Here is a 53,568-nt window from a genome sequence, read left to right as displayed (position 1 = left end):
CACCGACAGCCAGACCCAGCCCTCGCGGGCCATCCAGCAGTACAACACGCTGGTCAACGAGCAGAACATCATCGGCTTCGTCGGCGCGGCCTCCAGCGGAGTGTCGGTCCCGCTCGCGCAGAACGTCGCCGCCGACCAGGTGATGCAGATGAGCAACGCCAGCACGTCGCCCGCGCTCTCGGAAATCGGCTACAACGAGGACGGGAGCCTCAAGTACTTCGGCCGGACCGCGCCCAACGACGCCCAGCAGGGTATCGTGATGGGCCGCATCCTGAGCGACGACCAGTATATCGGTGCGGACAGCGCGGCCTTCCTCTTCGTGGACAACCCCTACGGGCAGGGATTGGCCGAGCGGGCGCGCGAGCAGTTCCAGGGCGAGACGGTCGGCATGGTCGGTTACAGTCAGCGGGCTAGCGACTACACCTCGACGCTCGACACGCTGTTCGAGAACGACCCCGACGCCATCGGTTTCGTCGGCTACCCCGGCAACGGTCGGACCATCCTGAACCAGTGGAACAACGGGGGCTACGGCGGCGAGTGGGTCCTCAGCGAGGGCCTGAACTCCTCGGAGTTCCTGAGCAGTCTGAGCAACATCACCTCGGGGATGTATCTGGCCTCGCCGAACCCCGAGCAGACGAAGGGTGCGACCGCCTTCGAGGAGAAGATGGGCGAGCAGTCGGGGACGCTGTTCGCGCCCCACGCCTACGACGGCCTCTTCCTGCAGGCGCTGGCCATACAGGCCGGGGGCGAAGCCACCGGGCAGACCATCGCCGAAAACATCCGGTCGGTCTCGCGGCCCGAGGAGGGCGCGAGCCAAGAGACCGCAACGACCGCCGCGGACGGCGGTGGCGGAGGCGGCGGCCAGCAGGCCAACATCGTCACGGTCGGCGAGTTCCAGAAGGCCAAGGACCTGCTGGAGAACGGCGAGGACATCAACTATCAGGGCGCGTCGAGTCCCGTCAACCTCAACGAGGCGCTGGAACCGCTCAACCAGTTCGCCATCCTGCAAGTGCAGGACGACGGTTCGACCGAGGCGCTGGAGACGATTCCGCGGAGCTTCTTCCGCGGCCGACTCGGCAACGGCGGCGGTGGCGGCGGCACGACTACGACGACGACCTCCGGATAGGCGCGACGGCTCACAATCCGTTTTTTCGCGGGCGGGATTCCCGCCGATAGAGACCGCGAAATGATTCTTTAGAGATTGTCTTTATTGCTTTAGGAAATAAGAAGTTATCTGGCAGCCTCGTCACGGGTTCCGACTCACCACGTCGCGCTGCGGGTCTCGAGTCCGGTCGTCGCGCCGGGGGTCCCGAATCCGGCCGTCGCGCCGCGCCCCGAAGAACGCAGGTTTAAACGCGAAGACGCGCAACCCTCGGGCATGACCGAAGACCCAATCCGCCCAGAGGAGAGCGCCGGGTGGTTCGAGGGAGTCGCCCCCGGCGACGCCGAGGCGGGCGCGGCCCGAATCCGAGAGGGCCGGGCCGACGCGCCCGACGACTGGCCCGAGCGGGCGGTCGCGGCCGGGTTCGCCGACGACGAGGACGACTACTACGCCACGTTGCGGGAGGCGACACTCACCGCCGCCAGAGAGGCCGCCGCCGAGCGAGAGCGCGCCACCGACCAGCAGTTGGTCCACGCGGTCCGGGCGATGGACGACGCCTCCTCTGAGGCCAACGAACTCGCCGAGCGCGTCGCCGAGTGGGCCGGAAGCCGGTACCCCGACGCCGGAACCGGCGTGGACTACGCCCGCGAGTTGGCGGCCCGCGACCCCGAGTCGCCGACCGACGAGCGACTGATTTCGCTGGCCGAGCGCGTGGCCGACCTCGCCGACGAGTCCGACGCGCTCCGGGAGTTCATCGAGCGCGAGACCCCCGAAGTCGCGCCCAACCTCGCCGCGATGGCCGGACCCGTGCTGGCGGCGCGTCTCATCTCGCTGGCGGGCGGCCTCGACTCGCTCGCCAAGATGCCCTCCGGTACCGTGCAGGTCCTCGGCGCGGAGGACTCGCTGTTCGCCCACCTCCGGGGACGCGCCCCCTCGCCCAAGCACGGGGTCATCTTCACCCACGAGTTCGTCCGGGGGACCCACCCCGACGAGCGCGGGTCGGCCGCCCGCACCCTCGCCGGGAAACTCACCATCGCGGCGCGCGTGGACCACTACTCCGGCGAGCGAAAGCCCGAGTTGGACGAGGAGCTACAGCGCCGGATGGACCAGATTCGCGGGCGACACGACGCCAGCGAGGCAGAATCCGGAGGTGGCGCATGACCGACCTGTCCGAGGACCTCCCCGTGGGCGTCGAGCGCCGCTCTTTCGACGGCGAGGACCGATTGGCGACCCGCGGCGAACCGGTCTACGGCGAACCCACCGACGAGGGCTGGCGGTGCTGGGACGCCGGACGCTCCAAACTCGCGGCGATGGTCGAGTCCGGGGTGGACACCGGCCTCGCGGGCGGCGAGACGGTCCTCTACCTCGGCGCGGCCAGCGGGACCACCGTGAGCCACGTCGCGGACTTCGCCGGGCCGACCTACGCCGTGGAGTTCGCGCCCCGACCGGTCCGCGATTTGGTCGGGGTCGCCGAGGACCGCCGGAACCTCTTTCCCCTGCTGAAGGACGCGCGAAAGCCCGACACCTACGCGCACGTCGTGGAGGCCGAGGTCGACGCCATCGTGCAGGACGTGGCGACCCGCGGTCAGGCCCGCGTCGCGGTCGAGAACAGCCGGTTCCTCCGGGAAGATGGGAGGCTCCTCGCGGCCATCAAGGCCCGGAGCGAAGACGTGACCCAAGACCCCGAAAACGTGTTCGAGGAGGCCTTGGCGGACCTCCGCGAGTCCTACGAGGTGCTGGAGACGACTCGCCTCGAACCGTATCACGACGACCACCTCGGCGTGGTCGCCCGGCCGAAGTAATCCATCGCTCTGCTGACTCTCCCTGCCGGGTTCGGAACTATTTATACGCCGGATTTCGAAATTCCGGGAAATGGACTCGGGTTCGGCTGCAAGCTTCGAGGAGATGGGCACGCTGGGCATCGAGGAGGAGTTCTACGTGGTCGACGACCGCGGGGTCCCGACCGCGGGAACCGACGAACTCGTCTACGAGCGCGACCCGCCCGAGATACTCGACGAGCGACTCGACCACGAACTGTTCAAGTGCGTCATCGAGACCCAGACACCGAAAACCGAGCGTCTGGGCGACGCCCGCGAGAACCTGCTCTCGGTCCGGAACGCCTTGATCGACCACGCCGAAGCGGCGGGGTTCCGAATCGCGGCGGCGGGCCTGCATCCCGGCGCGAAGTGGCGCGAACTGGAACACGCCGAGAAGGAGCGCTACCGCGCACAACTCGACCGGATTCAGTACCCCCAGCACCGGAACACGACCGCGGGCCTCCACGTCCACGTCGGCGTGGACGACGCCGACAAGGCGGTCTGGATCGCCAACGAGATTCGGTGGCACATCCCCGTGATGCTCGCGCTGTCGGCCAACTCGCCCTACTGGAACGGCTTCGATACCGGCTTGGAATCGGCCCGCGCCAAAATCTTCGAGGCGCTTCCCAACACCGGGATGCCGACCTGCTTCGACTCCTACGACGATTTCGCGTCCTTCGAGGAGACCATGATTCGCACCGACGCCATCGCCGACCGGGGCGAACTCTGGTACGACGTGCGACCCCACACCGGCCACGGCACGGTCGAGGTCCGGACCCCCGACGGGCAGGCGGACCCCGACCGCGTGATGGCGTTCGTGGAGTACACCCACGCGCTGGTCGAGGAACTGGCCGAACGCTACGAGGACGGCGAGGAGGGCTATCGCCACCGCCGGGAACTGCTCGACGAGAACAAGTGGCGCGCGATTCGGTACGGCCACGACGCCTCGTTCATCCGGCGGGACCGCGAGGGGCAAATCGACCTCGGCGAAGTCGTGGACCGGGAGTGCGAGCGACTAGGAATTTCGGGGATTCGGAACGTCTACGAGGCCGACAGCGGCGCGACTCGCCAGCGCCGGATTCGAGACGAGGAGGGCGTGCATGCCCTCTTCGAGTCGCTGGTCCTCGAACGCCGATAGTGAAGCGGGGCAACAACTCCGGAATCGGCCGAAACCGAAATGTAGGCCTCCTCGGCCCGTAAGCAAGGTTTTTACTCGCGCACGGCTTTTGTCCTCGTAGAGAGGACATGTCCGGGGAAAATCCAGACGACGACGAGGAGATCGACGTGAACGTCGAGGACGACACCGTCGAGGAGTCAGAAATCGAGAACGTAGACGAGGACGTGACGGTCGAAGAGGAACTGGAGGTCGACGACGGCGACGTGACCGAGGAGGTCAAAATCGAGGTGTCCGGCGAGGAGGCCCTGTCGGTCGAGCAGGAGGTCGAAGACCCGGAGCGCGACCGCATCTCGAAGGGCCGCGAGCGCCTCGAAGAGGAGGCCGACCGAGCGGTAGACCAGTTCGACCAGGGCATCGTGGACCTGCTGTCGTGGGTGCTGGACACCGAGACTCGGGCGCGAATCTACGTCTACCTGCGCCAGCACCCCCACAGCACCAGCGAGGAAATCGCCGAGGGGACCGGCCTGTACCCCTCGACTGTCCGGGAGTCGCTGGCCGAACTCCACGACGAGGAGAAGGTCCAGCGCCGCAAGCGAGAGAGCGAAGGGGCGGGAAACAACCCTTACGAGTACACCGCCATCGCGCCGAGCGAACTGGTCAGCGGTATCGTCGGGCAGGTCCAAGACGAACTCAACACGGTATTTAATTTGGACACCCACCTCGAACCCGAGGAGGACGAGGAGACGACCGAGACCACCGAACCGGTCAGCATCCGCGTCGAGGAGAGCGAATCGGACGAACCGGACGAATCGGCCGGGGACTCCGACGAAACCGGCGAATCCGGCGAGTCGGACGACGAGTAAAATTCAGCGAATCGGGCGCTATTCCGAAGGCACTAAGCCGCGGGGAACCCTTCGCGGGGGTATGAGGGTTGCCCTGGGCGGGACCTTCGACCCGGTCCACGACGGCCACCGCGCGCTGTTCGAGCGCGCCTTCGAGGTCGGCGACGTGACGGTCGGACTGACCAGCGACGAACTCGCGCCGAAGACGCGCCACGAGGACCGGTACGTCCGCCCGTTCGACGAACGCAAGGCCGACTTGGAGGCCGTACTCGCCGAGTTCGCCGACGAGTACGACCGCGAGTTCGAGGTCCGCGAGTTGACCGAACCGACCGGTATCGCCACCGAACCGCAGTTCGATGCGCTAGTGGTCTCGCCCGAGACGACAGACGGTGCCGAGCGAATCAACGAGATTCGAGACGAGCGCGGACTCGACCCGCTCCAAATCGAGGTGGTCCCCCACGTCGAGGCCGAGGACGGCGACATTATCTCCAGCACGCGCATCGTCAAGGGCGAAATCGACCAACACGGCAACCTGACGCCCGAGCGAGAGGGCCGAACCGCCGAACGCTGAGTTCTGTTCTGCTTTCCCCGGACTGACGGTGTTTTTCGACCGAAATCGAGGAGCCGCGGGCTCCTCGCGGGCGCTCGGTGCGACGAACCACGAGGACGCGCTCGGCCGGGCAACCGCCGGGATGCGCTCGGTGAAACAACTGACGGGTGGGATGAAGGGGCCGCCCGGTCGCGGGCCGGAGGCCCGTGGTCGTCTGAGTGACCCCTATCCGCGCCGACGCGGTGCGTTGCGGTGAGGCGCGGATATGTCGCTCAGACGACCGCGACCGGGCGGGGGCTTCAAGAGGATAACACCCACGTAATTCTGCTGTCCGCGGTCACGGTTCCAACACGACGAAGCGACCGAGCGGGGGCTTCAAGAAACGTTCACACCGATGTTTCCTGCGGTAGCTCTCGATGCGATTCTACGGTTTGCGGTCTCACCCAAACCGAGCAAACAGATAAACTCGAACCAGCAAGTTCCAGCCCATTACCAAGACGGCGGTTCCAAACCAGCCTCTCGAAGCAAGTCCTTCCAGCGTTGCTGAATCGTCAGCCTCGCCACCCCCACAGCGTCCGCAACGTCGCCCTGCGAGCGCTGGTCGCCCTCGATGAGCGACCCGGCGTAGAGGCTGGCCGCCGCGACGGCCCGCCGGGAGTCGGCGTCCCGGTCGCTGGGGTCGTCCCACTCCGAGACGGTCGAGAGGAACAGGTCGGTCGCCCGCGAACGGGCCTCGGTCCCGAGTTCCAGACGGTCGGCGGACTCCTCGATTTCGGCGAGCCATCGCTCGTTTTCGACGTGGTCGCGTGCCCGATACACGGAGGTTGGTTACGACCGGGATTACATAAGTATCTCGGGGGCGCTTGGAGGAGCTATTTTATCAATCGGTGGTCAGTCTCCTCGTTTTCTCGTGATAGCGAGCGCGGACAGCAGGATTCCGTGGATGTTGTCTTCTTGAAGCCCCCGCCCGGTCGCGGTCGTTGAGCAGGATATTCGGCGCGCTCTCCGCGCCGGAAGACAAACCGCGTCTTCCGAGCCTCACTTCGTTCGGCGAGACACCGCCCGGCCCGCGATAGCGGCCGCTCAGACGACCACGTCCTCCGGACGCGACCGGGCGGCCCCTTCACCCCACCCACGGCGGTTTGGTTGACCGGGCGCTCCGGTGGTTGGAGCCCTCTCGCGTCTTAGACAAATACAGATATATTGTATAGAAATAATATAAGTTTCTAAGAAATTGTTCTGATTGCTTTAGTCGGCGCGGTAGCGTACGACCGTGCCGCGTGCCCACTCGACGCGCTCCTCGCAGAGAACGACAGTTTCTTATCGCCCTCGCCGGAATTGCAGGATGCGCGCGGGTTGCCAAGCCAGGCCAACGGCGTAGCGCTTAGGACGCTATCCCGTAGGGGTCCGCCGGTTCAAATCCGGTCCCGCGCATTTTCGACGTGAACAACTCGGCGAGCACCGCGTAGCGTGTGCTCGCCACTCCGTGAACGTCGAAAATCGGACGAGGAGTTGAACCCTGCAAGTCGCACGCCCGGAAGCGTGGTTCGAAAATCGGAGATTTTCGTCATCACGAGAGAGCTTCGCTCTCTCGAACGACAGCGAAGCGAGCATCCCGGACCGTCTTGCTCCGGTTCAAATCCGGTCCCGCGCATTCTCGACGCGACTGAAAGCGAGTCCCATTTTCTCCCGTCCCGAACCCCGAACGACAGTACCGACTCCGAGAGACCGGAATGACGATTTCACGGGAGAACCCCCGTCGAGTAATGAGATTCGTCACCGAGCAATAACAGGCGCTGTACTATATGGAAAGTATAATAAATACTATTGTTCGGGCAACTGTCGTTTGATTGCCTTGTGGTAACGAATAGCAGGGCAGGAGAACAATGTCAAATCGCGAGCAGAGCATCACGGACGAGTACTCGATAGATAGAAGACAGTTTCTGCGGTTGTCTGCCGCCGCGAGCGGAACGCTGTTGGTGCCCGGGGCGGCGTCGGCCCAGGAGGACATCACCTCGGAGAAGTTCTCCGAGACCTACGAGTTCGTCGTCAACCACACGCCGACGTCCGAGTCGGTCGAGACCCTCGTTCGACTGGACGGCCTCTCGGGTGTCTTCCAACTCCGCGAACTCGACGTCGAACTCCGGACCACGCGCGACCCGGAACTGGCGGCCTACCTCGAACCGACGCCCGAGCAGGTGCGAGACGTCGTCGAGGTCGGTGCCGTACAGGAGGTCCTCTTCTCTCCGGGAGCGAACCCCTTCTGGCGGCTGGAGAACTACGACGACCGAGTATTCACCGCGCCGCGGGAGAGTACCGGGCTCATCTCCTTCGAGGAGATGGTCCAAGGCATGCAGCACCTCGCCGAACAGCACTCCGACAGGCTCTCGATGGAGTCCATCGGCGAGAGCGCCGGTCGGTACAACCTCATCACGCACGACATCGAACCCAACGACATCTGGCTGTTCGAGTTGACCAACGACGTGAACGACGACGAGTCGTTCGCCGAGAAGGAGAAACTGCTGGTGTTCAACCAGGACAGTAGCGAGCGGCAGGGCCCGGAGGGGATGTTCCGCTTCGCCGAGGACGTGCTCCGGGGTGACGAACCCGAGGTCGAACCCCTGCTCGACGAGATGGCTTTCGTCTTCGTGGTCAACAACCCCGACGGGTGGGTCTCGAAGCAGACCCAGTACTACAGCGGCGAGCGGGTCACCGAGGACGAGATAGTTCGCGTCAACGAGTACAAGACGCTCCTGCCGACGGGTGCCGACCCGAACCGGTCGTACCCCACGCCGGGCTACATCACCCCCGAGCACTATCCGGCGGAACCGGCCGGTTCCGATTTAGAGGACGACGCGCCGGGAGTCGACGACGACGTGCCCGACTACATCACCGAACACGTGCCGGGCGAACTCGATATCGCGGAGTACTTCCGGACCCGCGACTACCAGAACTTAGAGTACGGTGTCGACCTCCACGGGTTCGGCGCGTCGGACACGTTCCTCGAGAGCTTCCCGCTCAACGGCAACTACGACTACGAGGACATGCAGGACCTCTACGCGCTCCAGCGGTCCATCGACACTGCGCTGGACGAGTCGAGGCTCGGCAGTCTCATCGAGGACGAGGAGCTCCGCGGCGTCTTCGAGCGACTCAACGAGGAGATAGCCACGGAGTACGACGAGGAGGATGCGGACCTCCCCGTCCCCGAGAACACATTCAAGTACGGGACGCTGTTCGACATCCTCGGCTACTCGACGACGGGCGACACCATCAGTTGGATGTCGGGGGCCGAGGAGAACGGCGGACTCGGGACCATCAAGACGTTCGCCACCGAGACGGTCTACTCCATCGACGAGTTCATCCCGAGTCTGGTCGAGTCGTGGGTCGTCGCCAACGCGACGGTCATCCGGGCGACGGCGAAGTACGTCGTGAAGGACGTCGAGGCGGGCGTGCAGACCGACGGCGCTTCGACGGCGTACGTGACCGCCGACGAACTGGTCCGGTCCTCCGAGGACCTGTCGTTCGACGGCGACGGGGGCCAGACCACCTACGACACGACGTCCGCGACGGTCGAACTCGACCCCGGTAGCCGAGAGCGTCTGGAAGTGGACGTGTCGGCGGCGGGACGCGAACTCGTCGTGAACGCGGTCGGCGGTGGCAGTCTCGAAATCGAGGTGGTCGCTCCCGAGGGAGACGTCGTCCAGACGCGCCGGTTCCGGACGACCGGCGGGTTCGGTGCCACGCGTCCGACGGTGACGGCCACCGCGAGGACCGCCGGCACGTGGCGGGTGAACGTCGAGAACGTCGGCGCGCAGGCCCGGTCCATCGACGTGACCGTCGGCGTCTTGCAGTCCGACGAGGGGAACCCCGACCCGAGAGAGGTCCTCGGGTTCTCGCAACGCGACTACGAGGTGTCGCCGTTCGCGTTCTTCCGGGAGTATCAGGAGTTCGTCACCGACGACGGGGGGATGACGGCGCTGACCGCTCGAGACGTTCGGGACGGAGCCCTGACGAGCGACGGCGGTCCCGCGTTCGACAACGTGGTCCTCATCCACGCTAACGGGATGGAGTCCCAGTCGTACGTCTCGGCGCTCGACGAGTACGTGGCGAGCGGCGGGAACCTCGTCCTGACCGACACCGGCGTTCACCTCTTAGGGGCGATGGACAACGAACTCGCGGGACAGCTATCGGACGAGGACCTCCGGGACCACACGCTGTTCACCTCGTTCGTCAGCGACCGGAACGACGACCATCCGCTACTCGCGGGGACCGAACCCAGCCAACTGGAGGTCGGCAAGTGGGTCCCGCTGGGGTACAGCCTCGGGTTGGACTGCCCGATGACGCTGGTCGACCCCGAGGCCTTCCGCGAGGCGGGCGGTTCGGTCGCCGCCACCACGTCGGGGAAGTATCAGGAGATAGAACCGGGTCCGGGCGTGTCCGCCGGGACGCTGACTCGCTCGGACTCGGAGGGCGGGATTCACGTCCTCGGCGGGGCGTTGCCGCCGGCGACGCAGGACCACCTCCACCCGTTCGGGATGAGCGACTACCTGCTCTCGCACCTCGGCATGATGATGGTGTCGAACGCGCTGGGCTACGAGACGAACGTCTCGGTGAGCGAGTGACGAGGTAGTCGCTCTTCTCGGCGTCGAAGGCCGCAGGTCGCGTCGCGCTCGATTTCCGTCCCCGAGGAAGGGACGGAATGTTTCGACAGATTGCCATCTCCGGGGCGCTCCGCGGCGCGACTCCGAGCAATCGCCGGGACATCGAGACGACGCGACCACCCGATTCGATGATAAATATCCCCACAAACCTTTTCTCCGGTCGCTGAGTCGTTTTGGGTAATGGCTGACGTGAGCGAACTCTTGGGGGACGTGACCGAGGACGCGGACGCGGTCTTTCTGTTCTCCCCGAGCGGTTCCTACTACGACCGCTACGCGGATCTCGACACCGACCTCGACTTGGTGGTCGTCGGCCCCGAGAACTCGGTCGGGGCCGACACGTTCGTCGAACTCCCGCTGGAGTTCGACAACGTCCGCGAGCGCATCCGGTTCGGTATCGAGGGCGCGATGGAACAGGGGCTGGTCGAGGACGGCGACGTGGTCGTCTGCGCGGTCAGCATGTTCGAGGACAGCATCGACACCGTGACCAGAGCGAGGGCCAGCGACTCGATGCACTCGGGCGTCTACGACCTGTTCGCCAACTCGCGGGCCGACCCCGGCGTCATCCGCGACGTGTTCGACGTGGCCATCGAGTTGGGCCAGAAGGGCCAGAAGGGCAAGCCGGTCGGCGCGCTGTTCGTCGTCGGCGACGCCGGGAAGGTGATGAACAAGTCCCGGCCGCTCAGCTACAACCCCTTCGAGAAGTCCCACGTCCACGTCGGCGACCCCATCGTGAACGTGATGCTCAAGGAGTTCTCGCGGCTCGACGGCGCGTTCGTCATCAGCGACGCGGGCAAAATCGTCTCGGCCTATCGCTACCTCGAACCCTCCGCGGAGGGCGTGGACATCCCGAAGGGTCTCGGCGCGCGCCACATGGCCGCCGGGGCCATCACCCGAGAGACGAACGCCACGGCCATCGTCCTCTCGGAGAGCGACGGCCTCGTCCGGGCGTTCAAGGGCGGTGAACTGGTACTGGAACTCGACCCGGAGGAGTACTGATGAGACTCTTGCAGGTCGATTTCTCGGTCCTCCTGCGAGACCAGTTTCAGTTCATCCTCGCCCTCCTCATCCTCGTCGTCGGCGGCGTCGCCGGTCACGTCATCGGGCGACTCAACCGGCGACTCCTGACCGCGGCGGGTGTCCCCGAGGCCGTAGAGCGCACCCCCTTCGAGCGCACGGCTCAGAGTCTGGGCACCGATACCGTCTCGCTGGTCTCGCGGTTGAGTTCGTGGTTCATCTACGGCGTGGTGGTCCTCATCGCGCTGAACGTCGCGGAGCTGCTGAACGCCCGCCTGTTCTGGAACGGCGTGCTGACGTTCATCCCCGACCTGTTCATCGCCATCCTCGTGTTCATCGTCGGGTTCGTCGTGGCCGACAAGGCCGAGTTGGTGGTCGGCGAGCGCCTGCGGTCGGTCAAACTCCCCGAGGTCGGCGTCATCCCGCGACTCGTCAAGTACACCATCGTCTATCTCGCCGCGCTGGTCGCGCTGGGCCAACTCGGCGTCGCGGTCTTGGCCCTCCTCATCCTGCTGGGGGCCTACGCGTTCGCCATCATCCTCTTCGGCGCGGTGGCGCTCCGGGACCTCCTGCGCTCTTCGGCGGCGGGGGTCTACCTCCTGCTCAACCAGCCCTACGGCATCGGCGACGAGGTCCGGGTCGGCGAGGACAGGGGCATCGTCCAAGAGGTGGACGTGTTCGTCACGCGCATCGAGAACGACGGCGAGGAGTACATCATCCCGAACAGTCGGGTGTTCGAGCAAGGCGTCGTCCGGATTCGGAACTAGATGCCCGGTTCGCCCGACCCGATTCTCGGAAGCGATGCGGCGAACGTCGGCGTCTCGACGCTCGTCGCGGTCCTCTTCGTCGCGCTTCCGTACCTTCTCAGGGACCGCCTCGACGATTCGCGGCGGTTCGCACTCGGCGGCGGCCTCGCCTACGCACTCACCTGCTTGGCGGCGTGGGCCGGTTCGAGGGTCGCCACCGACGCTTTTGCCGCCGGGATGGCCGCAGACGCGGGCACCTTTCTCGGCTGGTCGGCGGCCGCGCTGGTCGTCCTCGGCGCGCAGGCCGCGATTCCGTACTACTGCGTCGCGCGCTGGCGGCTCGTCGCACCACTCGCGGCGCTGTTCGCCGTGACGGTGCTGATTCTCCCGCCGTTTCTCAGCGTCCGGGGCGAGAGCGACCCCCTCGGCTTGTACGTCCTCGTCTTCGGTCCGCTGTTGGTCGGCCTGACCTGCCTCGGCGCAGTCGCGGAGTACGTCGTCAGAAGCGTCGCGCTCGGCGTCGGCGAGGAGTAGCCGTCACTCCGGCGACTCCGACCCGCCCATCGGTTTCGCGGGAACTCCCGCGACCGTCTCGCCGGGCGGCACGTCTTGGGTCACCAGCGAGTTGGCGGCCACGCTCGCGCCCTCGCCGATTTCGACGCCGGGCAGGATGACGGCTCCCGCGCCTATCATCGCGCGCTCGCCGATTCTGACCTCACCGGTCCGGTACTCGTCCTGCAGGAACTCGTGGCAGAGTATGGTCGCGTCGTAGCCGACGATGGCGTGGTCCTCGACCGTGACGAGTTCGGGCCAGAACACGTCGGGCGTCGATTCCAGCCCCCACGAGACGCCCTCGCCGACCGTCACGCCGATAGAGCGCAGGAGGAGGTTCTTCAGCTTCAGGCTCGGCGAGATGCGCGCGAGGACGATGACGACGTAGTTCAGCGCGACTCGGAGGGGACTCTTGGCCCTCGTCCACGACTGGAGGGAGTTGCCCGGTCCCGGCGTGGCGTGGCGCGCGATGCGGTCGTGGCGTCGTTCGGGGCCTTCTCCGTTGGGGGTGTCGGGGTCCTCGGCGGAAGCGGAGTCTCGCTCGTCGGGGTCGTCCGTTTCGTCGGGCACGAACTCGGGTTGGACCGGTTCGGCCTTGAAAGTAGCTAGTCGTACCAGAACAGTCATCGACTTTCACTTTCACCGTGGTAGGATGGCATTTAAACTGATAGGAGGTTAACTGAGTAATATGAATTGGTACTCGTACCTCAACCAAGCTCGTAACGCAGAATACGGCGAGAAAATCACGGTTCCGAAGAATCATGTCGTCGGACTCCCTCAAAACTTTGAGGAGTCCCCACTCTCAATTCCTGACGGTGCAAATGCGGTCTACCGAGAGGACAAAGCAACCGACACGCTTCAACTCCGCGAGTACGATGATAAATACACCCTTCAGAAGGACCGGTTTCATCCGGAAGACTACCCAGTCCGTCACGCCGTGACCGACGCGAAAAAATATACCGCCCTGGCGGCAGTCGGTATCGGTGCGCTACTCAGCGGTGGCGCATAAACCAGTCAAACCTCTGAGTGGCTTTCGATGACCTCGAAGTAGGGGTCCAAGTCCTCCGCGACTTCGGTCAACTCGACTTCCCCGGCCATCGGGTCGTACTCGGCGACGTTCGCGTCCTCCAGTCGCGGCAGGTGGGCGTGGTGGAGCATCGCGGCGGTTCGCTCCCGCTGGTCTTCGTCCACTTGCTCGCGCTCGACGTCCTCCTCGCGGGCCGCGGTCGCCTCGGCCAACTCGTCCAAGTCCGCCTCGCCGTCTCGCGCCCGGAGCGCCGCGATGGCCCGGCGGCGCTGGCCGTCGCCCAGCAGGTCGAACACTTGGTCGGTCGTCATCGAATCGTCGGGCGCGTCCTCGGAGGGCGCGTCGCTCAGAGACATGGACGGCGAGACGGCCAGAATGGAGTTTGTTATGAATCGCCTGCAGGAGCGGCAGGCGACACCTGAGACGAGGTAAGCGTCGCGTAGATGGAAGAAAGTCGAGCGAGTCGCGTTATTCGCCGCGAAGCTCCGCCACGTGGTCGATGCGCTGTTGGACGAGGTCGGCCTTGCCGATGTCGTGGCGCACGTCTAGGCCCTCCTCGCCAGCGACCGCGAGGGCGTCCTCGGCAATCTCCTCGGCCTCGGCGATGGTGTCGGCGACGCCGACTAGAGCGAACGCGCGGGAGGTCGTGGTGTAGATGCCGTCGTCGCGCTCGTCGACGCTGGCGTAGAAGAGAATAGCGTCGCCCGCGCTCTCTTCGTCTACTTCGACTTTCGCGCCTGCGGTCGGATTCTCCGGGTAGCCCTCGGGGACGGCGTACTTGCAGACGGTCGCCTTCGGGGCGAAGGATAGTTCCGGCAGGTCGCCGTCTCGCGCGCCGGTCAGCACGTCGAGGAAGTCGGTGTTCAGGACGGGCAGGGTGTTCATCGCCTCGGGGTCGCCGAACCGGGCGTTGAACTCCACGACCTTCACGCCCTCGGCGGTCAGCATGAACTGGCCGTAGAGGACGCCCTTGTAGTCGTCTAAGGCATCGACGGTGGCTTCGAGGACCGAGACGGCCTCGTGGTAGTCCTCGTCGGACATGAACGGAAGCGCGAGACCCGAATCGCTGTAGCTTCCCATGCCGCCGGTGTTCGGCCCCTCGTCGCCCTCGTAGGCGCGCTTGTGGTCCTGCACGGCGGGGGTGACCCGGAGGTCGCCGTCGGCGACGAAGGCTTGGACGGTGAACTCCTCGCCGACGAGGCGCTCTTCTAAGACCACGCGGTCGTAGTCCGAATCCCGGAGGTACTCCTTGGCCTCCTCGGCGGTGACCTGGTCGCCGATAACGCGGACGCCCTTGCCGCCCGTGAGTCCGGCGGGCTTGACCGCCAAGTCGCCGTCGTAGTCGTCGATGAACTCGCAGGCGGCGTCCATGTCGTCGAAGGTCTCGAAGTCCGGACAGCCGGGAATGTCGTGTTCGCGCATGAACCGGCGCTGGTAGGCCTTGTCGGTCTCGATGCGGGCCTCGGCCTCGTTCGGACCGAAGGCGTAGATTCCGGCCTCGTCCAGCGCGTCGGCGACTCCGGCGGCGAGGGGCCCCTCCGGGCCGACGACTGCGAGGGTCGCGCCGACCTCCTCGGCGTAGGCGACGACCGCCTTGGGGTTCTCAGTCTCGACCGTCTCGAAACCGTCGGCGATGGCCGCGATGCCGGGGTTGCGGTTTCCGGCGCAGGCGTAGAGGTCCGCGTCGCTGTCGCCCAGCGCCCGGGCAATCGCGTGTTCGCGGCCGCCGCCACCGACCAACAGGACTGTTTCGCTCATGCCCGGAGAATGTGGGCACGGGAGTGTAAAGGTTGCTCTTATCGCCGCCCGAAGTATGCAAGAAAGTGATTACTCCTCGTCTTCCTCCGCTAGCAGTAACCCGAGGTACGAGGTCCGAATCTGATTCTCGGGGTCGAGGCCGAGGTCCCGAAGCACGTCGTAGGCCGCCTCGCGGGCCGACTCGACGTCCGCCTCGCCCTCGACTTCGGTCTCGACCTCCACGAACTCGCCCAGTCCGTCCACCGCGTCGAGTGTGACGGTGTAGCCGTCGAGCGCGAACCGCTCGCGCTCCTTGCGGACCGTGGCGGCCGGGTCGAACCCGAGCGCCCCGAGGAGTTCGGCGGCGGCCTCGTCGTCTTCGACTACGGTTTCGACCTCGCGGCGGGTCTTCGACTCGGCCTCCACGAGCGGGCCTTTGTAGGTGAGTTCGGCGAACGCCTCGTCCTCCGTGGGGGTTTCTCCGTCGCTGTCGCTCCGGACTATCTCCCGCCGGACGCGGAGGGCCTCGTCGGTCTCGGCGAACTCGCGGTGGGGCGCGTCGTAGTAGGTGTCCTCTTGGGTGACCTCGTTCACGGGGTCGCCCCCGAGTTCGGCGAGTCTGTCGCGGACCTCCTCGTGGTCGGCCGGGACCTTGACTTCGACCTCGTACATTCTTGGATAGGGGTTAGAGTGGTCGGGTTTTCGGGATTGTGTTTTCGGTGGGAACGTCTTCAGGCGAGTGTAGCGGGAGTCAGTTCGACCGCAACCGCGAATCGCAGAATAGAGGTGGTGATGTCTTCTTGAAGCCCCCGCCCGGTCGCGGTCGCTCGTCGGCATATCCGACGGACGTGGTTGCGACGGATAGCGGCCGACGAGCGACTAAAGTGGACGCCGGGAGACAAACCGCGTCTCCCGAGGTCACACTCGCACCGGGAGACAAACCGCGTCTCCCGAGGTCACACTCGCACCGGGAGACAAACCGCGTCTCCCGAGCCGTCACCTCACTTCGTTCGGTGAGACTCCGCTCGCGTGACCGCGACCGGGCGGCCCCTTCATCCACCGGAAGACGGTTCTGCTCGGCCTCCGGCCTGCGCGGACTGCGACTTCCGAGCCCTCGTTCGCTTCGCTCACGAGGACCACCCGCGTCGGTTGCTCAATCGGGCGTTTGCCGGTGGTTTGCTCAGTCGAGCGCACCCTCGGCGGTTGGTCCACCGAGCGCCCGTTTTCCGGACCGCGGCCTACTCCCCGGTAGCGACCTCCTGCATCCGGTCGGTGTAGTCCCAACTGTAGACTCTGCGTGGGTTGACCCGGATGCGGACCTCCTCGCGGTCCTCCGAGAGGAGCCACTGGGCGAGTTCCGAGTCGGTCCCGCCGAGGTACCGCTCCAGCAAGTCGCGCAGGACCTCCTTGTCGGTGTCCTCGGCGAGGCTGGTCGAGCCGTTGCCCCGCACGCCGCGGTACGGCGGGTGGTTGGCCGAGACTTCGAAGGCGATTTCCGAGTCGTTGCGGAGGTACCGCACTACGTCGGCCTCGGCCCACGTCGAACACTCGAAGGTGCCGTTCCGGTAGCGATACCAGAGCGCGACCATCCAGAGCGACTCGTCGGGCCGGTGGCACGCGAGGCGGATGGGAATCGCGGCGTCCTGCAGGTAGGCCTCGACTTCCTCCTCGGTCCACGCGCCGGTGAATCTTGCCATGCGGAGGCGTACCACGCGCTGGCAGATAGTTCTCCGGTCCGCCGTAGCTTCGCTTGGTCGATGAAGAAACATACACAATCACTTTAGCAATAATTACAATTCTTAGAATTATATATAATCAGCTTTCTCGGCGTCGAACCGCCAGATAGCTTGATACGCTGTCGCACCGTAGTGTACTCGATTATGAGCCAAACAGCCATCTCTGAATCCCTCAGCGACAGCCTCGTCAGCACCGCCCGGACCGCGCTCGGCGACACGCTCCGAACAGTCGTCTACTTCACGCCCGAGGAGTTCGACGTCCTCTACACCCGGTCGGACCTCTACGGCGGCGACCCCGAGCGCACTCGCGGAATCAAAGGCCGGTTCGTGGACAACGAGCGACTCGGCTTCGACTCCCAGGAGACGTACCGCGAACTCCACGAGGCCGCCGACGCCGAACCCGACATCGGCGAGTACGAGTTCACCATCCGGGTGTTCTCCGACGGATTCGTGAGTCGCGTCATCGTGGACGGCCACCGTCCTGCTGACCACCGACAGCATGGAAATCCAGAGCTTCGAGGAGTTGGCCATCTCGCTTCGGAAGGTGTTGGCCGAGGAGTCGTCGTGACCCCCGATTTCTCCGGAGACCGGCATTTATTTTCATAGAACAGACCCGAAATAACGGCCGAATCTTCCGGGAAAGAAGATAACCGGAGGTAATCGCCGATACCGCATTTCGTTTCCGCAAGTTATAGAATCCGTGACCGGATAGGACAGGGTAATGACCGAACGGAACATCCAAGTCGAGCCGATTCACCGACCCGCAGTCGAAGACCAGGAGATCGAAATCGTCGAGCGAAAGGGTCTCGGACACCCCGACTCCATCTGCGACGGCATCGCAGAGCGCGTCTCGCAGGCGCTCGCCAACGCCTACCTCGACCGCGTCGGCAAAGTACTCCACTACAACACGGACGAGACACAACTCGTCGCCGGGCGCGCGGACCCCGAGTTCGGCGGCGGCGAGATGGTCGAACCCATCTACATGCTCATCGTCGGGCGCGCGACCAAGGAGTATCAGGGCGAGACGATTCCGACCGAGACAATCGCGCTGAAGGCGGCCCGCGAGTACCTCGGCGAACACTTCCCCGAACTCGACTTCGGCACCGACATCATCGTGGACGTGAAGCTGGGCGAAGGCAGCGGCGACCTCAAGGAGGTCTTCGGCGAGGACGGCGTCACCGTCCCGATGGCCAACGACACGAGTTTCGGCGTCGGTCACGCTCCTCTGACCGAGACCGAGAAAATCGTCCTGAACGCCGAGCGACGACTCAACGGCGAGTTCGCCGACGACAACCCCGCCCTCGGACAGGACGTGAAAATCATGGGCAAGCGCGAGGGCGACTCCATCGACATCACGGTCGCCGCCGCGATGATCGACAAGTACATCGAGGACCGCGCCGACTACGACGACACCATCGAGGCCGTCCGCGAGTTCGTCCGCGACGTGGCCCACGAGTACACCGACCGCGACGTGAGCGTCTACGTCAACACCGCCGACGGCGATGGCGAGACCGAGGAGAACATCTACCTCACGACCACCGGCACCAGCGCCGAGATGGGCGACGACGGCTCCGTCGGCCGGGGCAACCGCTCGAACGGCCTCATCACGCCCAACCGCTCGATGTCGATGGAGGCCACCTCCGGCAAGAACCCCGTCAACCACATCGGGAAGATTTACAACCTGCTGGGCACCGAAATCGCCGAGTCAGTCGTCGCCGAGGTCGAGGGGATTCGGGACCTCCGGATTCGCGTCCTCTCCCAAATCGGTCGCCCCATCGACCAACCGCACGTCGCCGACGCGCAGGTCGTCACCGAGGAGGGCGTCGAGATTTCGGACATCGAGGACGACGTGACGGAAATCGTGGACCGCGAACTCGCCGACGTGACCTCTATCACCCAGCGCGTCATCGACGGCGAACTCACGACGTTCTGAAATCGCCTGCACGGCGCTTTTTTGTTTTAGAACGCGAATCGCTCCAGTGAACCGCCTCGGGGTCAAGCCCCGAGGCACTCGGCCTGTTTCGCCTGTAGATACTGCAGGAGGTGTGTCGCCGCGGTTCGCGCGAGTGGACCAGCAGGACGGTGCAGTCGAGTTCTTCGGCCAGTTCGCCCGAGCGTTTAACCCACTCGCCGTCGCCCAGAGTGACGGGGGAGACACCGAATGGCACCCAAAAAACGACGGCCAAGCGACACTCGACCGAAGCCCACCATCCCGGTGGACGTTGCCGACCGACACGACGAGTACGTCGTGACCGCCGACCTGCCCGGCGTCCGCAAGCAGGACATCGACCTGCGAGTGCGCAAGAGTCGCGTTCAAATCGTCGTGGACCCCGACGGAGTCGAGGGGGAACCGGGGAGTTTCGTCCGAAGAGCGCGCGAACACGGTCCCATCAGCCGGACGATTCGACTGCCCGAGCGAGTGAACGAGAAGCGCATCGACGCCGAGTACCTGAACGGGCAACTTCGCGTTACCCTGCCGAAGTACGAGCGCCACCGGTCGGTCGAGGTGAAGTAGGCCGGTGCATGTTTAGAGAGTGCTTAGTTGGACCACGAAAACAGCGATAGAGGCTTCGAAAGCCCTCGCGCGGTTCACGGTCGCTAGCGAGACATATCCGACGTGCGCAGAACTGCGCGCGTCGGATAGGGGCCGCGCAGGCGACTGATTGTACGCGAACCCCGCTCGCCCTTTCAGTCCGCCGAGGAACGTGGATTGCCCCACTCGGCGAAACCAGTTGGAGGAGTGCTAATCTAGATACCCTAACCCGAACGTAGAAGCACCTGCCTTACCTCTCTCCGCGCGATGAACGTCGAAGTCTTCGGGCGGACAGTCGAACTCGACGCCAGCCACGTCGCGGCCTCGGAGGCGGAAATCCGTGAGCAGGTCGCCGAGTACGTCGCGGGCGAGCGCCGAGCGTTCGACTTGCCGGTGGACCCCGTCGAGGGGTTCGCTGGCGAGGTCATGGCCGAGATGCAGAAGATTCCCTACGGCGAGACGCGGACCTACGGCGAGATTGCGGCCGCGCTCGACACCGCGCCGGTCGCGGTCGGGCGGGCCTGCGGCGAGAATCCGGTCCCGCTGGTCGTGCCCTGCCACCGCGTCGTCGGCGCGGACTCGCTGGGCGGCTACTCGGCGGGCGACGGAACGGCGCTCAAAAGGGAGTTGCTGGAACTCGAAGGTGCGGTAGCGACGTCGAGTCGCGGTCAGTCGGCGACGACGCGCTCGACGTAGCCGGTCGCGCCCGACTTTCACGCCTTGGGGCGTTTCGTCCTCGTCGAGGACCTGCCTGATGTCGCCGCGGATCAGTTCGTCGTTGTCGGCGTTCGACTGGTCGATTTCGACGGTCATGCCGCGCCGGAGTTGGTCTTCCGAGGGTCGGTTGCCGGACACGGACGCGACTAGCGGAGAGTCGGACAAGAGGGTGGTGGCCCCGCTCAGACGGGCTTAATCTCTCGGATTACGGCCATAACAACTAACTAGGTACTACTAAATGAGTTAACTGCGGTTGCGTCCGGTTGCGCCGCGACATGGCCCATGACCGTGCCGCCCACCCGCCTGTCATCCGTGACCCGCGTTCCTGCCATCCAACGCGGTACCGATGCCATCGAGTTCCATTCCCTCCTTTCGAAGGTCACCCGTTTGACGCTACTAGACTGGTGAACCGCCTCGGGGTCAAGCCCCGAGGCACTCGGCCTGCTCCGCCTGTAGAATTACCGAAATCTAGTGGATTCCGCGGCGCTGTTATCCCGGCCATTTCGCCGATAATGGAATCTTATCTCGTTCTGAAGAATAGGAAATTCGTTATCTAAAAAACGTTGTTATTTGTCCGCTCTTCGCACCGCTCGACTCGAAATCGAGAGTCGGTCGGACCGTGCCGCGGTCTCAGCGAACGACCGCGCGACGACTACTCGAACTTCTCGAAGGGTTGCTCGCAGTCGTTGCAGTAGTGCATCGACCGGCAGAGCGACGGCCCCTTCGGATGCTCGCGCTCGGTCTCGGTCGAACCGCAGTAGGGGCACTCGGCCCCGCTGTCGTCGCCCGAGGTCTCGACGCTGGGGTCTGGTCGTCGGTTCATGGTCAGACACTCAGTCCGAAGTCGTTCAGGTCTTCTCTGCCCTGCTCGGTCACCATCTCGATGGACCACTCGGGACTCCAGACGAGTCGCAGGTCCACCGACTCGATGCCCTCGACGCCCGCGACTTCGCGCTCGACCTCGTCGGTCAGCATGTCGCGGGCGGGACACCCCGAGTAGGTCAGCGTCATCAGCACCTCGGCGTGGTGGCCCTCGTCCACTCTCTCGGTCACTTCGACGCCGTAGATGAGACCGAGGTCCACGATGGAGACGGGCATCTCGGGGTCCTCGACGCCGTAGAGGGCGTCCCACACGTCGGCCTCGATGCCCTCCGCACCCTCGCCGGTCGCGGGCATGTCCTCGACTTCCTCGCCCTCGACGTACTCGGTGTACGCGCAGAGCGCCGGGTCGTCGCAGTCGTCGTCCAGACCGGGGATTGGGCCGGTCCCCGGAATCTCCTCGGGGGACAGGTCCTCGGGGTCTTTCTCGCGGAGGTCCGGAATCTCGGGGTCGTAGGGCAGTTCACTTGACATTAGGGTTCAGTTACTCCTCGTCGGGGTCTTTCATGATGCGGGTCGCCTCGGACCGGTCGAGGTCGCGGTACGTGTTGGTGAACTCGTCGTAGAGGTCGTCCCAGTCGTCGGTGTGGCTCTGGTCGCGGCCGAGTTCGTCGGGCAGTTCGAGACCCTCGTGGTGAGTGTCGTACTGCTCGGGCAGTTCGGCCTCGTCCACCGAGAGGCCGAGTCCTTCGAGGTACGGGACGACGGTGTCGAGCCACTCCTCGCGCATGTCGGCCAGCGACATCGTCCGGAGACCCAACTCGTCGATTCGCGCCTCGATTTCCTCGTCGGCGGGGGCGAAGATGGTCAGCGCGTAGGGCAGGAGCTTGTCGAGCGCCTGCTGGACGCGCCGCGTGCCCTCGTCGTCGTCGGTGAGTCGTTCGAGCCAGTTCTCGGCGTGTTCGCGGTGGTAGTCCTCCTCGCCCTGAATCTTGCCGACGCGGTCCCGAATCCGGGCGTACGACGAATCCACGAGCGCCTCCAAGCGAATCTCCTCGGCGACGTCGTAGAGGTACGACCGCAGGATGGGGTCGGCCCAGTCGCCCTCGTCGAAGGGGAGTTCGGTGAGCGTGCTGTGACGCCACTCGCCCGCGGGGCGCTCCCAGATGAGGTCCGGTTCGTCCGGCCCGAAGTCCTGAAGCAGGTCGTACCAGAGGCGTGCGTGACCGAGTTCGTCCTGCGCGATATTCGCCAGCGCGAGGTCGGATTCGAGGGTCGGCGCGCGGACCTGCCACTCGGTGTAGCGCTCGGCGACGACGAACTCGTCGTCGGCGAGGCGGAACAGCAGGGTCTCGACGGCCTCCTGCTCCTCCTCGGAGAGTTCGTCGGGTCCGGCGAGTTGCTCTGCGCTCGCCATCAGTCGTCACCTCGCTGGCGCTCGGCCTCTGCCTGCACCTGCTCGTTCTCGGACTCGGCGACCTCCTCGGCCGCGGCCTCGAAGCTGTAGGTCTGTGCCCACCGGTAGGACTTGTCGGTCGTGCCGCCGAACTCGGCGTCCTCGGTGTCTACTTCGCCGATTTCCTCCTGGGGCGCGACCCAGAGGCTGTTGGTCGGCTTGCGCCGCCCGTGCTGAATCTCGGCGAACAGCAGCGCCATCTCGCGGTCCGGTGCGTGAACGTTGCCGCAGTGGGTGTGGTAGTCTCCCGCCTGCTCCTGCCGGAATACTTCCCAAATCATGGTTAGTCAGCCGCCTGTGGGGTCTTGCCCGCGCTCTTCGATTCCCAGCCGTCCATGCTGTTGCGAACCCACTCGACCGCCTCCTGAGTGCGGTTGCGCTTGCCGATTTGCTCGTGGCTCCCTGGCGCGTCGTTCTTGGCGATGGTGAAGAACTCGTCCCAGTCGAGGTCGTCCTCCTCGACCTCGTAGGTGCCGTCGTCGTTCTCGCGGATGCGCGGCGTGTCGGGGATTTCGAGGCCGTACTTCTCGGCCTTCGGGATGTAGGCGTTGAGGAAGGCGTTGCGGAGTTCGTCGTTGGTCATCGTCTTCAGACCCACGTCCGCCGAGAAGTCGTGGTGGGTGGACTTGTCGTCGGTCGGCCCGAAGAACTGGATGATTCGGGGCCACCACTTCTCGAAGGCCGCTTGGGTGCGCTCCTGTTCGCTCTTCGAGCCGGTCATGAGTTCGTAGAGGATGGCCTCGCCGTGCTTGACGTGGAAGCCCTCCTCGAAACAGACCTTGTCCATCGCGTGGGCGTAGGGTTCCCAACTGGACTGCTTGAGCGTGGCCTGTCGGCGCATCGCCGCGCCGTCCACGAAGAATGCGATCATCGGCGTCTCGACCCACGAGTCCATCGGGTAGTGGAAGCAGTTGAGGAACTTGCCTTCGCCGTTGGCGAGCTCGTCGAGCATCTGCTCGCGGTCCTTGATGCCGAGCGACTCGGCGGCCCGGTACAGCAGTTGCCCGTGGCCGATTTCGTCCTGCACCTTCGCGGAGAACGCCAGCTTTCGGTCGAGGCTGGGGGCCTCTCGGATGAAGGGACGTTCGAGGTACGCCCCCATGATTTCGCTGTTGGCGTGGAACTGTATCATCCGGGTGGCGGCCTTCCGGTACTTCTCCGGAAGGTCGTCCTTCGGACTGAACTCGCGCGGTCCGGCGCGCTGTTTGACCTCTTCGATGTCCATACTCCCATTCTAGACCCCGACCACCAAACCCATTAACCCGTTCATAGACGGGGTTTAAATACCATCAAGACCAACTCTCTAGCATGCCCGACAGGCCGAAATCCGCTCGCCGAGGCCCGGCCGACCGTCCCCCGACGAGCGACCCCGACTGTTCGCCGAAACGCCGCGCCGACAGTCCGACTGAAAGCCCCGCCGACTGTCGAACAGTTCTGCGAGAACTCACCAAACCACCGCGAAAGCCCGGTGCAACACCCGTCATGTCTGGGTGGAATGAAAGGGGCCGCCGAGTCGCGTTCGCTTCAGTCGTCTCCGGCGGCCCTATTCCGCGCGCAGTTCTGCGCGCGGAATATCCGGCGGAGCGACCGCGACTCGGCGGGGGCTTTCTAACCCTTCTTCGCGGAAATCCCAGCAGTTCGGACTCAACGACTGACTCAGAGGACGAAACGAACTCATGATAGACGAATGCCTCGTCGTGGAGTTCAGCGTCACGGGCGACGACTGCCCGCTCGCCGAGGTCTCCCGCGAGACCGGCGCGACCATCGACGCCCGACCCCCGCAACTCCGCTCGGACGACAACGCGCTCCTGCGGTTCTCCGCGGGCGAGGAGGCCGGTGAAATTGCGAGGCTCCTCGATTCCGACGACCGGATTCGCTACCTCCACGTCTCGCGGACCGACAACAGGACCAACTTCCGGTGCCTGTCGAAACACCCCTGCGTGGTCCACGAACTGACCGACGCGGGGTTCATGGCCGAGACGCTCCAGTACCGGAAGGGCGTCGAGCGCTACACCGGAGCGGTGGTCGGCCACGACGTGTTACAGGGCGTCCTCGCCGCCGCGGCCGAGACCGTCGGCGTGTCGCTGGAGCGGGTGTTCCCGCTCGGGAGCGAGGACGACGAGGCGGTCGCCCAGCGGTGGGACGTGACCCCCGCCCAGGAGGTCGCGCTCCGGACCGCGCTGGAGATGGGGTACTTCGCGGTCCCGCGAGGCGCGACCGCCTCGGAGGTCGCGGACGAGCTGGGAATCAGCAAGTCGGCGTTTCTGGAACGCTTGCACCGTGGGCAGGCCACGCTGTTCGCGCAGGTGTTCGGGTGAGAACAGCGGTCGGTTCTGTTCGGGAAAAGCGCTATCAGTTCGGTCCGCGGTCGCTCGACTGGTCGTCGGCCACTCGGTCGGGGTCGGTCCAGCGTATGGCCTGCACCACCAATCCGAGGAGCAGTCCGACTATCAGTACCTTCGGCAACAGTTCGCCGCCGCCGAGGCGGACGACGATGACGACGAGGAGAACCGCGATGACCGCGAGCAGTCCGACCACCGCGTCGAGGCGTTTCTGGAGGGCGTCGTCCGTGCGCGAGTCGTGTCGGGGCGACCGAAAGTAGGTTCCGGAAACAACGAGTCACGAAAGAAATAAATACCTATTCTAAGAAAATAGAAATGATTTCTAAACATTCCTAAGTAAGGCTCGGATTGTCGAGTGCCTCCCGGAGAACGAACTCACCGAACCCAAAAACAGATACCCGTGGCTCGAAATCCGCTAAAATATGACCGCTCCGACACGACGAAGCGTCCTCCGCTCGGCCGCGGGCCTCGCGGTCGTCGGCTCCGCTGGCTGTCTCGGCGGCAACGACCGCGGGAGAGACGACACGAAGCGCGACTTTCTGGCCCTCGCTCCTCACTCCGGCACCGAGCGCGTCGTCTCGCTCGCGGTGACCCACGACGGCGGGCGGGTCCGCGGCGGCCGGTTCCGGGTTCCGACCAGCACCGCGGTCCACCTCGATGACGGCTTCGCGTGGGGCACCTACGAAATCTGGGCCAAACTCCACCACGACGACCCGGCCTACGAGCAGTGGCAGTCGTGGACGTGGAAGCCCCGAAGCTGTGCCGAGGGCGACCATCCCAACGACGACGGCTACTGGACCGGCACGATTCGGGTCAGCGACCCCCTGCTGGAGTTCTCCCACACCGAGTGCGGGACCGAGTTCGGCGGTTTCGGCGGCGGTGGCAACCGACCGCAGGCCGCGGGCGACCGACGAATCGGCGATTTGAACGAGGGACCGCCGAGCGAGACGACGGAGGCCGAATCGTGACCGACCTCGACACGACCGATTCAGAGATTGCTCGCCGACTCACCTACATCCACCAGACGCTCGAACTCATCGCTCTCCTGCTGGCGGTGGTCGCGCTCGGTCAGGGAACCGTCGGCTTCGTCGCTGGCGGTGCCGCGATACTCCTGCTGGTCGGAAACGTCGTCTCGCGGGCGCTCGAAGGGTAAACGCGCTCCGCGAAGCGAACTATCCCGTCTTGTAAACGCCGCGAGCGTCGGCGACTTGCGTGCCGTCCTCCGCGAACACGTCCACGTCCACGACGCCCACGTCGCTCCCGCACCGGACTACGTCGGCCTCCGCGCGCAGGTCGCCGGTCCCGGCTTCGAGGTAGTCGATTCGCATGTCGATGGTCGGGACCGGCTGGTCTACCAGCGAGACCAGCGCCGCGCCGCCGACCGTGTCCGCGAGGGTGAACGTGACCCCGCCGTGGGCCATCATGTGGTCGGCGTTCCACGATAGCTCCTCGCGCATCTCCAACTCGCCCTCGGCGTGGCCGTCCTCGACTTCGGTCACTTCCACGCCGAGCAGGTCGGCGAACGGCATCTCCTCGAAGAAGTTCTCTACGTCCATGCCCGGGATTTGTGGCGGGAAGCGGCTTAAGGATACTTCTTCGGGGAGCGACGTGCCCGGTAGTTCGACCAGTCAGGTAGTCTTATCCCGATAGCCCGAAACCGTGGGCGTATGGAAATCACCGACGACGACGGCGTTCGCACCGTCACGTTCGACCGCCCCGAGGTCATGAACGCGTTCACGCCGGAACTCGCCGCGGAACTGGCCGAGGTCTTCGCCGAGGCCGACCCCAAAGAACACGACGCAATCGTCCTGACGGGCGAGGGCGACGCCTTCAGCGCGGGCGGGGACATCCAGTCGATGGCCGAGCGCGAGGAGAACACCGAGCAGGCCTACGAGCGCGTCACCGAGACCTTCGGCAAACTCGTGGAGGAAGCCCTCGCCTCGGACGTGCCAATCGTGGCCAAGGTCAACGGCGACGCGGTCGGCGCGGGGCTGGCGGTCACCGCGGTCAGCGACTTCGCCTACGCCGCCGAGACGGCGACGTTCAGTTGCGCGTTCGTCCGGGTCGGCCTGATTCCCGACACCGGCGGGTCGGTCCTCCTGCCCCGTCTCGTCGGCCTCCGGACCGCCAAGCGCCTCGCGTTCACCGGGGAATTCTTCGGCGCGGCGGAAGCCGCCGAGATGGGACTGATAAACGAGGTCCACCCCGAGGACGAACTCGATTCGGCCGTCTCGGACCTGCTGGACACCCTGCGAAAGCGCCCGACCAAGACCATCGGTCTCGCCAAGCGCGCCATCCATCAGAACATGGGTCAGGGGTGGCGCGACGGCCTCGATTACGAGAACCACGTCCAGTCGCTGGCCTACGACACCCCCGAACACAAAGAGGGCGTCGCGGCCTTCTTGGAGGGTCGAGACCCCGAGTTCGAGTGAGGTGGAAGTCTCGCCCCGTCCAAGTGACAGACTCAAGACGACGGGCGCGCTACGAACCGGCGTGTCCGACCCAGACGACGACTCTCCGACCGACGATTTTTCGACCGGCGACGGCTTTCCGACCGAGGAGTTCGACCCCGAGGAGGCCCCGACAGTCACCTGCCAGCGGTGCGACCAGACGTGGGACCTCGCCCGCGAGTTCGAGAACTTGGGCGTCGGCAGCCACGCGGTCGAACAGTTCGCGCTCGACCACGAGCGCCACACCGGCCACTTCCCGGACGAAATCCGGACGTGGCGCGCGAAGTGCCGCAACTGCCCGGAAGAGGCCGAGCGACTCGCCAGCGACGCCGCGACCCGGTGGGCCGAGACCCACGCCCGCCACACGCGCCACGAAGTCGAGATTCGCCACGCGCGGGGCGACGAGACGACCGTCGTCGAACCGGAGTAGTCGAACGGTTTTCTTTTCCGGGCCGCCCGCCGCTCCCGGCGAGAGCCGAATTGTCTCCGCGTCGGTTCCCGTATTTATCCGTTCTGCAATAAGGTTTATTTATATATTAATTCAATAGAAAGCTGCGTGCTAAAAGCTAGCACGCGTGAAACAATCCATGAGACGCACGACGCAATTCCTTCTGGTAGGTACGATGTTCGCACTGGCACTCGGGTTCGCCGCTTCGCCCGCGGCGGCCTGTTCCGACGACGGTTCGACCAACGCCATCGGCACGTCCGGTTGGTGTGAAGACGTCGGAGAGGGCACGCAGATGGTCTCGCCGTGGGCGGAAGACCCGATAACTGCGGACGGTCCCATCACGGCCGATGGACCGATTACGACTGACGGCCCGATTACGGCCGACGCGCCCATCACGGCCAAGGGTCCGATTACCGCCGACGGTCCGATTACGGCGAGCGTGGGCACGCAGGACGACTGCGGCCTGACCGACCCCGTCTGCGAAGAGTAATCCGCCAGTCGCTCTCGACCGGTAATTCTTTTCGAAATCGCGCGAAACCGGCGCGCCAGACCAAGCGCAACGGGTAATCGGTGAGGCGCTAGAGGTCGCTTCTCCGTCGCCGCGATTACAGGCCGAGGAACTCCTCTGCGTTCTCCCAGAGAATCTTGCGCTGGACCTCCTCGGGGAAGTCGAGTTCCTCGAACTGCTCCAGCCACGGCGCAGGGTCGATCATCGGGTAGTCCGTGCCGAACATGACCTTGTCCTTCAGGAGCGTCTTGGCGTAGTGAAGCACCTGGTCGTCGATGTACCGGGGCATCCAACCGGAGAGGTCCATGTAGACGTTACCCTTCTGCTGGCAGATGGCGAGTTGCTCTTTCTCCCACGGGAAGGCCGGGTGCGCGAGGAGAATCTGGAGGTCGGGATACTCCGCCGCCACGTCGTCGATGAGCATCGGATTCCCGTACTTGATTTTGAGGCCGCGTCCGCCGGGCGCGCCAGCGCCGAGAGTGGAGTTCCCGCCGTGGAAGACCACCGGCACGCCGAGGTCCTCGATGGTGGCCCACAGTTCGTCGTGTTCGGGGTCGCTCGGGTCGAAGCCCTGCGCGATTTGCTGGAACTTGAACCCGGAGAGACCGAGGTCCTTCACGGCGCGCTCGGCCTCCTGCGCGCAGTCGTCCTTCAGCGGGTCCACGCTGGCGAACCCGACGAAGAAGTCGTCGTACTGGTCGCGGACCTCGGCCACGTAGTCGTTGGGCACCGGCGGGTTGCCGGTGTTGGTCTCGGCGTTCCACCCCAGCAGGACGGCCTTGCCGATTCCGGCCTCGTGGTACTCCTCGACGAGGTTGTCGTAGGTGTCGGACTCCATCTTCGCGCCGAACTTGTTGGCGGCGTCCTTCATCATCTGGCCGCCCGCCTTCTCGAGGAACTCCTCGGTCGGCTGGTGGCAGTGGGTGTCGATGATGGGGTAGTCGTCGGGGTGGTCTCTCACGACGTCGAGTTTTACCATGGAGAGGCTTTCGGGGAGTACGGTGAAAAATCGTGCGAAGAGGGATTATCCGAGGGGACCGAGACGCGAATTACGACCCCTCAGCCGACGAGTCCCCCGAAAAACAGCCGGAAGAGATTACGACCGGATTACTCGCTCGCTTCTTCCTTCTTGATGAGGAACTTCATGTCCCCTTCGAAGACGACGGTGTCCTCCTGATTCGTCATCGTGGTGTCGATGACGACGAGTCCGGCGTCGTCCCGACTCGAAATGTCCTTCGTCTCCACGACTTCCATGTCGAGGCTGATGGTGTCGTCCATGTGGACCGGGTTCGGGATGTCCATGTAGTTCATCCCGAGGAAGGCCAGCACGGTGCGCTCCAGAATGCCGGTGCGGTAGACGAACCCGGTGGCGAGGACGAACGTCATCGGGCCGTGGGCCACGCGCTCGCCGAAGTACTCGTCGTCGGCGTACTCCTTGTTGGTGTGGAGTTCGGTCCAGTCGCCCGAGAACGCCGAGTGCATCACGAAGTCGTACTCGGTGACGGTGCGACCGACGCTCTCGAAGGTCTGTCCCTCTTCGAAGTCCTCGAAGTGGTGGGGCGTGTAGCTGTACGGCATATTTCGAGGCTTCGCTCGTCGGCGATAAAATTCTATGGTATCTCCGGCGAGGTTGCCGCCATCGGTTCCTCCTCGACGGGGGTTCTGTCTTCGACGCGGAAGTCTCGTCTTCGACCCCGGGTCACCCGCCGCGACGGAGCGGCGGGAACTCGCCGGACAGCGTCGGCGAGAGGAGACCAATCGCGCCCGCTACGAACAGCGCACCCACGGTGAGACCGAACCCGACCCAGAGTGAGTGAAGCCCCTGCACGAGCGGGACGGCGATGGCGACGATACCGATTCCGCCGAGGAGCAAGGCGGCGAGCCACGACTTCCAGTCGGTTGGTTCTGCCATGGGACTGCCACTACCAGTAAGGTAATAAAGATAATCCAAATTTAACGTCTGGGACTGGTAGGCAGAACGTCGCGTCTCCTCGCCATCGCCTCCGCGTTGTCACACTCCTCGCTGGTATCTCATCGTCGTCGCCTCGACACCGTTTCACCGCCATCTCCCGGTTAAAGACAACGAAACATATATTAAGACATCAGAAACAATTGTCTAAAAATCAATCTGCTGGCTGAATCCAGACTATAAGTACCCGTCGCGCCAACGACCGGCATGGACGAACTCTCCGACGAGCAGCGCGAGGTCATCGAGTCCGACCCCTTCTGCGAGAAACTGGGCGTCGAGTTGACCGACCTCGGACCGGGTACCGCGACGACCGAACTGACCGTCACCGACGACTTGCTGAACTTCCACGGGACGCCCCACGGCGGGGCGATTTACTCGCTGGCGGACGCCGCGTTCGCCGCCGCCTCGAACGCCGAGGGCGACGCCGCGCTGGCGCTGGAGACCAACATCTCCTACTTCGAGGCCGTCGAGGTCGGCGAGACGCTCTCCGCCGACGCCGAGCGCGTCCACCAGCGCGGCCGGACCGCCTCCTACCGGGTCACCGTCACCGACGAGCGCGGCGACGAAATCGCCGCCTTCCGGGGCCGGGTGTACCTCCCCGGGTGAGCGAAACTGGGGCCGCCCCGCTTCTCACGGATAGACCATAACCGCAAGTTCGCCCTCCCGACTGCACCGAAAGCTCACGGTGGCGACCGAATCGCCGTACTGCGTCAGGTCCTTTCGGGCGCGCTGGTCGCCGACCACCATTTCGACTTCTGTGACCGAGGAGTCCGGCGCACCAGACAGCTCCTCGCGGGTGAACGTGGACTCCGAGGAAGCGCCGAGTTCGACCGTGCGCTCGAAGGCCGACTCCTCGCCAGCGACGGATACTGACACGTCGAAGGTGTGGGCCACGTCGTCCTCGTTCCAGACCTCGAACTCGTGGACCTCGATGCCAGTCGCTCCTCGCGTCCGGGAGGAGAGTTTCGAGACGCACCCCGCCGTGCCCACCACGGCGGTCGAGGCGACGAGTGGGCCGACCCGGAGGAACTGACGGCGCTCCATGGATTCGGCAGTCGAACTGTCGGGTGATTGCTGTTTCGGTCTGCTCTTGATTTGCGTTAGCGTCGGAACACCGACACAGATTTCGTGAGCAACATCAGGATGGTGAACGTTTCTTGAAGCCCCCACCCGCTCGCGGTCACGTGAGCGAAGCGAACGTGACCTCGGAGGACGCGGTTTGTCCTCCGGCGGTCGCTGTGGCGGATATTCGCGGCTCTCCGCAACGCCCGCCGCGAATAGGGCCGCCACAGCGACTAAAGTGGACGCGACCGGGCGGCCCCTTCATCCCGCCCACGATGGTCGTTCGGCCAAGCGTCTGCCGGTGGTTTGTTCAGCCGAGCGTTTGCCGGTGGTTTGTTCGGTGAGCGTCTGCTCGTCGCTTGCTCAGTCGAGCGTTCGCTGGCGGTTGGTCGGCCAGCGACCGCATCAGTTGCCACTAAGGAAATAAATTCCTGTGTCTTTTTGAACCCCGAGTGTCATCGTCCAGTATGAAGCGCCGCCCGTTCCTCCACGCTGCGGTCGTCGGTACGGCGGCCGCGGCGACCGGCGGCTATCTCGGCGTCTTCGGCGGTTCAGGGTCCGAGGAGGCGTTTCGGGACGACTCCTCGGACGCGACCCGGATGGCCGCGACCGACGCCCGGAGGCTGTCGGTCCGCCGGGCCGAGACCTTCGACCACGTCGTCCGACTCAACGACCTCGGCGACGACCCGCGAGGCGGCATCACCGCGTTCTCGGACCTGAGCGACCGCGAGAGCGAGGTCGTCACGACCGCCATCGGCGGGGCCTACGAGACCGACGACCCGCCGGAGTGGCTGGCGGCGTTCGCCAGCGCGACCCCGTTCGTCGAGCGCAACGGGACTTACTACCGACTCGACGACACCTTCCCGACCCACCGCGTCACCGCCGAGGCGGTCCCCGAGGGGCAGGTCGAGGGGCCGGTTGCGACCTACGAGGAGTACGAGCGCGCCGTCACCCGAGAAGACTACGTGATGAGCGGCCTGCTCCGCGTCGCCCGCCGGGAGGGCATCGAACTCGACTACGTCTGGCCCGCGCTCCGGGCTTTCTTCCGGAAGTTCGACGCCGCGCGGTACCACGGCGAGGTCCTCGATTTCTCGGTCGAAGTCGAGGACGCGGGACCGCCCTTCCGACTCTCGGCGACCGAGGTGCCCGTTTCGGAGGCCGCCGGGGGCGCAGTCTGGCGGGCCGACTCGGCCTCGCAGAAAGCTCGCTCGCTCGTCCGCCGGGCGGGAAGCGTGCGGGGTGCACACGGATTCGACCGCGCGCCCTCGGGCCTCCTCGACGCCCTCCAGTCCCACGAGTACGTCCTCCTCGACGGGACGTTCTACACCAGTTACGTCGAATCCCGCGGGTCGCCCCCGATTTCCGTCGCGGCCGAGTTCCGCGACGGGCGACTCCGGCTCGCGGCCCGCAACCGGGGCGACAGCGCCCGCCGACTTTCGAGCGGCGCTCCTCGGCCCTTCGGCGTGGTGCGGTGTCGCGCGACCGAGACGACCGGGGAGCCAGCGGGCAACCCGGACCGCGACTCTCGCTTGCGCGACCCCCACCTGCTCTGGACCGACGCCTACGCCGAGAGCGACCGCGTCCGGACCGAGGGCCGCGAGGTCGAACTGGCGAGCGACGTGGCGCTGGTCTCGACGCTCGCGCCCGGCGAATCTGTCGCCGAGACCTACGCAGTCCCCGACCTGCCGCCCGGCGAGTACGCCGTCGAGGGGTCGCTCGGCGTGGCGAGGGCTTCGAAGGGCGACGATGCCGGGAGTTCGACAGTTCGGTACCGCGTCACCTTCTCTGTCGCGTAGAGGTTCGTCCGAATCGGGTCGCCAGACTCCGGCCGGTCCGCCCCGGTGTCAGCATTTCGAAGCGACGAGACTGATTCTCTCTCGGCGAGAATCTGCAAGTAGGGTTATATTCAAACCTATCGTACTATTTGTATGGCAACGGAAACCCAATCCGGACGAGCGGCGCGCAGGCCGACCAGCCAGACCGTCTTCGGCGCGCTCGTCGTCCTCCTCGGCATCGTCCTCCTGCTGGACACGACCGGTATCGCGGACACCGACTTCCTGCTGACCTACGTCCCGTCGCTGTTCGTCCTCGTGGCGCTCTACGCGATGATTGCGAGCGGGTTCCGCAACCTCGCGGGGCCGCTGGTCATCGTCCTGCTGGCGGGCGGGAGCCAACTCGTCGCGCTCGGGGTCCTCGAATTCGCCGACCTCGCACCCCTCTGGCCGGTGTTCGTCATCGTCTTCGGCCTCTCGGTCGTGCTGGCGCGCTACCGCGCTCGGGTCCACACGGTCCCCGACGAGTACGTCTCGGCGGTCGCGTTCTTCGGCGGGAGCGAGAAGCGCACCACCTCGAAGTCGTTCGCGGGTGCCGACCTCACGGCCGTCTTCGGCGGCGCGGAACTCGACCTGCGGGACGCCGCGGTCGCCGACTCGCCAGCGCAGGTCTCGGCCACCGCGCTGTTCGGCGGCGTGGACGTGGTGGTTCCGCGCGACTGGAACGTCCGAGTGGACGTGATTCCGGTCTTCGGCGCGGCCGAGGACGACCGACCGCGCCGCGAGGAGGAACGCGACGAGGTGGACCTCGTGGTGACCGGGTTCGTCGCGTTCGGCGAAATCAGCGTGACGGACTGACCGGACTCTCGCCGCGAAGTCGGACGTGGTCCGCTCTCGGGCGGATTGCGCTCGGTGGAAAATCCACCAGTCCGGGTGGACTGAAAGGGGCCGGGCGGGCGCGGGTCGGAGACCCGTGGTCGTCTGAACGACCCCTATCCGACGCAACCACGTCCGTCGGATATGTCGTTCAGCGACCGCGCCCGGCCGGGGGCTTTCGAAACCAAAACAGACGCTATTCTGTAGCTTTCGACCGGAACCTCGGTATTTCCGACTCCAAAAAAAGCAGTCTTCGAATCCCGAAGCTACTCCTCGTCGCGGTGGTCGAAGACGCGCTTGACCTTCCCGACTTCGGTGCGGTCGACGACGCCCGGACCGACGACTTCGATTTCGTCGGGCTTGACCTCCAGGGTCTCCTCCAACTTGGTCCGGATGTCTCGCTCCAGTTCCTCGTGAGTGCCCTCGTAGTCCTCGGCGTACTCCACGGTGAGTTCCATCGTGTCGAGGTTACCCTTCCGGTAGAGGTCGATGCGATAGTGAGGCGCGACGTGTTCGATGTCCACCATGACCTCCTCGATTTGGCTCGGGTAGACGTTGACCCCGCGGACGATGATGAGGTCGTCGGTGCGCCCGGTGACGTTGTCCATCCGGACGACGGTCCGGCCGCAGTCGCACTCCTCGTAGTGCAGCGAGGTCATGTCGCCGGTCCGGTACCGGAAGACGGGCAGGGCCTGCTTCGTGAGCGAGGTGATGACGAGTTCGCCCTCTTCGCCCTCGGGCAGGGGTTCGCCGGTCTGTGGGTCCACGACTTCGGGGTAGAAGTGGTCTTCCCAGAGGTGCAGGCCGTTCTGGGCCTCCTCGCACTCGATGGAGACGCCCGGCCCGATGATCTCCGAGAGGCCGTAGATGTCCACCGCGGTCACGTCCAGCGCCTCCTCGATTTCCTCGCGCATCGGGTCGGTGAACGGTTCCGCGCCGATGACGACCGTCGAGAGCGGGAGGTCTCTCGGGTCGATGCCGCGCTCCTCGGCGGCCTCCGCGAGGTAGAGGCAGTAGGATGGCGTGCAGGCCAGCACGTCGCTTTCGAGGTCCTGCAACATGTCGAGCTGGCGGGCCGTGTTCCCGCCGCCGGTCGGGATGACGCAGGCTCCTAGTTCTTCGACGCCGTCGTGGAAGCCCAGACCCCCGGTGAACAGCCCGTAGCCGTAGGCGTTCTGGACGACGTGGTCGGGCCGGACGCCCGCGGCGTACAGCGACCGGGCCATGACCTCGCGCCAGACGCCGAGGTCCTCGTCGGTGTAACTCACGATTTTCGGCTTGCCGGTGGTTCCGGAGGAGGCGTGAATCCGGCAAATATCGTCGTGGTCGACCGCGAAGAGGCCGTCCGGGTACTCGTCGCGGAAGTCTTCTTTCGTCGTGAACGGAAGCTTCGTGATGTCCTCGACCGATTCGACGTCCTCGGGCGAAACCCCCGCCTCGTCAAGCGCCTCGCGGTAGAAATCGACGTTCTCGTAGGCGTACTCTACCGTCTCGGCGAGTCGCTCGTTCTGTAAGTCCCGAATCTCGTCTCGGGAGGCCGTCTCGATATCACTATAGGCCATGTCAGGTAACAATTCGCAAGAGGGGGTCTAAATCCTTTGGTCAGCGGCGAAGTATCGTCTCGGCGATTGTCGAGAGCAGCGAATCGGTCAGTACAGCGCGAACGACGGCAGATACAGCAGGAGACACACCACGCCCCCGACCCGGTCCAATCCCCGCCGCCAGTAGAGCAGGCCAAGCACCACCAGCGAGACCGCGAGCATGTAGGTCGTCGAGGCCATCACCGACCCGAAGTCCGTGACCACTACGTCGGCGACCAGCGCGCCGACGCCCAGCGAGAAGACGGGGTCGGTGATGTTGCTCCCCAGCAGCGACCCGACCGAGATGCCCTCGCGGCCCCCTCTGGCCGCGACGACGGCCACCGCGATTTCCGGCGCGGTCGTACCGAGACCGGTCAGCAGGCCCACGACGAACTCCGGAATCCCGAGGAGGCGCGCGATTGCGGTCCCGTTGGTCACGAGCAGGTGCCCGCCGACCACGACCAGCGCGAGGCCGCCGAGAATCCACGGGAGGGCCCGCTCGGGCGGTTCGCGCTCGTCCACGACCTCCTCGGTTATCTCCTCGCCGCCCTCGTTCGAGTAGAGGTCGTGGACGAACACCGCGTACGAGAGCACCATCAGCACGCCCTCCGAGCGCGTGATGCCGTCCTCCAGCGTCAGAATCATGATGATCATCGCCAGTATCATCGCGCCGCCGTAGATGAGGACGTTCCGGCGCTCGGCGACCACGGGCGCGACCAGCGCGACGATGCCGACCGCGAGGGTGATTTGGGCCGTCTCGGACCCGACGATGTTGCCGACTACGAGGTCCCCGGCCCCGTAGAAGGAGGCGTACACCGAGGTGGTCATCTCGGGAATCGACGTGCCGACCGAGATGACGGTGACGCCGACGAAGAACGGCGAGACGCCGTAGTAGAGCGCGAGTTCGCCCGCCGCGCGCACCGTCTTGTCCGCCCCGTAGACTAAGAGGACCAATCCGGCGAGAAAACCGGCGACTTCCACCAGCATCGTCTCACACGACGACGCGGAGTCTTTTATAACCACGACCGGCGGCGAACGCTACTCCTCGGCGAGCGACTCCGTGGCCGCGTAGAAATCTGGTACCCGGAAACCGACGGGTACCGGTCCGCAACGTCGACTCGCTTACCACTCGCTAAACAACGCGATGGTTGTCGATGACTGTGCGTCTAAAGCAGGGGGTAGATCGGAGTCCACGGGAACGGGAAGGTCATGACTTTTTCACCTCCTATACGAATAGTTTAATTTACAGAACTTATATATTTTGTATTAGAAAGATTAATAAAACAATAGGTTTCTCCGTTCGGGACTCGCCAGTACGCTGCGGTGGCCCGCAGAACGTCACACCTATCCGGTCCGGCCGCGAGTTCCCATCTATGCGCGACGCCTATCTCGTCGGCGCGGCCCAGACCGACTTCGGGTCGTTCCCCGACGAAAGCTACCGGTCGCTGTTCCGCACCGCGTTCGAGGCGGCCCGCGACTCCGTTCCCGCGGGTCTCGACCCCGAGGAGATAGACGAGGCGGTCGTCGGGACCCTCGGCGTGGGCGGCAGACAGTTGGGACTCTCGGGACCGGCCGCCACCGAACACGTCGGTCTCCACGGCATCCCGACCACGCGAGTCGAGAACGCCTGCGCCGCCTCCGGGTACGCGGTCCGGCAGGCGGTACAGGCCGTCAAGTCCGGCATGGCCGACGTGGTGCTCGCTGGCGGGGTCGAAATCATGACCGACATGTCCGGCGACGCCACCAAGTACTGGCTCGGCGTCTCGGGCGAGACCGAGTGGGAGCGACTCTCTGGCACCACCTTCGCCGGGGTCTACGCCCAGATGGCCGACGCCCACATGGCCGAGTACGGGACGACCAGCGAGCAGATGTCGCACGTCGCGGTCAAGAACCACCGCAACGGCGCGAAGAACCCTCACGCCCAGTTGGGCTTCGAGTGTTCGCTCGACGACGCCGAGAACGCCCAGACGGTCGCCGACCCCTTGACGCTGTATCACTGCTGTCCGACCACGGATGGCGCGGCCTGCGCGGTCATCGCCAGCGAGGAGGTCGTCTCGGAGTACACCGACGACCCCATCCGAGTCGCGGGCGTCGGCGCGGCCAGCGACGCGGTGGGCCTCTTCCAGCGCGATAGCTACACCGGCATCGAGGCCTCCCAGCGCGCTGGCGAGACTGCCTACCAGCGCGCCGGAATCACCCCCGACGAAGTGGACTTCGCCGAGGTCCACGATTGTTTCTCCATCGCCGAGATTCTGGCCTACGAGGACCTCGGCTTCTGCGAACCCGGCGAGGGCGGCGAGCTAGTCGAGTCCGGAAAGACCGCGCTCGACGGCGACCTTCCGGTCAACACCTCCGGCGGCCTCAAGTCGAAGGGCCACCCCATCGGCGCGACCGGTGCGGGACAGGTGGCCGAGGCCTTCAAGCAGCTCTCCGGCGAGGCCGGGGACCGGCAGGTCGAGGGCGCGACTCGCGGCCTGACCCACAACGTCGGCGGAAGCGGCGGCGGGGCCGTGGTTCACGTCTTCGAGAAGGAACGGGAGGTGGAAGCATGACGGACGAAAATCCCAAAATCGAGGCGGTCGGAGCCTACGCGCCCCGATTCCGCGTTTCGGCCGAGGAGTTCCGGCAGGCGTGGGGACAGTTCCACGCCGCGGGCGTCAACTCGAAGGCGGTCCCCGACGCCGACGAGGACGCCCTGACGATGGGCTACGAGGCCGCTCGGCGAGCGCTCGACGCCGCCGACCTCGCGGGCGCGGACGTATCGTTTTTGATATACGCCTCCACGACGCCGCCGCTGGCCGAGGAGGACCTCTCGGCCCGCCTCGGCGGGATGCTCTCGGTTCCCGACGACGCGACGCGCCACGTCCTCACCGGAAGCACGCGGGCCGGAACCCGGGCGCTCGACGCCGCGCTCTCGGCCGGGCCGTGGGGTGAGGATGCTGTCGGTCTGGTCGTCGCCGCGGACTGCCCGCGGGGCGAACCGGATAGCTCGGAGGACCACGCCGCCGGAGCGGGCGCGGCCGCGTTCGTTCTCTCGGAATCCGGTGGGGACGCCGCCGGGGACGCGGCCGGGAACGCGAGCGGAGCGGAAATCGCCGCGAGAGGCGAGTACGCCGAGGAGTACCCCGGCACGCGCTTCCGGCGCTCGGGGTCCGAAGCGGTCGAGGGCCTCGGCGCGACCGGGTACGAGCGACAGGCGTTCACCGAGACGCTGGCCGGAGCGGTCGAGCGATTGGATTTCGACCCCGAAGCGGTGGACGCCGCCGCGGTACAGGCCCCCAACGGCAAGCTGCCCTACCGCGCGGCGGGCGCGCTCGGCGTCGGCACCGAGACGATTCAGGCAGGTGCGACGGTCCACGACTTGGGCGATACGGGCGCGGCGAGCGTCCCGCTCGGGATTGCGAAGGCCCTCGCGGAGGGTGCCGAGACGGTTCTGGCGGCCTCGTTCGGAAGCGGCGCGGGCGCTGACGCGCTGTTGGTCGAAAGCGCGGGAGAGGGTGGCGAGGGAATCCCCGCCTCGCTCGCGCTGGACGACGGCGAGGAGGTCAGTTACGCCGAGTACCTCCGCAAGCGCGGCGAGTTGACCTCCGGCCCGCCGGACGGCGGCGGGGCCTACGTCAGCGTGCCCTCGTGGAAGCGGACCTTGGACCAGCGCCACCGCCTGCTGGCGGGGAAATGCCCCGACTGCGGGAGTCTGAACTTCCCGCCGGAAGGTGCCTGTAACGCCTGCAAATCGCTCGTGGACGACTACGAGACGGTGGAACTGACCGGCGAGGGCACCGTCGAGGCCGCGACGGTCATCTCGCAGGGCGGCGCGCCGCCCGAGTTCGCCGAACAGCAGGCCCAGTCCGGTGATTTCGGCGTCGCCGTGGTGGCTCTGGAGGGGCCGGACGGCGGCGAGGCCAGCATCCCCGCGCAGGTCGTCGGCGTCGAGGCTGGGAGCGTGGAAATCGGCGACCGCGTGGAGACGACGATGCGCCGCATCTACACACAGGAGGGCGTGACGCGGTACGGGTTTAAAATCCGCCCGCAGGGAACGAAGTGACAGATAACAACATATACATTTCTTAAACACTCATATTCATTTCTTTAACACGTATAGATAGTTCTTTAACGTTTGGCGTGCGCTGGCGCGGCCCTCGTGGCCGCGCCAACCGCGCGAGGGACGAGCGAGCGGAGCGAGCGAGGAGGTTGGGGAGGACGAGGTGCGGTGCTGTGCGGGGCGGAGACTCCTGTGTTCAAGCCTGAAGGTAGCTCTGCCGATTCGCTGTAATCTGCGGTGTGGTCGTGGTAGGCGTCTCGTCCGAGGTCGGAGCTAGCTTTTGTCGGTTCGTACTCGTTTCCGGTACAGTCGCGGTAGATGGTCCGGATTCGAGACGACTCGACCCTGTTAACTCCATTTCTCTGGCTCACGAAGAACGCCCATCCAACCCAAAACCACCCGAAGAATGCCGAGAGATAAACGCTTAACCCCACTCCGGACGCCGTTTTACCCGACATGAGAGACCTGAAAATCGGTGTACTCGGAGCCGGAACGATGGGCCACGGTATCGCGCAAGTCTCCGCGATGGCGGGCCACGATGTGACGATTCGGGACATCGAGGAGGACTTCGTGGACGACGGCATCTCCTCGATAGAGCAGAACCTCCAAGGCGGCGTCGAGCGCGACAAAGTCACCGCCGAGGAGAAGGCGGCCACCCTCGACCGCATCTCGGGCACGACGGACCTCGCGGAGGCCGTCTCGGACGCCGACCTCGTGGTCGAGGCCGTCCCCGAGGACGTGGACCTCAAGAAGGAGACCTTCGAGGACGTGGAGGCCGAGGTGTCCGAGGACACCATCATCGCCTCGAACACCTCGTCGCTCCCCGTGACCGAAATCGTCTCGGCGCTGGACGAACCCGGCCGGGGAATCGGGCTGCACTTCTTCAACCCGGTCCACATCATGCAACTCGTGGAGGTCGTCGTGGGCGAGCAGACCGACGACGAGACCGTCGCGTTCGCCACCGACTACATCGAGGACATCGGCAAGACAGCCATCGAAGTGCAGGACACCGCGGGCTTCGCCTCCTCGCGGCTCGGCGTCGCGCTCGGCGTCGAGGCGATGCGGATGGTCGAGGAGGGCGTCGCCAGCCCCCGCGACATCGACCAGTCGATGGAACTGGGCTACAACCACCCGATGGGGCCGGTCGAACTCGGCGACGTGGTGGGTCTCGACGTGCGCCTCGACATCCTCGAACACCTCCGCGACGAGCTGGGCGAGCGGTTCCGCCCGCCCCAAATCCTGCGCCGAAAGGTCCGGGCCGGAAAGCTCGGCAAGAAGACCGGCGAGGGCTTCTACGTCTGGGAGGACGGCGAAATCGTGGGGACCAGCGGCGACTGGGGTGACGAGGAATGAGCGACGAAGACGGAGAAGCCGTGGGCACGCCCGAACAGGTCGCAGACGAGTGCGAGACCGTCAACGTCGAGGTCGGCGAGCGCGTCGAGAACGTCGCCACCGTCACGCTCTCGCGGCCCGACGCCCGCAACGCGCTGAACGCCCAACTTCGCGCAGAGCTGAAAGATGTCCTCGACGCCATCGAGGCCAGCGACGTTCGCGTGGTCGTACTGACCGGCTCCGACGAGTCCGGCGCGTTCGTGGCGGGCGCTGACGTGACCGAACTCCGCGAGCGCGGTCCCCTCGAACAGCGCGAGGCCAGCAAGCGCCCCCGAGTCTACGAGTACGTCGACGACCTCGAACAGCCGGTCATCGGCGCAATCAACGGTCACGCGCTGGGCGGCGGGTGCGAACTCGCTCAGGCCTGCGACACCCGAATCGCACGCGAGGGAGCCAAACTGGGCCAGCCCGAAATCAACCTCGGCATCATGCCCGGCGGCGGCGGCACCCAGCGCCTCGCCCGACTCGTCGGCGAAGGGCAGGCCATGAAGCTGATTCTGTCCGGGGAGCTCATCGACGCCCGAGAGGCCCGCGACATCGGCCTCGTGGACGAGGTCCACGACGACGAGGAGTTCGAGGACCGCGTCTACGACCTCGCCGAGTCGATGGCCGAGAAGAGTCCGCTCGCGCTCGAATTTGCGAAGAAGGCCGTGAAGGCCTCCAGTCGGATGGACTTGGAGCAGGGCATCGAGTACGAGGCCGAACTGTTCGCCCACCTGTTCGCCTCCGAGGACAAAAACGAGGGCATCGACGCCTTCTTCGAGGACCGCGACCCCGAGTGGGAAGGGAAGTAGCCCGGTTAGAATGACGATTATCGCATCAGTTCGCCGCCGTTGACGTTCAGCGTCTCGCCCGTGACGAAGCCGGCGTCTCGGAGGTAGGCGGCGGCCTCCGCGATGTCCGCGGGTTGCCCAAACCGGTCGAGTGGAATCTTTTCCATCTCCGATTTCGCCTCCTCCTCGGTACGGTCGGCGGTCATGTCGGTCTCGACGTGGCCCGGCGCGATGGCGTTGACCCGGATTTCGGGCGCGAAGTCCCCGGCGTGGCTCTTGGTCAGGCCGAGAAGTCCGGCCTTCGAGGCCGCGTAGTGGCACTCGATGGGTGCGCCCGTGTAGGCCAGAATCGAGGAGACGTTGGTGACCGAGGGCGTGGGCGCGGAGTCGGCGTCCGCCTTTTCGCTCGCCGCGGACTCCTTCAGGTGCGGCAGGGCGGCCTTGGTCACGTTGAACGCGCCGTTGACGTTGGTGTCCATCACGCGGTCGAAGTCCTCCGGCGAGAGGTCTTCGGTGTGGACGTGCTGGTCGATGCCAGCGTTGTTGACGACGTGCGAGAGGTCGCCGAACGCCTCGACAGTCGCCTCCACGAGGTCGGCGGCGTCGTCCGGGTCGCCCACGTCGGCCCGGACCGCGACGGCCTCGCTGTCGGTCTCCCGCTGAATCGACTCGGCGACCGCCCGCGCCTTCTGGGCGCTGGAGACGTAGTTGACCGCCACGTCGTAGCCGTCGCGCGCGAACCGCTCGGCGATTGCTCGGCCGATGCCCCGCGAGGAACCAGTAACGAGTGCTGCTGGCATACCACAACCACGGCACGCCGGGGTCTTGGCGGTTGCGACTGCGCGCTGGCGGCGCGCAGTCGGGGACTGGTCGAGGGGAGGGACCTCGGCGTTTATATCCGCCGAGCATCATTCGACGGCCATGAGCGACTCCGATTCGGCGGTATCGGCCTCGGACCCGCCCCCGGAACCCGAGTTGGCCGACTTGCTCGACGAACTCGAAACGCTGGAGGAGACCGTAGACGACCCCGACGAGCGCCAGCAGGTCCGCGAGACGATTCGGGTCGCTCGCCGGGTCCAACCCAGCGCGTTCGGTCGAGTGATTCGGGGGTTCGACCGCCACGACGCCGCGGAGGCGCTGGTCGGGAGCGTGCTGTTCGGCGTGCCGATGCTCGCGGAGGGCGGGACGCTCGAAATCGGGACCTTTCTGGCGGCGAATCCGGCGGCGTTCGTCGGGACCGTGGCCGCCAGCGTCGCGCTGGTCGTGGGCGTCCTCTACGTCGCCGAAATCCAGCAAGTCGAAATCTACCGGCCCTTCTTCGGCGTGGTCCCGCGCCGACTCGTCGGCGTGCTGGCGATTTCGTTCGTGACCGCGACCGCGCTGATGACAGGGTGGGGTCGAGTCGAGTGGTCCGACCCGTGGCTCGCACTCTGTCAGGTGGCTGTCGCGTTCGCGCCGATGTCGCTGGCCGCCGCCCTCGGCGACATTCTGCCGGGGTCGTGAGCCGTCGGGGGATTTCGACGCCTGCGAGGGGACTCGTCATCATCGTGCGACATCGGCACAAAGTATATCAGCGTGGTGCGGGTATTGGTACCTGTTCGCACAGGATTTTGGTGAGACGTATGATAGAATGTCCACACTGCGGTTCTGACTTGAATCGTCGGACGAAGACTCAGACGCGGCGCAACGGCGAGCCGCTCGGCGGCAAATCGACCGGTTCGGAACTCGTCTCCTGCCCGGACTGCGACGAGATGATAGACGGGTTCACGGCCCACTGACCGCGGAGCCTCTCCGCGGACTCTTTTCGCGGACTCCTTCTGGGGTCGCGTTCGGCGAGACCGATTCAGAGAGCTTCGAGCGCCTCGCGGGCGTTCTCGACCGCGGCGTCTTTTTTCGCGGGGTAGGCTTCGACCTTCGCGCGGAAGGTGATGCCCTCGCCGAGTTCGACCTCGCCGCGGTAGGCCGCCTGCTTGTCGAGGCGCAGGAACATCGCGCAGTTGTCGTTGACCCGGTCGTCGAGTTCGTCGATGAGGTCCGCCGCGTCGGGGAGTTCGGCGACTTTCGAGAGGACGTGACGCATCTCGTCGGCGTTCTCGACGCGCGCCGAGAGGACGAGGATGCGGTCGCCGTGGTGGCCCTCGCTCTGGGCGCGCTCGATTTCGAACTCCTCGGGGAGGTAGGTCCGCAGGGCCTGCTCGACGCGCTTGTCGTCCTCGGTGGCGTAGCAGAACGCCCGCAAGTCGATGTAGTGGAAGGGAACTTCGGCCATTAGAAGGGGGTAGGACCCCCGAACGGAAAAAGGCGTTTCGTTCGGCTTAGACCGTCACGTCGTTTTTATTCGTCAGCGATTCGGGGACGGTGACGCGGTACGGCGTAATCGCGCCGTGCTGGGTGACGATTCGAACTTGGGCCTCCTCGCCCGCCTCGAGTCCGTCGCCGTCGTCGTCCAAGAGGTAGGCCGGAATCGTGATGCGGAAGCGGTCAGTCTGGTCGGACAGCACCGGGACGGTGTTGCCGGGGTCCTGAATCGGGGTAACCTCGAACTCGTCTCCGTTCGGGTCGACGACGTACTTTCCGCTCTCGATGGTGGCGTTCTTGCCCACGAGGGTCCTCGCGGCGTCGGGGCCGACCCAGTCGATGGTGGCCGACGAGAGGTTCACGTCGTCGGACCCGGACCCGCGCATCACGGTCAGGTTCACGAACTCCACGTGGTCGTCGTTGGCGACGTTCCCGTGTGCGCTGGCGACCTGCACGCGGTTCGAGACCTGCGCGCTGGCTTCCTGCCCGGTCTGTTCGGATTTGGTCTGTAGCACTCCTGCGGTGTTGACCAGTACTCCGGCAGCAATCGCGGCGACCAACACCATCGCAATGAAGACGATGAGGGTCCCGATACCGACCTGCCCCCTATCGGGCAGTCGCTCCGACGACGGCGCGTCCATAGCTATACCTCTGTTCGAATATGTATTTAATACTTTATATAGCAGTGAGAAAAGACGGCGACTCCTCTCGCCGGGCGGGGAAAATCCGAAGAAATCGGACGATTGAGCGCTACTCTTCGTCTTCGACGGCTTCCAGCGAGTCCTCGGGGATGCCGGTCTCCTGACCGTCCTCGAAGCTGACGGTGTAGGTGCTGTCGCCGAACATGGTGTCCATGACTTGAGTCACTTCGCCTTCCTCGCCGTCGTAGTCGCTGTGTTCGTCGTGGAGAATGACGCGGTCTTCCTTCTCAAATGCCATGTTGCGTCCTACTGGGTCACTCGTGAAAAAGCGATTGATTCACAACCGAGGACGAGTCAGGTAGGAAGGATTGGCAAACCCGAATATAATTGCTTAAATACTATATTTTGTATGTTAAGATGATCTATATTATTCTTCACGCATGAGAGGGGCATTTCAATACTCTCGGCGTTCTCCCGTCGATTGCTGGCGATAGTTCGGAGACGGATACCGAAATCGTCCGACCGAAGGCTTATTCGGCCCGCCGGAGTAGCGTCCGAGTATGATTTCGCGCTCTCCACCCACCGTCCGCTCGCCGCGCTCGCAGCCGGTCGCCGCTCGCTCGCCACCAGTCGCCGTCCGGCCGTCGCCCCGATGACGACCGTCGACGACCTGTGGTACCTCACGACGCAGGCCGAACAGCAGGCCGAACAGGTGTACCACCGGCTGACAGACGCCTACGACGACTTTCTGGAGCGGACCCACAGCCGTCGCGTCTCGCGCTCGCGGTTCCGAACGCTGGCCGAGCGAATCACCGAGACCGGCGCGCCCTACGGCGCACACTCGGTCGTCTACCGGCCCTCGGGCGAACTCCTGCTGGTCTGGCACGACGGCGTCGGGATGTGGGTCGTCCCCGGCGGCGAACCCGACCCCGGCGAGTCCTTCCGCGAGGCCGCCGAGCGCGAACTCGCCGAGGAGGCGGGCGTTTCGGCGAGTTACGACGGACTGGCGATGAACGTCCGCGTGGACATCCAGTGCGAGGACTACTCGACGTGGGGCGTCCTCCCGCTATTCGAGGCCCGTCCGGCGGGCGACCCGACGCCGGAACCCGACGACCCGGACGGCGAAATCACCGAGGCGAGGTGGTTCGACGACCTCCCGGAGAAGACCCGCGACCGCGAGGACCTGCGAGCGTGGCGCGAGTTCGCGCTGGAGTGACGCCGCTCGACGCGACGATTCAGATAACCGAGCATTAATTTTGAGCGCGATTGCTTATGATGTTCCTCTACTTTCGTTACGTTCGATAACTGGCGTTCGACCACGTGAATCGTTGGGTGGAAAAGCGGTGAGTCGTGCGAGCGGAAGGGTGGCGCGCCCGCACAGGCGGACGACACAACCGCGTTCAGAACGGTCGGCAGCCGGTATCGGGGGAGAAACACGACATGGACGAAGCAGTCTTACTTCCGAGAGGCGTGGAAATCGAGCGCGACGAATCGACAGACAGGTATCGGGTCCGATACGATTCGAGCGAGGAACTGCCGAGTACCGTCGTGGTGACGGCAGTCGCGGCGGTTGCGGAGACGGACCCGCTGGACCTCGAACCGCTGAGAGAATCCATCGACCCCGACGCGCTCGACGCGCTGTTCCGCCAGACGCCCGGCGGGCGCATCCGCTCGTCGGGACAGGCGGAGTTCTGGTTCGCGGACCACCACGTCACGGTGGACGCGACCGGCGAAATCGAGGTCACGCCGGAGCGATAGGACCGGGCGAGCGACTCGGCGCTACCCGTGGGAGACGCCGTCGCGTGACTCGGCCTTCTTCCGGCGGAGCGCGGCCCGCGCGTTGCTGGCGTCGTAGCCGAAGAAGACGTTCTCGGCGTACGCCTCGGCGACTTCCGCGGCGTGAATCAGATTGTCCACGTCCACGTCAACCGCGTAGAGTTCGATACTGAAGGGCACGTCCAGCGCGTCCTCGAACCCGCTGGCGATGGTTTCGAGCCAGTAGGTCGTGGTGTAGGCCATGTCGTAGAGCGGCACGACGAACTCGTCGACGTACTCCGAGAGCGCCTCGAGGTCGAGACCGGCGCGCTCGTAGAGGTGGCCCGGGTACGGGTCGGGGTAGAGCGTCAGATACGTCTTGCCCGGAATCCGATCGGTGGCTTCGGCGACGAACTCGGTAATCACGTCGGCGCGCCACGCGAATCGGTCCTCGAAGTCGCTCTCGGCGAACAAGCGCTCGCATCGGTCACAGTAACAGTACTCCGCGCGCGGGAAGCCCACGTCGTCCAGTCGCACGTCGGGGTTGACCTCGGCGCAGTCCGAGACGATTTCGAGCAGTCCCTCGCGGTAGTCCTCGCGGGTCGGACAGACGTAGGCCCAGTCGAAGTAAGGTCGCTCGCGGGTGGCGCGCTCTCCCTCGTCGCTGACGGGCGCGAGGTCCGGGTTCGCCTCGACCGCGGCGTTGTCTCCGAAACACGACACCATGCTCACCCCCTCGGGTACCGGTTCGGCCGACCGGCCGGTGACGTCCTTGACCTCCAGAAAGCTCAGGCCGAACTCCGGCCAGTCGAGTTCCTCCTCGTTGCGCGTGACGACGCCGAACATGCGCCCGACTTGGCGGGCCGAGTGGGTAAGTGATTCGCTCTCGCGGCGAAAACTCTCTATCCCCGACTGCACCCCTTCGGCAGGCTCGCGTTGGTCAGACCGGGTTGCTGGACCGACCCGACAGACCAGTTCGAGGCCTCGCCGCTGATGACGAGCGCCTCGCCGACCGTGCCGTTCTGGACGGTGATGTCGGGCCTCTCGTCGCCGGACGCCGGAGCGACCGAGTCGTTCCCGGTCGTCCTCGACCCGAGGGTGGCGTTGCCACAGAGGAAGGCGGCGTCCACCACGATGCGGTCGATGACGACGCCGGAGACCGTCTGGTTCCGGGTCCAATGGCGTTCGAGCGTCCGGTTCTCGACGTTCGGGTCGATGAACTCGCCGCCGGGGACCGAGAGCACCGACTTGTTCCGGACGACGAGTTTCCTCGCGGTGACGTTCTTGAGTCGGCCCCTGTCGAGGTCGAACCGACCGACCGAGACGTTCGAGAGCGTCACGTTCGTCCGCGACCCGTTTTCGGTCGTCGCGTTGCGAATCACGACCTCGTCTATCGCCGCGTTCACCACCGTCGAGTTCCGGAGGAGCCACGTCTCGATGGTCACGTTGTTGAGCGACACCTTGTACTGGGCGACCGGCCCGTCGCTCCGGTGAACCGGCCCGTCGCTCCGGACCGTCTCGTCGCGGACCTCGCCGACGCGCTCGTCTGCGGGGCCTGCGACCCCCGCGACCGGACCGACCCCTGACAGCAGAACCAGCGCCGAGAATGCGACTGCGAGCGTTGCTCGTGTACTCATTCCCCGAGACGTACTCCGAGGCGGAAGATAAACGAAAACGACTGTTCTAACCGTTTTCTTACGTAACGGAACGTTTCCGACCGGGTAGCGGTCGCTTATCCCGCACCTACTCGACCGCGATGTGGGCCGCGAGGTCCTCGCGGACGATGGTCTCGCAGTACTCACACCGGACGCCGTCGTCCAGCACGTCGAATTTGGTCTCGACGGGTTCGTTGGCGTTGGTGATGCAGTTGTGGTTCGGGCAAGAGAGGACGCCGACCACGCGCTCGGGGCGTTCGAGGTACTGCTTCTCGACGACCTCGTACTCCCGGATGATGTTGATGGTCGCCTCGGGCGCGATGAGCGACAGCACGTCCACCTCGTCTTGGCTCAACTCGCGGCCCTCGACTTTCACGATGTCCTTCTGGCCCATCTGGTCGCTCGGGATGTTCATCCCGACGCTGACCGTCTCGCCCGACCGGCCGTCGATGCCGAGGATGGCGAGGACGTTCAGGGCCTGTCCGGCCCGGATGTGGTCGATGACGGTCCCCCTCGGAATCTTGCTCACGCGGAGTTGATGGTCGCTCATCGGTCCTCCTCCCGTTCTGCCAGCATCTGGTCGAGAAGTGCCATGCGGACCGGCACGCCGTTGTGGGCCTGCTCGAAGTAGGTCGCGTAGTCGGTGTCGTCCACCTCGGGCGCGATTTCGTCCACCCGCGGCAGGGGATGCATGACCGTCAGGTCGTCCTTGGCGGCTTCGAGCGTTTCGAGGTCGATGCCGTACTCGCCCGCGACCTGCTGGTACTCGTTCTCGTCGGGGAAGCGCTCGCGCTGGATGCGGGTGACGTACAGCACGTCGAGCGCGGGGAGAATCTCGTCCAGTTCCGTATGCTCGCGGACCATCGCGCCCGACTCGTGGAGGTCGTAGCGCACGCTCCGGGGCAACTTCAGGCTCTCGGGGCTGATGAAGTGCTGGTCCGCGTCGAAGTTGGTCAGCGCGTGGGCCAGCGAGTGGACCGTCCGGCCGTACTTCAGGTCGCCCATGATGCCGATGGTGAGGTCGTCGAGGCCCGCGTTCTCTCGAATCGTGTAGAGGTCCAGCAGGGTTTGGGTCGGGTGGTGGCCCGCGCCGTCGCCCGCGTTCAGCAGGGGGACGTCTACGAACTCGCTGACCATCTTGGCCGCGCCCTGACTCGGGTGGCGCAGGACGAGCGCGTCGGCGTAGCCCTCGATGACGCGGGCCGTGTCGGCGAGGCTCTCGCCCTTCTTGACCGACGAGGACTCGACGCTCCCCATGTCCACGATGTCGCCGCCGAGGCGCTTGATTGCGGTCTCGAAGCTCATCTTCGTCCGGGTACTCGGCTCGAAGAAACACAGGCCGAGTACGGCGTCGTCGTGGCGGTCGGCGAACGCGGCCGGGTCGGCGTCGATTTCGGCCGCGCGGTCGAGGACCGCCTCGACGTTCTCTCGGGAGAGTTGTTTGGCAGTTATGAGGTGGTCGTGCCGCATTGGTAGTGTATCGGGGGCGAGTGGGCCTTGAATCTCTCGGAGTGAGTCGAGCGCAACTTATTCACTTTCTGATAGCAACTGCACGACGTAGGTGTACCCCTGCGCGGCGATGCGCTCGTCGTAGAACTCGTCGGTCCGCTCGTAGCCCGCCGCCTCGTAGAAGGCCACCGCGCGCTCGTTGTCGGCCATCACGCCGAGTTGCACGCGCTCGCCGCCTCTCTCGGCGATTGTCTCCTCGGCGTGAGCGAGGAGTCGCCGACCGATGCCCTCGCCCCATCGCTCGGGCAGGACGTAAATCCGCCCGAGGTCGTAGACTGCGGGGTCGTCGTCGGCGGGCCGCGCCGAGACGAATCCGACCGGCGCGTCGGATTCGTCGGCGTCGCCGCCATCGACCGCGACCGCGAAGACGGTCTCGTCGTCCTCGATTTCAGCCTCGAAACTCTCGACGTCGTAGAAGTCGTCCAGAAACTCCTCGACGGTCTCCTCGCCGATTATCGGCGCGTGGGCCTCGTGCCACGCCAGACGGGAGATTCGCTGGAGCGCGTCGATGTCGCCGAGTCTGCCCTGCCGAATCTCGATAGCCATGTCGAGGCGTTCGCGGGCGGGGAAAATAGTGGTTCGGGAGGGCACAGCAGGCCGGATTTCGGAAAACGAGGGTGGATGGAGCAGACCACCGGCAGGCGCTCGGTGGACCAATCGCCAGCGGACGCTCGGCTGACCGGACCACCGTGGGCGGGATGAAGGGGCCGCGCGGTGGCGGGCCGTCAGGCCCATGGTCGTCTCAGCGACCTCTCTCCGACGCAACTACGTCCGTCGGAGAGAGGTCGCTGAGCGACCGCCACCGCGCGGGGGCTTCAAGAGGACAACCCTACTGCTGTACAGTCGTACGGAAAGAAATTTTACGTCGGTGACTCGGCAGCCATAATATACCTCTACCATTGGTAAGAAAACAAAAATATGTGTTTAGGACAACTATAATTGTCTTATACCAGCCAGAACGGTCGCTCTATCTCGTTTACCGCCACCATCACGTCGGGACACTCGCCGTCCGAATCGGCCAGCATCCGGCCCGTCAACTCGTCGCCCGACCGCTGGATGAAAATCCGCATCTCGCACTCGCGGTCCGGAGTGGCGAGGAGAAGCCGATACCACCCCGTCTCGCGGGTCGTCCAGCGAACCGTCGCGTTGTCGGCCTCGGCGGGGTTCAGCGTGGCCTCCTCGACCAGGTGAAAGCTTCCGTTTTCGGACTTCTCCAGCGTAATCTCAACGGGGGCGTCCGCGCCGTGGTCGCGGACCTGAATCTCGACCAGCGAGGTCTGGGCCGCCGACCACCCGATGCCGAGGCCGATTCCGGTCGCGGTGATGGCGACGAGCGCGAGGAGCCAGAGGACGGGCCGGTCCACGTCCATGGGGAGGAGAATGAAGCTCATCTTACACGCCGGGGTGTCGCGGCGTCCGGTGTAAGCTCTCGGGTTGCGGACTTACGACGTTCACAGAATTTTGTTTTCCAACTCGCTTTGACGGTCGATTTGTGTCGATTCTACGGAACATAGTGTTGAACGTTTCTTGAAGCCCCCGCCCGCTCGCGGTCGCTCCGCGGCATATCCTCGGCTCTCCGCACAACCCGCCTCGGATAGGGGCCGCGGAGCGACCAAGCGTTGCGCGACCGGGCGCCCCCTTCATCCCGCCCACGGTGGACTGGTCGGCCAAGCGTTCCGGTGGTCTGGTCAGCCTGCTCTCGCGTGCCGAAGGTTTAAATTCGAGAACGGGACGAACCTCGCCCGGACGCTTCACAGCGGTCTCGCAAGAGAAGCGGGACCGCTGGTAGGTGGTTGCGGGCAGATAGCTGGCGAGTCAGCCAGCACCGTCGCCCGGCGGTTTCACCGCCTCGCTATTGGCGCCAGAGCCGCCCTACCTCGTAACTGCCAGTCCGACTAACCGGAAACGGCTGAGCCATTGGTCCGAGAGCGGGCGCGAGTGATTTCATCGGTGGCTCTTAAGATTCTCGGCGACGGAGCTACAGCCATGCCGACCGCCTACATCACCGCACCGCCAGAGGAGGCACCGGACCTCGCGGAGGCCCTCGTAGACGAACGCCTCGCGGCCTGCGTCAACCGATTCCCCTGCTCGTCGGTCTACCGGTGGGACGGCGAGGTCCACCGCGACGACGAGGTGGTCCTGCTGGCCAAGACCACCGACGAGGCCTACGACCGCCTCGAATCGCGGGTCGAGGAGCTACATCCCTACGACGTGCCCTGCGTCGAGCGATTCGAGGAGGGCGACCTACTCGACTCGTTCGCCCGGTGGCGCGACGAGGAGGTCACGAGCGAAGCAGTCGTGAACGAGGACGCCGCGGGCGAGGGTCGCTGATGCGCCGCGACTGGGGACCGTGGGCGCTGGTCGTCGGCGTGTTCTTCGTCGCCATCGCCGCGATTGCCAAGGGCGCGCTCCGGCGACTTCGCAAGCGAGCGTAGCGACGATTAGTTCCGACTCCGGAGTTCGTCGAGCACGCCGATGGTGCCCTCGGAGTAGGATTCCTCCAGCACCACGTCGGCGGCGCGCTTGGCCTTCGCGTCGGCGTTGGCGACCGCGTAGGACTCGCCAGCCACGCCGAAGGTGGAGACGTCGTTCTCCGAGTCGCCGATGGCGACGAACTCCTCGGGTTCGCGGTCGAGGAGCGGCGCAACTGACTTGAGGCCGATGCCCTTCTCGATGCTGGGCGACTTGACGTGGTAGGCGAACCCGGTGTCCACGACCTCCAGTCCGTGTTCGGCCGCAATCTCCTCCAGCGGGCCGAGCGGCTGGTCCCGAGCGACCGCAATCTCTGTCTCGCGCCAGCGATTCGTGAGGTCGGTCGGTCCCCACCCGAGGTCGTAGCCCGCCTCGACGTACTCCTCGGCGACCCGGCGCGCGGCCTCGCCGTCGCCGTTCCGCGTGACCTCCTCGCCCGAGAGGACGATACCGCCGTTCTCAGCGATGACGTTCTGCTCGACGTACATGAAGTGACAGAGCGAGACCGGATACGGAAAGGCCTTCCCGGTGGCGACGACCACGGGCGCGTCCCAACTCGGGAGCAGGTCGAAGAATCGCGGGTCTACGGAGTCGTCGGGCCGAGTCATCGTGCCGTCGATGTCGAGGACGAGCGGCGGAAGCATGCCTCACCGTGGGGGCGTCAACCACAAAAAGCGGTCGTTCGCGCCGCTGACGCTGGCCGGGTCAGTCGGAGTACGCGACCTCGCCGGTCCCCTGCGCCTCGGGGAACAGTTGGTCCTTCGTCGCTAGCGCGACTCGGACGAGCGCCAGCATCACGGGGACCTCGATGAGCGGGCCGACGACCGTGGCGAGCGCCACGTTGCTCCCGATGCCGAACACCGCCACCGCGACGGCGATAGCCAACTCGAAGTTGTTCGACGAGGCGGTGAACGCGACGCTGATGCTCTCGGTGTAGCTGAAGCCCAGCGCGGCGGACGCGCCGTAGGCGAGCGCCCACATCCCGGCGAAGAAGATGAGCAACGGGACCGCGATGAGGCCGATCTGCTCGGGGTTGTTCACGATGTACTCGCCCTTGAGCGCGAACATCACGACCACGGTGAACAGCAGGCCGAGGAGTCCGAGGGGGCTGATTTTCGGGACGATTCGCTCGTAGTAGGCCTCCTCGCCGACGGTCCGGAAGGCGGCCGTTTGCGTGAGATAGCCCAGCAGAAGCGGGAGACCGAGGAAGACCAGCACAGTCTGGGCGATGAGGCTGATAGACACGTCTACTGCCGTTCCGCGGAGGACGGTCAGGAAGACGAAGGCGTAGGGGACGAACAGCACGATTTGCAGGAGGCTGTTGACGCCGACGCAGACCGCGCACATCTCCTGATTCCCGGCGGCGAGTTCGTTCCAGACCAGCACCATGGCGATACACGGTGCAATCCCGACGATGATGAGTCCGGTGACGAACTCGGGATGGCCGCCGAGGAAGAAGACCGCGAGGCCGTACATCACGAAGGGGGCGATGAGCCAGTTGAAGGTGAGCGTCAACCCGATTTCCTTCCGAGCAGTTCGGGTCACCTTCGGGATGCGTCCGTAGTCGATTTCGGCCATAATCGGGTATATCATCACGA

At 65.3% G+C, this 53,568-nt stretch carries 64 protein-coding genes and 1 tRNA gene (2 of these 65 cut by a window edge); 34 read left to right on the top strand and 31 right to left on the bottom strand.

Annotated elements, in window-relative coordinates; genetic code table 11:
• The 6 genes from EPL01_RS14110 to EPL01_RS14085 form a co-directional block, all read left to right on the top strand.
• Positions 1-1,126, top strand: partial view of an ABC transporter substrate-binding protein gene (locus EPL01_RS14110; protein WP_135825918.1) — the 3' portion only. It extends 251 nt beyond the left edge of the window; the window shows 1,126 of its 1,377 coding nt (coding positions 252-1,377); the start codon falls outside the window, past its left edge; the stop codon is at positions 1,124-1,126.
• A gap of 252 nt (positions 1,127-1,378) precedes the next feature.
• Positions 1,379-2,263 (top strand): NOP5/NOP56 family protein, encoded by an 885-nt coding sequence (locus EPL01_RS14105; protein ID WP_135825917.1) that lies wholly within the window; start codon positions 1,379-1,381, stop codon positions 2,261-2,263.
• Complete coding sequence (locus tag EPL01_RS14100) at positions 2,260-2,904, top strand: fibrillarin-like rRNA/tRNA 2'-O-methyltransferase (RefSeq protein WP_135825916.1); 645 nt, start codon at positions 2,260-2,262, stop codon at positions 2,902-2,904. The genes EPL01_RS14105 and EPL01_RS14100 overlap by 4 nt, the downstream gene beginning before the upstream one ends.
• A 70-nt stretch (positions 2,905-2,974) precedes the next feature.
• The gene (locus EPL01_RS14095; RefSeq protein ID WP_135825915.1) at positions 2,975-4,057 is read left to right on the top strand and encodes a glutamate--cysteine ligase; all 1,083 of its coding nucleotides are present in this window, start codon (positions 2,975-2,977) and stop codon (positions 4,055-4,057) included.
• 266 nt (positions 4,058-4,323) lie between these two features.
• Positions 4,324-4,899: a helix-turn-helix domain-containing protein gene (locus tag EPL01_RS14090; protein WP_394346250.1), complete on the top strand. Its 576-nt coding sequence runs from the start codon at positions 4,324-4,326 to the stop codon at positions 4,897-4,899.
• A gap of 61 nt (positions 4,900-4,960) precedes the next feature.
• Complete coding sequence (locus EPL01_RS14085; protein ID WP_135825913.1) at positions 4,961-5,449, top strand: phosphopantetheine adenylyltransferase; 489 nt, start codon at positions 4,961-4,963, stop codon at positions 5,447-5,449.
• Between the two features lie 468 nt (positions 5,450-5,917).
• Here the strand turns inward: EPL01_RS14085 and EPL01_RS14080 are convergent, their stop codons facing one another.
• Entirely contained in the window at positions 5,918-6,247 is a 330-nt protein-coding gene (locus EPL01_RS14080) for a cyclin family protein (RefSeq protein ID WP_135825912.1), read from the bottom strand.
• Positions 6,248-6,777: 530 nt separating this feature from the next.
• Here EPL01_RS14080 and EPL01_RS14075 point away from each other — a divergent pair.
• The 5 genes from EPL01_RS14075 (at position 6,778) to EPL01_RS14055 (ending at position 12,383) form a co-directional block, all read left to right on the top strand.
• Positions 6,778-6,862: transfer RNA gene (locus EPL01_RS14075), tRNA-Leu, on the top strand.
• Between the two features lie 452 nt (positions 6,863-7,314).
• Complete coding sequence (locus tag EPL01_RS14070) at positions 7,315-10,050, top strand: M14 family metallopeptidase (protein ID WP_135825911.1); 2,736 nt, start codon at positions 7,315-7,317, stop codon at positions 10,048-10,050.
• A gap of 219 nt (positions 10,051-10,269) precedes the next feature.
• On the top strand, positions 10,270-11,085 hold the full coding sequence (dacZ, locus tag EPL01_RS14065; RefSeq protein WP_135825910.1) for a diadenylate cyclase DacZ: 816 nt from the start codon (positions 10,270-10,272) through the stop codon (positions 11,083-11,085).
• Positions 11,085-11,870: a mechanosensitive ion channel domain-containing protein gene (locus EPL01_RS14060; protein WP_135825909.1), complete on the top strand. Its 786-nt coding sequence runs from the start codon at positions 11,085-11,087 to the stop codon at positions 11,868-11,870. The genes dacZ and EPL01_RS14060 overlap by 1 nt, the downstream gene beginning before the upstream one ends.
• Positions 11,871-12,383, top strand: a complete 513-nt coding sequence (locus tag EPL01_RS14055) for a hypothetical protein (protein WP_135825908.1) — start codon at positions 11,871-11,873, stop codon at positions 12,381-12,383.
• 3 nt (positions 12,384-12,386) lie between these two features.
• Here EPL01_RS14055 and EPL01_RS14050 read toward each other — a convergent pair whose 3' ends face one another.
• Positions 12,387-12,872: an acyltransferase gene (locus tag EPL01_RS14050; protein ID WP_246045709.1), complete on the bottom strand. Its 486-nt coding sequence runs from the start codon at positions 12,870-12,872 to the stop codon at positions 12,387-12,389.
• 217 nt (positions 12,873-13,089) lie between these two features.
• Here EPL01_RS14050 and EPL01_RS14045 point away from each other — a divergent pair, with 217 nt between their 5' ends.
• Positions 13,090-13,410 carry a hypothetical protein gene (locus EPL01_RS14045; protein ID WP_135825906.1) on the top strand — a complete coding sequence of 107 codons (321 nt, stop codon included), beginning with the start codon at positions 13,090-13,092 and terminating at the stop codon, positions 13,408-13,410.
• Positions 13,411-13,415: 5 nt separating this feature from the next.
• Here the strand turns inward: EPL01_RS14045 and EPL01_RS14040 are convergent, their stop codons facing one another.
• The 4 genes from EPL01_RS14040 to EPL01_RS14025 all read right to left on the bottom strand — a co-directional run bounded on the left by EPL01_RS14040 (position 13,416) and on the right by EPL01_RS14025 (position 16,862).
• A complete protein-coding gene (locus EPL01_RS14040) occupies positions 13,416-13,784 on the bottom strand; it encodes a DUF7344 domain-containing protein (RefSeq protein ID WP_135825905.1) in 369 nt (122 codons plus the stop codon).
• Between the two features lie 112 nt (positions 13,785-13,896).
• Entirely contained in the window at positions 13,897-15,186 is a 1,290-nt protein-coding gene (gene purD, locus EPL01_RS14035; protein WP_135825904.1) for a phosphoribosylamine--glycine ligase, read from the bottom strand.
• 69 nt (positions 15,187-15,255) lie between these two features.
• Positions 15,256-15,837: a class IV adenylate cyclase gene (gene cyaB / locus EPL01_RS14030; RefSeq protein WP_135825903.1), complete on the bottom strand. Its 582-nt coding sequence runs from the start codon at positions 15,835-15,837 to the stop codon at positions 15,256-15,258.
• Positions 15,838-16,403: 566 nt separating this feature from the next.
• Complete coding sequence (locus tag EPL01_RS14025) at positions 16,404-16,862, bottom strand: pyridoxamine 5'-phosphate oxidase family protein (RefSeq protein WP_135825902.1); 459 nt, start codon at positions 16,860-16,862, stop codon at positions 16,404-16,406.
• Between the two features lie 183 nt (positions 16,863-17,045).
• Between EPL01_RS14025 and EPL01_RS14020 the strand changes: the two genes are divergently transcribed.
• From EPL01_RS14020 to EPL01_RS14005, 4 genes are all read left to right on the top strand, one after another.
• Complete coding sequence (locus EPL01_RS14020) at positions 17,046-17,507, top strand: DUF7522 family protein (RefSeq protein ID WP_246045703.1); 462 nt, start codon at positions 17,046-17,048, stop codon at positions 17,505-17,507.
• A gap of 115 nt (positions 17,508-17,622) precedes the next feature.
• Positions 17,623-18,834: a methionine adenosyltransferase gene (locus EPL01_RS14015; protein WP_135825901.1), complete on the top strand. Its 1,212-nt coding sequence runs from the start codon at positions 17,623-17,625 to the stop codon at positions 18,832-18,834.
• A gap of 228 nt (positions 18,835-19,062) precedes the next feature.
• Entirely contained in the window at positions 19,063-19,416 is a 354-nt protein-coding gene (locus EPL01_RS14010) for an Hsp20/alpha crystallin family protein (protein WP_135825900.1), read from the top strand.
• 285 nt (positions 19,417-19,701) lie between these two features.
• A complete protein-coding gene (locus EPL01_RS14005; protein ID WP_135825899.1) occupies positions 19,702-20,130 on the top strand; it encodes a methylated-DNA--[protein]-cysteine S-methyltransferase in 429 nt (142 codons plus the stop codon).
• Positions 20,131-20,803: 673 nt separating this feature from the next.
• On the opposite strand, the gene paaE is transcribed toward EPL01_RS14005, so the two are convergent.
• The 5 genes from paaE to paaA are packed head-to-tail and all read right to left on the bottom strand — an operon-like array spanning position 20,804 to position 23,651.
• On the bottom strand, positions 20,804-20,974 hold the full coding sequence (paaE, locus tag EPL01_RS21745; protein ID WP_168215919.1) for a 1,2-phenylacetyl-CoA epoxidase subunit PaaE: 171 nt from the start codon (positions 20,972-20,974) through the stop codon (positions 20,804-20,806).
• A gap of 2 nt (positions 20,975-20,976) precedes the next feature.
• Entirely contained in the window at positions 20,977-21,504 is a 528-nt protein-coding gene (gene paaD / locus EPL01_RS14000; protein ID WP_135825898.1) for a 1,2-phenylacetyl-CoA epoxidase subunit PaaD, read from the bottom strand.
• Between the two features lie 10 nt (positions 21,505-21,514).
• Positions 21,515-22,387: a 1,2-phenylacetyl-CoA epoxidase subunit PaaC gene (gene paaC, locus EPL01_RS13995; protein WP_135825897.1), complete on the bottom strand. Its 873-nt coding sequence runs from the start codon at positions 22,385-22,387 to the stop codon at positions 21,515-21,517.
• Positions 22,387-22,707, bottom strand: a complete 321-nt coding sequence (gene paaB, locus EPL01_RS13990) for a 1,2-phenylacetyl-CoA epoxidase subunit PaaB (protein WP_135825896.1) — start codon at positions 22,705-22,707, stop codon at positions 22,387-22,389. Before paaB ends, paaC begins: the two co-directional genes overlap by 1 nt.
• A gap of 2 nt (positions 22,708-22,709) precedes the next feature.
• Entirely contained in the window at positions 22,710-23,651 is a 942-nt protein-coding gene (gene paaA, locus EPL01_RS13985; protein WP_135825895.1) for a 1,2-phenylacetyl-CoA epoxidase subunit PaaA, read from the bottom strand.
• 451 nt (positions 23,652-24,102) lie between these two features.
• Here paaA and EPL01_RS13980 point away from each other — a divergent pair, with 451 nt between their 5' ends.
• Entirely contained in the window at positions 24,103-24,744 is a 642-nt protein-coding gene (locus EPL01_RS13980; protein WP_135825894.1) for a helix-turn-helix domain-containing protein, read from the top strand.
• A 34-nt stretch (positions 24,745-24,778) separates the two neighbouring features.
• Here the strand turns inward: EPL01_RS13980 and EPL01_RS13975 are convergent, their stop codons facing one another.
• A complete protein-coding gene (locus tag EPL01_RS13975; RefSeq protein ID WP_135825893.1) occupies positions 24,779-24,964 on the bottom strand; it encodes a hypothetical protein in 186 nt (61 codons plus the stop codon).
• 226 nt (positions 24,965-25,190) lie between these two features.
• On the opposite strand from EPL01_RS13975, the gene EPL01_RS13970 reads away from it, so the two are divergent.
• Together EPL01_RS13970 and EPL01_RS13965 are read left to right on the top strand one after the other, a co-directional pair.
• Positions 25,191-25,736, top strand: coding sequence for a hypothetical protein (locus tag EPL01_RS13970; RefSeq protein ID WP_135825892.1), 546 nt, complete (start codon positions 25,191-25,193; stop codon positions 25,734-25,736).
• Positions 25,733-25,921 carry a hypothetical protein gene (locus EPL01_RS13965; RefSeq protein WP_135825891.1) on the top strand — a complete coding sequence of 63 codons (189 nt, stop codon included), beginning with the start codon at positions 25,733-25,735 and terminating at the stop codon, positions 25,919-25,921. Before EPL01_RS13970 ends, EPL01_RS13965 begins: the two co-directional genes overlap by 4 nt.
• A gap of 19 nt (positions 25,922-25,940) precedes the next feature.
• On the opposite strand, the gene EPL01_RS13960 is transcribed toward EPL01_RS13965, so the two are convergent.
• Complete coding sequence (locus EPL01_RS13960) at positions 25,941-26,324, bottom strand: PaaI family thioesterase (protein WP_135825890.1); 384 nt, start codon at positions 26,322-26,324, stop codon at positions 25,941-25,943.
• Positions 26,325-26,435: 111 nt separating this feature from the next.
• On the opposite strand from EPL01_RS13960, the gene EPL01_RS13955 reads away from it, so the two are divergent.
• The 3 genes from EPL01_RS13955 to EPL01_RS22215 all read left to right on the top strand — a co-directional run bounded on the left by EPL01_RS13955 (position 26,436) and on the right by EPL01_RS22215 (position 28,156).
• Positions 26,436-27,200, top strand: coding sequence for an enoyl-CoA hydratase/isomerase family protein (locus tag EPL01_RS13955; RefSeq protein WP_135825889.1), 765 nt, complete (start codon positions 26,436-26,438; stop codon positions 27,198-27,200).
• Positions 27,201-27,261: 61 nt separating this feature from the next.
• Complete coding sequence (locus tag EPL01_RS13950; protein ID WP_135825888.1) at positions 27,262-27,648, top strand: DUF8062 family protein; 387 nt, start codon at positions 27,262-27,264, stop codon at positions 27,646-27,648.
• Between the two features lie 193 nt (positions 27,649-27,841).
• Positions 27,842-28,156 (top strand): hypothetical protein, encoded by a 315-nt coding sequence (locus EPL01_RS22215; protein ID WP_246045702.1) that lies wholly within the window; start codon positions 27,842-27,844, stop codon positions 28,154-28,156.
• A 115-nt stretch (positions 28,157-28,271) separates the two neighbouring features.
• Here EPL01_RS22215 and EPL01_RS13940 read toward each other — a convergent pair whose 3' ends face one another.
• From EPL01_RS13940 to EPL01_RS13930, 3 genes are all read right to left on the bottom strand, one after another.
• Complete coding sequence (locus tag EPL01_RS13940; RefSeq protein ID WP_135825886.1) at positions 28,272-29,153, bottom strand: amidohydrolase family protein; 882 nt, start codon at positions 29,151-29,153, stop codon at positions 28,272-28,274.
• A 128-nt stretch (positions 29,154-29,281) separates the two neighbouring features.
• Positions 29,282-29,752 carry a MaoC/PaaZ C-terminal domain-containing protein gene (locus EPL01_RS13935; RefSeq protein ID WP_135825885.1) on the bottom strand — a complete coding sequence of 157 codons (471 nt, stop codon included), beginning with the start codon at positions 29,750-29,752 and terminating at the stop codon, positions 29,282-29,284.
• A 121-nt stretch (positions 29,753-29,873) separates the two neighbouring features.
• A complete protein-coding gene (locus EPL01_RS13930) occupies positions 29,874-30,086 on the bottom strand; it encodes a hypothetical protein (protein WP_135825884.1) in 213 nt (70 codons plus the stop codon).
• Positions 30,087-30,350: 264 nt separating this feature from the next.
• Between EPL01_RS13930 and paaI the strand changes: the two genes are divergently transcribed.
• Positions 30,351-30,749: a hydroxyphenylacetyl-CoA thioesterase PaaI gene (paaI, locus tag EPL01_RS13925; RefSeq protein WP_135825883.1), complete on the top strand. Its 399-nt coding sequence runs from the start codon at positions 30,351-30,353 to the stop codon at positions 30,747-30,749.
• A 24-nt stretch (positions 30,750-30,773) separates the two neighbouring features.
• Here the strand turns inward: paaI and EPL01_RS13920 are convergent, their stop codons facing one another.
• The gene (locus EPL01_RS13920; protein WP_135825882.1) at positions 30,774-31,187 is read right to left on the bottom strand and encodes a hypothetical protein; all 414 of its coding nucleotides are present in this window, start codon (positions 31,185-31,187) and stop codon (positions 30,774-30,776) included.
• 485 nt (positions 31,188-31,672) lie between these two features.
• Between EPL01_RS13920 and EPL01_RS13915 the strand changes: the two genes are divergently transcribed.
• Positions 31,673-33,001, top strand: coding sequence for a DUF7979 domain-containing protein (locus EPL01_RS13915; protein WP_135825881.1), 1,329 nt, complete (start codon positions 31,673-31,675; stop codon positions 32,999-33,001).
• 132 nt (positions 33,002-33,133) lie between these two features.
• On the top strand, positions 33,134-33,835 hold the full coding sequence (locus EPL01_RS13910) for a LiaF transmembrane domain-containing protein (protein ID WP_135825880.1): 702 nt from the start codon (positions 33,134-33,136) through the stop codon (positions 33,833-33,835).
• 284 nt (positions 33,836-34,119) lie between these two features.
• Here the strand turns inward: EPL01_RS13910 and paaK are convergent, their stop codons facing one another.
• A complete protein-coding gene (gene paaK, locus EPL01_RS13905) occupies positions 34,120-35,415 on the bottom strand; it encodes a phenylacetate--CoA ligase PaaK (protein WP_135825879.1) in 1,296 nt (431 codons plus the stop codon).
• 87 nt (positions 35,416-35,502) lie between these two features.
• Positions 35,503-36,420 carry a sodium:calcium antiporter gene (locus tag EPL01_RS13900; protein WP_135825878.1) on the bottom strand — a complete coding sequence of 306 codons (918 nt, stop codon included), beginning with the start codon at positions 36,418-36,420 and terminating at the stop codon, positions 35,503-35,505.
• A 386-nt stretch (positions 36,421-36,806) separates the two neighbouring features.
• Between EPL01_RS13900 and EPL01_RS13895 the strand changes: the two genes are divergently transcribed.
• The 4 genes from EPL01_RS13895 to EPL01_RS13880 all read left to right on the top strand — a co-directional run bounded on the left by EPL01_RS13895 (position 36,807) and on the right by EPL01_RS13880 (position 41,661).
• The gene (locus EPL01_RS13895) at positions 36,807-37,985 is read left to right on the top strand and encodes a thiolase domain-containing protein (RefSeq protein ID WP_135825877.1); all 1,179 of its coding nucleotides are present in this window, start codon (positions 36,807-36,809) and stop codon (positions 37,983-37,985) included.
• Positions 37,982-39,478, top strand: coding sequence for a zinc ribbon domain-containing protein (locus tag EPL01_RS13890; RefSeq protein WP_135825876.1), 1,497 nt, complete (start codon positions 37,982-37,984; stop codon positions 39,476-39,478). The genes EPL01_RS13895 and EPL01_RS13890 overlap by 4 nt, the downstream gene beginning before the upstream one ends.
• A 462-nt stretch (positions 39,479-39,940) precedes the next feature.
• On the top strand, positions 39,941-40,828 hold the full coding sequence (locus EPL01_RS13885) for a 3-hydroxyacyl-CoA dehydrogenase family protein (RefSeq protein WP_210424156.1): 888 nt from the start codon (positions 39,941-39,943) through the stop codon (positions 40,826-40,828).
• A complete protein-coding gene (locus tag EPL01_RS13880) occupies positions 40,825-41,661 on the top strand; it encodes an enoyl-CoA hydratase/isomerase family protein (RefSeq protein WP_135825874.1) in 837 nt (278 codons plus the stop codon). The genes EPL01_RS13885 and EPL01_RS13880 overlap by 4 nt, the downstream gene beginning before the upstream one ends.
• A gap of 17 nt (positions 41,662-41,678) precedes the next feature.
• Here the strand turns inward: EPL01_RS13880 and EPL01_RS13875 are convergent, their stop codons facing one another.
• Positions 41,679-42,440: an SDR family NAD(P)-dependent oxidoreductase gene (locus EPL01_RS13875; protein WP_135825873.1), complete on the bottom strand. Its 762-nt coding sequence runs from the start codon at positions 42,438-42,440 to the stop codon at positions 41,679-41,681.
• Positions 42,441-42,561: 121 nt separating this feature from the next.
• On the opposite strand from EPL01_RS13875, the gene EPL01_RS13870 reads away from it, so the two are divergent.
• Positions 42,562-43,143 carry a DUF2391 domain-containing protein gene (locus EPL01_RS13870; protein ID WP_135825872.1) on the top strand — a complete coding sequence of 194 codons (582 nt, stop codon included), beginning with the start codon at positions 42,562-42,564 and terminating at the stop codon, positions 43,141-43,143.
• Positions 43,144-43,262: 119 nt separating this feature from the next.
• Complete coding sequence (locus tag EPL01_RS21735; RefSeq protein ID WP_168215917.1) at positions 43,263-43,418, top strand: hypothetical protein; 156 nt, start codon at positions 43,263-43,265, stop codon at positions 43,416-43,418.
• Between the two features lie 65 nt (positions 43,419-43,483).
• Here EPL01_RS21735 and EPL01_RS13865 read toward each other — a convergent pair whose 3' ends face one another.
• The 3 genes from EPL01_RS13865 to EPL01_RS13855 form a co-directional block, all read right to left on the bottom strand.
• Complete coding sequence (locus EPL01_RS13865; RefSeq protein ID WP_135825871.1) at positions 43,484-43,909, bottom strand: RNA-binding protein; 426 nt, start codon at positions 43,907-43,909, stop codon at positions 43,484-43,486.
• A gap of 46 nt (positions 43,910-43,955) precedes the next feature.
• Positions 43,956-44,579, bottom strand: a complete 624-nt coding sequence (locus tag EPL01_RS13860) for an archaellin/type IV pilin N-terminal domain-containing protein (RefSeq protein ID WP_135825870.1) — start codon at positions 44,577-44,579, stop codon at positions 43,956-43,958.
• A 109-nt stretch (positions 44,580-44,688) separates the two neighbouring features.
• Positions 44,689-44,877, bottom strand: a complete 189-nt coding sequence (locus tag EPL01_RS13855; protein WP_135825869.1) for a DUF1918 domain-containing protein — start codon at positions 44,875-44,877, stop codon at positions 44,689-44,691.
• 354 nt (positions 44,878-45,231) lie between these two features.
• Here EPL01_RS13855 and EPL01_RS13850 point away from each other — a divergent pair, with 354 nt between their 5' ends.
• On the top strand, positions 45,232-45,795 hold the full coding sequence (locus tag EPL01_RS13850) for an NUDIX domain-containing protein (protein WP_135825868.1): 564 nt from the start codon (positions 45,232-45,234) through the stop codon (positions 45,793-45,795).
• A 224-nt stretch (positions 45,796-46,019) separates the two neighbouring features.
• Positions 46,020-46,337 (top strand): DdfA family disk-determining factor, encoded by a 318-nt coding sequence (locus tag EPL01_RS13845; protein ID WP_135825867.1) that lies wholly within the window; start codon positions 46,020-46,022, stop codon positions 46,335-46,337.
• 21 nt (positions 46,338-46,358) lie between these two features.
• Here EPL01_RS13845 and EPL01_RS13840 read toward each other — a convergent pair whose 3' ends face one another.
• From EPL01_RS13840 to EPL01_RS13815, 6 genes are all read right to left on the bottom strand, one after another.
• The gene (locus EPL01_RS13840) at positions 46,359-47,180 is read right to left on the bottom strand and encodes an alpha-amylase family protein (protein WP_135825866.1); all 822 of its coding nucleotides are present in this window, start codon (positions 47,178-47,180) and stop codon (positions 46,359-46,361) included.
• A gap of 56 nt (positions 47,181-47,236) precedes the next feature.
• Positions 47,237-47,971 carry a hypothetical protein gene (locus EPL01_RS13835; protein WP_135825865.1) on the bottom strand — a complete coding sequence of 245 codons (735 nt, stop codon included), beginning with the start codon at positions 47,969-47,971 and terminating at the stop codon, positions 47,237-47,239.
• 106 nt (positions 47,972-48,077) lie between these two features.
• A complete protein-coding gene (gene pyrI, locus EPL01_RS13830; RefSeq protein WP_135825864.1) occupies positions 48,078-48,539 on the bottom strand; it encodes an aspartate carbamoyltransferase regulatory subunit in 462 nt (153 codons plus the stop codon).
• A complete protein-coding gene (pyrB, locus tag EPL01_RS13825) occupies positions 48,536-49,459 on the bottom strand; it encodes an aspartate carbamoyltransferase (protein WP_135825863.1) in 924 nt (307 codons plus the stop codon). The genes pyrI and pyrB overlap by 4 nt, the downstream gene beginning before the upstream one ends.
• 57 nt (positions 49,460-49,516) lie before the next feature.
• Positions 49,517-50,044: a GNAT family N-acetyltransferase gene (locus EPL01_RS13820; protein ID WP_135825862.1), complete on the bottom strand. Its 528-nt coding sequence runs from the start codon at positions 50,042-50,044 to the stop codon at positions 49,517-49,519.
• A 398-nt stretch (positions 50,045-50,442) separates the two neighbouring features.
• Positions 50,443-50,889 (bottom strand): hypothetical protein, encoded by a 447-nt coding sequence (locus EPL01_RS13815; RefSeq protein WP_135825861.1) that lies wholly within the window; start codon positions 50,887-50,889, stop codon positions 50,443-50,445.
• A 595-nt stretch (positions 50,890-51,484) separates the two neighbouring features.
• On the opposite strand from EPL01_RS13815, the gene cutA reads away from it, so the two are divergent.
• Positions 51,485-51,829: a divalent-cation tolerance protein CutA gene (gene cutA, locus EPL01_RS13810; protein ID WP_135825860.1), complete on the top strand. Its 345-nt coding sequence runs from the start codon at positions 51,485-51,487 to the stop codon at positions 51,827-51,829.
• A gap of 110 nt (positions 51,830-51,939) precedes the next feature.
• On the opposite strand, the gene EPL01_RS13805 is transcribed toward cutA, so the two are convergent.
• Both EPL01_RS13805 and arsB read right to left on the bottom strand, forming a co-directional pair.
• A complete protein-coding gene (locus EPL01_RS13805; protein ID WP_135825859.1) occupies positions 51,940-52,614 on the bottom strand; it encodes an HAD hydrolase family protein in 675 nt (224 codons plus the stop codon).
• A gap of 61 nt (positions 52,615-52,675) precedes the next feature.
• Positions 52,676-53,568 carry the 3' portion of an ACR3 family arsenite efflux transporter gene (arsB, locus tag EPL01_RS13800; RefSeq protein ID WP_135825858.1) on the bottom strand. The gene runs 160 nt beyond the window's last position, so the window shows 893 of its 1,053 coding nt (coding positions 161-1,053); the start codon falls outside the window, past its right edge; the stop codon is at positions 52,676-52,678.

It is taken from the genome of Halorussus ruber, assembly GCF_004765785.1.
GTDB lineage: Archaea > Halobacteriota > Halobacteria > Halobacteriales > Haladaptataceae > Halorussus > Halorussus ruber.
The sequence above is the reverse complement of the archived record's forward strand: the minus strand, read 5'-3'. Positions and strand labels throughout refer to the sequence as shown.

Coding starts and splice junctions, on each gene's coding strand:
- EPL01_RS14105 (WP_135825917.1), top strand. CDS start 1,379: ATGACCGAAGACCCAATCCGCCCAGAGGAGAGCGCCGGGTGGTTCGAG.
- EPL01_RS14100 (WP_135825916.1), top strand. CDS start 2,260: ATGACCGACCTGTCCGAGGACCTCCCCGTGGGCGTCGAGCGCCGCTCT.
- EPL01_RS14095 (WP_135825915.1), top strand. CDS start 2,975: ATGGACTCGGGTTCGGCTGCAAGCTTCGAGGAGATGGGCACGCTGGGC.
- EPL01_RS14085 (WP_135825913.1), top strand. CDS start 4,961: ATGAGGGTTGCCCTGGGCGGGACCTTCGACCCGGTCCACGACGGCCAC.
- EPL01_RS14070 (WP_135825911.1), top strand. CDS start 7,315: ATGTCAAATCGCGAGCAGAGCATCACGGACGAGTACTCGATAGATAGA.
- dacZ (WP_135825910.1), top strand. CDS start 10,270: ATGGCTGACGTGAGCGAACTCTTGGGGGACGTGACCGAGGACGCGGAC.
- EPL01_RS14060 (WP_135825909.1), top strand. CDS start 11,085: ATGAGACTCTTGCAGGTCGATTTCTCGGTCCTCCTGCGAGACCAGTTT.
- EPL01_RS14055 (WP_135825908.1), top strand. CDS start 11,871: ATGCCCGGTTCGCCCGACCCGATTCTCGGAAGCGATGCGGCGAACGTC.
- EPL01_RS14045 (WP_135825906.1), top strand. CDS start 13,090: ATGAATTGGTACTCGTACCTCAACCAAGCTCGTAACGCAGAATACGGC.
- EPL01_RS14040 (WP_135825905.1), bottom strand. CDS start 13,784: ATGTCTCTGAGCGACGCGCCCTCCGAGGACGCGCCCGACGATTCGATG.
- purD (WP_135825904.1), bottom strand. CDS start 15,186: ATGAGCGAAACAGTCCTGTTGGTCGGTGGCGGCGGCCGCGAACACGCG.
- cyaB (WP_135825903.1), bottom strand. CDS start 15,837: ATGTACGAGGTCGAAGTCAAGGTCCCGGCCGACCACGAGGAGGTCCGC.
- EPL01_RS14025 (WP_135825902.1), bottom strand. CDS start 16,862: ATGGCAAGATTCACCGGCGCGTGGACCGAGGAGGAAGTCGAGGCCTAC.
- EPL01_RS14020 (WP_246045703.1), top strand. CDS start 17,046: ATGAGCCAAACAGCCATCTCTGAATCCCTCAGCGACAGCCTCGTCAGC.
- EPL01_RS14015 (WP_135825901.1), top strand. CDS start 17,623: ATGACCGAACGGAACATCCAAGTCGAGCCGATTCACCGACCCGCAGTC.
- EPL01_RS14010 (WP_135825900.1), top strand. CDS start 19,063: ATGGCACCCAAAAAACGACGGCCAAGCGACACTCGACCGAAGCCCACC.
- EPL01_RS14005 (WP_135825899.1), top strand. CDS start 19,702: ATGAACGTCGAAGTCTTCGGGCGGACAGTCGAACTCGACGCCAGCCAC.
- paaE (WP_168215919.1), bottom strand. CDS start 20,974: ATGAACCGACGACCAGACCCCAGCGTCGAGACCTCGGGCGACGACAGC.
- paaD (WP_135825898.1), bottom strand. CDS start 21,504: ATGTCAAGTGAACTGCCCTACGACCCCGAGATTCCGGACCTCCGCGAG.
- paaC (WP_135825897.1), bottom strand. CDS start 22,387: ATGGCGAGCGCAGAGCAACTCGCCGGACCCGACGAACTCTCCGAGGAG.
- paaB (WP_135825896.1), bottom strand. CDS start 22,707: ATGATTTGGGAAGTATTCCGGCAGGAGCAGGCGGGAGACTACCACACC.
- paaA (WP_135825895.1), bottom strand. CDS start 23,651: ATGGACATCGAAGAGGTCAAACAGCGCGCCGGACCGCGCGAGTTCAGT.
- EPL01_RS13980 (WP_135825894.1), top strand. CDS start 24,103: ATGATAGACGAATGCCTCGTCGTGGAGTTCAGCGTCACGGGCGACGAC.
- EPL01_RS13970 (WP_135825892.1), top strand. CDS start 25,191: ATGACCGCTCCGACACGACGAAGCGTCCTCCGCTCGGCCGCGGGCCTC.
- EPL01_RS13960 (WP_135825890.1), bottom strand. CDS start 26,324: ATGGACGTAGAGAACTTCTTCGAGGAGATGCCGTTCGCCGACCTGCTC.
- EPL01_RS13955 (WP_135825889.1), top strand. CDS start 26,436: ATGGAAATCACCGACGACGACGGCGTTCGCACCGTCACGTTCGACCGC.
- EPL01_RS22215 (WP_246045702.1), top strand. CDS start 27,842: ATGTTCGCACTGGCACTCGGGTTCGCCGCTTCGCCCGCGGCGGCCTGT.
- EPL01_RS13940 (WP_135825886.1), bottom strand. CDS start 29,153: ATGGTAAAACTCGACGTCGTGAGAGACCACCCCGACGACTACCCCATC.
- EPL01_RS13935 (WP_135825885.1), bottom strand. CDS start 29,752: ATGCCGTACAGCTACACGCCCCACCACTTCGAGGACTTCGAAGAGGGA.
- EPL01_RS13930 (WP_135825884.1), bottom strand. CDS start 30,086: ATGGCAGAACCAACCGACTGGAAGTCGTGGCTCGCCGCCTTGCTCCTC.
- paaI (WP_135825883.1), top strand. CDS start 30,351: ATGGACGAACTCTCCGACGAGCAGCGCGAGGTCATCGAGTCCGACCCC.
- EPL01_RS13920 (WP_135825882.1), bottom strand. CDS start 31,187: ATGGAGCGCCGTCAGTTCCTCCGGGTCGGCCCACTCGTCGCCTCGACC.
- EPL01_RS13915 (WP_135825881.1), top strand. CDS start 31,673: ATGAAGCGCCGCCCGTTCCTCCACGCTGCGGTCGTCGGTACGGCGGCC.
- EPL01_RS13910 (WP_135825880.1), top strand. CDS start 33,134: ATGGCAACGGAAACCCAATCCGGACGAGCGGCGCGCAGGCCGACCAGC.
- paaK (WP_135825879.1), bottom strand. CDS start 35,415: ATGGCCTATAGTGATATCGAGACGGCCTCCCGAGACGAGATTCGGGAC.
- EPL01_RS13900 (WP_135825878.1), bottom strand. CDS start 36,420: ATGCTGGTGGAAGTCGCCGGTTTTCTCGCCGGATTGGTCCTCTTAGTC.
- EPL01_RS13895 (WP_135825877.1), top strand. CDS start 36,807: ATGCGCGACGCCTATCTCGTCGGCGCGGCCCAGACCGACTTCGGGTCG.
- EPL01_RS13890 (WP_135825876.1), top strand. CDS start 37,982: ATGACGGACGAAAATCCCAAAATCGAGGCGGTCGGAGCCTACGCGCCC.
- EPL01_RS13880 (WP_135825874.1), top strand. CDS start 40,825: ATGAGCGACGAAGACGGAGAAGCCGTGGGCACGCCCGAACAGGTCGCA.
- EPL01_RS13875 (WP_135825873.1), bottom strand. CDS start 42,440: ATGCCAGCAGCACTCGTTACTGGTTCCTCGCGGGGCATCGGCCGAGCA.
- EPL01_RS13870 (WP_135825872.1), top strand. CDS start 42,562: ATGAGCGACTCCGATTCGGCGGTATCGGCCTCGGACCCGCCCCCGGAA.
- EPL01_RS21735 (WP_168215917.1), top strand. CDS start 43,263: ATGATAGAATGTCCACACTGCGGTTCTGACTTGAATCGTCGGACGAAG.
- EPL01_RS13865 (WP_135825871.1), bottom strand. CDS start 43,909: ATGGCCGAAGTTCCCTTCCACTACATCGACTTGCGGGCGTTCTGCTAC.
- EPL01_RS13860 (WP_135825870.1), bottom strand. CDS start 44,579: ATGGACGCGCCGTCGTCGGAGCGACTGCCCGATAGGGGGCAGGTCGGT.
- EPL01_RS13855 (WP_135825869.1), bottom strand. CDS start 44,877: ATGGCATTTGAGAAGGAAGACCGCGTCATTCTCCACGACGAACACAGC.
- EPL01_RS13850 (WP_135825868.1), top strand. CDS start 45,232: ATGACGACCGTCGACGACCTGTGGTACCTCACGACGCAGGCCGAACAG.
- EPL01_RS13845 (WP_135825867.1), top strand. CDS start 46,020: ATGGACGAAGCAGTCTTACTTCCGAGAGGCGTGGAAATCGAGCGCGAC.
- EPL01_RS13840 (WP_135825866.1), bottom strand. CDS start 47,180: ATGTTCGGCGTCGTCACGCGCAACGAGGAGGAACTCGACTGGCCGGAG.
- EPL01_RS13835 (WP_135825865.1), bottom strand. CDS start 47,971: ATGAGTACACGAGCAACGCTCGCAGTCGCATTCTCGGCGCTGGTTCTG.
- pyrI (WP_135825864.1), bottom strand. CDS start 48,539: ATGAGCGACCATCAACTCCGCGTGAGCAAGATTCCGAGGGGGACCGTC.
- pyrB (WP_135825863.1), bottom strand. CDS start 49,459: ATGCGGCACGACCACCTCATAACTGCCAAACAACTCTCCCGAGAGAAC.
- EPL01_RS13820 (WP_135825862.1), bottom strand. CDS start 50,044: ATGGCTATCGAGATTCGGCAGGGCAGACTCGGCGACATCGACGCGCTC.
- EPL01_RS13815 (WP_135825861.1), bottom strand. CDS start 50,889: ATGAGCTTCATTCTCCTCCCCATGGACGTGGACCGGCCCGTCCTCTGG.
- cutA (WP_135825860.1), top strand. CDS start 51,485: ATGCCGACCGCCTACATCACCGCACCGCCAGAGGAGGCACCGGACCTC.
- EPL01_RS13805 (WP_135825859.1), bottom strand. CDS start 52,614: ATGCTTCCGCCGCTCGTCCTCGACATCGACGGCACGATGACTCGGCCC.